Genomic DNA, 57,671 nt, shown 5'->3' with positions numbered 1-57,671 from the left:
GTGAGGAGCGGATCGCGCTGCATCGCGCGGGTGATGAGGCTGAGGATCAGCTGCATCCGCTCGAGCGGGCTGGTTCCAGGTGGGATCTTGCCCTTGGAATCGATCTTCTCGAATTCGCGTGCCAGAGCGGACACCAACAGGTGAACCTTGGACGGGAAGTAGCGATAGAGCGTTCCGACTGCGACGTCGGCGCGCTCGGCCACGGCGCGCATTTGAACAGCCTCGTAGCCACCCTTGGACGCCAGGGCGAGGGTTGCGTCGAGAATCCGCTTGCGGCGTTCACGTTGCGCGTTGGAGCTGAGATCGTCGTCCCCGAGCGTTGCAGAAGCAACCGCGTTGGAGCGGGATCGGGATGTTGTGGTCATCGACAAATTCCTTCGCGCCTTGACTCTTGGCCAGGTGTCATATTAGAACACGTTCTAAACAATTGTGTCACTTATCGAGAGGCGGGAACCAGTTGTGACAATCGCCACGACCGATGAACAGCGGGCGGTCCAGGAATCGATAGAGGCCTGGGCTCGCTCGGCCACGCCGATGGACATGGTACGCCGTGGACCAGCAGTTTCGTGGCGGGAGAAATGGTCCGAGTTCGCGTCTCTCGGGATATTTTCGGTCGCCGTTCCTGAATCGGTAGGCGGAGCCGGAGCGGAAATCGTCGATCTCGCAGCAATGCTCGAGCAGGCGGCAATCGAACTCGTGCCGGGTCCTGTTCTCACGACTGCGCTTGCAGCTCTGGTGGTTGGGCGTAGTTCGTCGCCCGCTGCCAAACGCTGGTCCGAAATGCTCGCCGACGGTGCGTTGCCGTGTGCCGTCGTATTGGACGAAAGTCCAGTTGCGGCAACGGCGAATGCGTCCGGCGGCATCGAGCTTCATGGCGAAGGAGGTTACGCCTGGGGTGGAGACTCGGGCGTATCGGTCCTCGTGTCGGCGGGCGTGGTGTCGGAAGGTGAAGGCTCGCGTGTCGTCTGGGCTCTCGTCGACGGAGACAGCGAAGGTGTGACCTACGAAGCGGTCGACACGATCGACAAGTCGCGACCACTGGCGCGAGTCTCCTTCGGTCGAGTGACGGTCGACGCCGACCGAATCCTCGATGACATTGCGCCAGGATCGGTTTCCGACCTAGCGGCGGTACTTGGGGCTGCCGAAGCTGCCGGAATTGCGGCGTGGAGTCTGCGTACTGCGGTGGAGTACGCGAAGATTCGCGAACAATTCGGAAAACCCATCGGTTCGTTCCAGGCGATCAAACATATCTGTGCCGAAATGCTGTGCCGAGTGGAAAATGCCGGAGCTGTCGCCTGGGATGGTGCGGTCGCTGCAGAGTCGGGCGACGAACTTCCGATCGCGGCGGCGGTGGCGGCCGCGGTGTCTCTGGACGCCGCTGTCGACACGGCAAAAGATTGCATTCAAGTGCTCGGCGGCATCGGATTCACCTGGGAGCACGAGGCGCACTTCTACCTTCGTCGAGCACTGTCGCTCCGGCAGATTCTGGGCGGATCGTCTCACTGGCGCGCACGCGTCGCTGAATTGACGATCGGCGGTGCACGGCGTCACCTTCAGATCGACTTGAGTGAGCTGGAATCCGACCGGTCCGACATTCGCGAAGAGGTAGCGCAATTGGTGGCGCTGCCCGAATCCGAACAGCGCAACGCGTTGGCCGAATCGGGCTACCTTGCGCCGCACTGGCCTAAGCCGTACGGCCGGGGCGCCAAGGCCGCGCAACAGATTTTGATCGAAGAAGAGTTGGCGGCCGTCGGTATCGGCCGACCCGATCTCGTGATCGGGTGGTGGGCAGTTCCCACCATCCTCGAGCACGGCAGTGCGGAGCAGATCGAAAGATTTGCGACACCGACGCTCAAGGGTGAGATCACTTGGTGTCAGCTCTTCAGTGAACCTGGTGCAGGTTCCGATCTTGCCGCGCTGCGTACGACCGCGGAGAAGGTCGACGGCGGTTGGAAGCTGAACGGCCAGAAAGTCTGGACTTCGCTTGCGCGTGAAGCTGACTGGGCCATCTGCCTCGCCAGAACCGATCGCGAGGTTCCCAAGCACAAGGGCATCACGTACTTCCTTCTCGACATGAAGACGGCCGGGATTCGGATCTCGCCGCTGCGTGAGATCACCGGCGATGCTCTGTTCAACGAAGTCTTCCTCGACGACGTCTTCGTGCCGGACGACTGCGTCGTCGGCCAGCTCGGCGGAGGCTGGAAACTGGCCCGAACGACCCTCGCCAACGAGCGAGTCGCGATGAGCGGGGGCTCTTCGCTCGGCGGTGCGATGGAGGAATTGCTCGAGCTGGCGGGCGATCCCGATCCTGTGGTTGCAGACAAGCTCGGTGGGCTGATCGGAACCGCCATGGTGGGCTCGTTGCTGGAATTGCGCACGACACTGCGGCAATTGGATGGTCAGGATCCGGGCCCGGCGTCGAGCGTCCGCAAGCTGGTGGGCGTGCGCCAGCGTCAGAATGTCGCAGAGTTCGCCATGGAATTGGGTGGCCCAGCCGGATGGGTGGAGGGTCCGCTCTCGCGTGAGTTCCTCAACACGCGATGCCTGTCGATTGCCGGCGGGACCACGCAGATTCTGTTGACCGTCGCCGCGGAGAGAATTCTGGGCCTGCCCCGTGATTAGACGGCGTGAGTAGAGGCCTTTAGAAATGTCCACGTTGGTGATACAACTAGAACACGTTCTATATCAGAGACAGGATTGCCAGCGTGGACTTCACTCCCGATGAAACCCAGGAAGCGGTAGCCGAGGTGGCTACCGCGCTCCTTGCCCGCGAACTGGAGCCGGACGCGCTCTGGGCGGCATTCGCCGAAGCCGACCTGCTCACGTTGGCACTGCCCGAGCGTCTGGGCGGCGAGGGCCTCTCGGTCACCGACGTCGGTTCTCTTCTCGTCGAGGTCGGCCGGGCCGCCGCTCCTATTCCGGCTCTCGCAACCCTCGGCTTCGGCGTACTTCCCATCGTTGCTCTGGGGACCGACGCTCAGCAGGACGAATTGCTCACCGGAGTCAGCGCCGGACGGGTGTTCACCGCGGCGCTCGGTGAGCCGGGTCAGCAGTTCCCGGCGCAGCCGTCGACCACCGCCCATCAGTCGGGCGACTGGTATCGCGTCAGCGGGACGGTGCTTGCCGTGCCTTTCGCGGCGAGCGCACACAGAATTCTTGTGCCCACCGACGCCGGAGTCGTGCTCGTCGATCCGACCGCCGCCGGCGTCGCATTGACGCCGACACCCAGTGCGTCCGGCAGTCCGGAGTTCGCAGTCACGATGGACGAGGCAGTCGGTGAACTTCTCGGTGCCGGCGAGGAAGCCGTCCAGACGCTGTACCGGATCGCTACGGCGAGTATCGGAGCCGTTGCAGACGGTTTGGTGTCCGGCGCCGTCGATCTCACTGCGGCACATGTCGGCTCACGCGAGCAATTCGGCAAGCCGCTCGCAACGTTCCAGGCGGTCTCACAGCAGATCGCCGACGCCTATGTCACCTCGCGGACTCTTCACGTCGCGGCGTTGTCGGCGTCCTGGCGCGTGTCGGAGGGCCTGGATGCCCAGTCGGACCTCGACGTCATGGCGTACTGGATCGCCCAGGAAGTACCCGCCACAATGCAGGTGCTTCACCACCTGCACGGCGGTCTGGGCGTCGACGTCACGTATCCGCTTCATCGTTACTACTCGACTGCAAAAGACTTGGCGCGCCTGCTCGGCGGCGCTTCGCAGCGACTCGACCTCGTGGGGGCCCGGTGTTCATCGATCTGACCGACAGTCAGCGCGCATTGCAAGCTGAACTTCGACGCTACTTCTCGACGCTGATCTCGCCCGAGGAGGCCAAGATCATGCGTGTGGAGCGGCATGGCCCTACCTATCGTGAGGTCATCCGTCGTATGGGCAAGGACGGTTGGCTCGGCGTCGGCTGGCCGGTGGAGTACGGCGGACGTGGGTTCGGTGAAGTCGAGCAGCAGATTTTTGTCAACGAAGCTGTGCGGGCGGATGTCCCACTGCCTTCGGTGACGTTGCAGACCGTCGGTCCGACTCTGCAGAAGTACGGCAGCGAGGAGCAGAAGCAGAAATTCCTGCCCGCGATCCTCGCCGGTGAAGTGCACTTCGCGATCGGCTACACCGAACCGGAAGCCGGCACCGACCTTGCAGCCCTGCGTACTTCGGCGGCACGAAATGGTGACGAGTACGTCGTCAACGGCCAGAAGATTTTCACCACCGGCGGGCATGACGCCGATTACGTGTGGCTCGCCGTGCGAACCGGGTCTGCCGATTCGCGGCACCGCGGCATCTCCATCCTGATCATGGACACCAAAGATCCCGGCTACACCTGGACCCCGATCATCACTTGCGACGGTGCGCATCACGTCAATGCCACCTACTACGAGGACGTTCGCGTTCCGGCGAACATGCTTGTGGGTGAAGAGAATCAGGGTTGGCGCCTGATCACGACGCAGCTCAACCACGAACGCGTCATGCTCGGTCCGGCAGGTCGCGTCGCAGGGATTTACGACCACGTCTTCGATTGGGCCAAGCGTGAAAACCTGCTTGATCACGTTGACGTACGACGCGCGCTCGGCGAGATTCACGCGACGTATCGCCTCAACGAACTGCTCAACTGGCAAGTGGCATCGAGTGATTCGGAGTCGGTGGACATTGCTGACGCTTCGGCAACCAAAGTATTTGCGACCGAACGCATCCAGCGAGTCGGTCGACTCGCGGAAGAGATCGTCGGACGGTACGGAAATCCGATCGATCCCGAAACGGCTGATCTCATGGAGTGGCTGGACATGCAGATCAAGCGCAACCTGGTGATCACCTTCGGCGGTGGAGTCAACGAGGTGATGCGCGAATTGATCGCTACCGCCGGCCTGAAGCTTCCCCGCGTTCCGAGATAGGAAACAAATCGTGTCAGATCCCATTCTCACTGCTGCCGAGCGGGTTCGAGAGGACGGGCCAAGCGCTCCTCGCGCCGGCCGGGACCCCGTGAACTTGCCGATGATCCGCAACTGGGTCGAGGCGATCGGTGACGAGAACCCGATCTACGTCGACGAATCGGCCGCCCGCGCCGCCGGACACGACGGAATAGTCGCGCCGCCGGCGATGGCGCAGGTATGGACGATGCGCGGTCTGGGGGCAGTTCGAGAAGCCGACGATCCGTTGGGCCGGATGACGGATATTCTCGACGAGGCCGGATTCACGTCCGTCGTCGCGACCAACTGCGATCAGATCTACCACCGCTATTTGAAGCCGGGTGAAGAAGTCACCATCTCCTCGGTGTTGGAAGACGTAGTGGGACCGAAGAAGACAGGTCTTGGTGAAGGGTGGTTCTTCACTACCCGTAGCTTCTGGCGGGTCGGCGAAGAACTGGTCTCGGAGATGATGTTCCGGATCTTGAAGTTCGCGCCGCCGGTAAGTGAGCGCCCCTCCACTGACGTGCCTGCGGACCTGGACGCATCTCGGATGCTGCGCCCGACGGCGTCTCTAGACACACAGTTCTTCTGGGACGGTGTCGCCGCACACGAGTTGCGTATTCAACTGCGTGCGGATGGTTCGGTGCAGCACCCACCCGTGCCCGCGATCTGGAAGGACAAGTCGGAGCAGACCGACTACGTGGTCGCGTCAGGGCGGGGAACGGTCTTCAGTTTTGTCGTTCACCACGCGCCCAAGGTTCCTGGTCGGTCGTTGCCGTTCGTCGTTGCCCTGGTCGAACTGCCTGAGGGTGTGCGGATGCTCGGCGAATTGCGCGGCGTCGATCCCTCGAGTGTGTCGATCGGAATGGAGGTGGAGGCGATCTACCTCGACTTCCCCGGAGACGACGAGACCGGGGGAACTCCCTGGACTTTGTACGCCTGGCAGCCGGTTGGGGCTTCTGCGGTTTCGGCGGTTCCTGCGGTTTCTGCGGGGAAGGAGTGACGATGACTTTGACGACGGATATCACTGTGGGAGAAGTTCTTCCGCAGCTCTCGATTTACGGCGACCCGACGTTTGTGGTCTCGGCAGCACTAGCTACCCGCGACTTTCAGGATGTTCACCACGACCGTGATCTCGCACAGAAACGCGGCTCGAAAGACATTTTTGTCAACATCCTCACCGACACCGGCCTGGTGCAGCGATTCGTGACCGACTGGGCAGGACCGCGGGCAGTACTCACGTCGATCAAGCTGCGCCTCGGGGTCCCGTGGTACGCCTACGACACTTTGACGCTCTCCGGCACGGTGACCTCCTACGACGAGGATCTCGTTTCTCTCGCGGTGGTCGGCAAGAACAGTCTGGGAGATCACATCACTGCGCAGGTCACACTGGCATTTCCGGCGTCGGGCTCGAATGGAGACATTGAAAACGGAGACATTGAATGAGCGCATTGTCCGGCAAGGCCGCGATCGTCGGAATCGGAGCCACGGATTTCTCGAAGGACTCCGGTCGCAGTGAACTGCGACTGGCCGCCGAGGCTGTTCAAGCCGCGTTGGACGACGCCGGTCTGACACCCGCCGACGTCGACGGTCTTACCTCGTTCACCATGGACACCAACACCGAAGTGGCAGTGGCTCGTTCGGTGGGTATCCCGAACCTCAAATTCTTCAGTCGTATTCACTACGGTGGCGGTGCCGCTGCGGCGACGATTCAGCAGGCGGCCATGGCGGTTGCCACTGGCGTCGCGGACGTCGTCGTGGCCTATCGCGCATTCAACGAGCGATCGGGTGCGCGTTTCGGGCAGGTGAACTCCGGCCTTGTGGCGCAGGTCAATTCGTCGGGAACGGACAACGCCTTTTCCTATCCTCACGGATTGGGTACTCCCGCATCGTTTGTCGCGATGGTCGCGCAGCGATACATGCACGTATACGGAGCGTCCAGCGAGGACTTCGGTCGAATCGCCGTCGCGGACCGTAAGCATGCAGCCACCAATCCGAAGGCGTTCTTCTACGGAAAACCGATCACCCTCGAGGACCATCAGAACTCGCGATTCATCGCTGAACCTTTGCATCTCCTCGATTGCTGCCAGGAATCCGACGGCGGCATCGCCATCGTCGTCACCTCGCCAGAACGAGCCAAAGATCTGAAGAACACACCCGCCGTTATCGCTGCCGCCGCACAGGGCAGCGGGGCAGATCAATACATCATGACCAGCTATTACCGCGACGGTTTGACCGGCCTACCGGAGATGGGCCTTGTCGGCGATCAACTCTGGTCACAAAGTGGGCTGCGCCCGTCGGACATGCAGACGGCGATCTTCTACGACCACTTCACGCCCTATGTTCTGATGCAGCTCGAGGAACTCGGTTTCTGCGGAAGGGGAGAGGCCAAGGACTTCATCGCCGGTGGCGCAATCGAACTCGGAGGCAAGCTTCCGATCAACACCCATGGTGGACAGCTCGGCGAGGCATACATCCACGGGATGAACGGTATCGCCGAGGGAGTTCGGCAGATCCGCGGTACTTCGGTCAACCAGGTCGACTCCGTCGAGAATGTACTGGTGACTGCGGGAACGGGCGTTCCGACATCAGGGCTTGTTCTGACTCGCTGATCGTTGTGAGCACAGCTTCATCAAGCGCCACGGCCTGTTGGCACCGCACCGAGGTTTCCTTCGATGCGGTGCTGGGCCGTGTTCTGTTGTGCCCGAGGAGTACTACCTCAGGTTTTGAATGTGGTGTTCGCCGGCCGCGGATGCCGCTGCGGGTCGATCGAGGGTGGTGGGATGAACCACGGTTTGTTGTCGACCCCGATCCGGATCACCCACTTCCCGACGAACCCGGACTTGCGGTGCATCAGCCGGTGATGTGAACGGCACAGCAGGACAAGGTTGTTCATCACCGTCGGCCCGCCGTTCGCCCAGTGCCGAATATGGTGCGCATCCGTCCAGGCCGGTACACACGTGCAGCCGGGGAACGCGCAGCCTCTGTCGCGGGCGATCAACGCCACTCGCTGCTCCGCGGTGACCAACCGTTTCCCGGGTCTCGCATCCAAGGGCGCGCCGTGATCATCGAGCAGAACAGTCGACAGGAAACAATCACAACCGAGGAGTCTGGTCTGCGAGACGGACAGTGGTCCGAGCCAGGGCATATGCCCGACATCAAGATCCGACACAGCCGCTCCACCATCAGGAGCAGCGGGTGTTGCGGCGCAGTCCCGATGCTCCGCGAGATCGCGGGCGTTGATGTGCACGTTCACGTGCGGACGCTGGCCACCATCCGTACCGGTCTTCGCGCAGTCCAGGTAACGCCGGATCAGTTCGGTGAACCCGTCCGCGGTCCGCTTCGCTGCCGACCGGGCATCGGGGGTTCCATCGGGTGCCGGGGTGGGCATCGTCAGATTCGACAACGCCGACAACAACATTTCGCCGGTGAGGGCGTCGAAATCTCCGCGCACCACCACCCGGCCGTTCAACGTCGACGCGATGCGGAGCTCGTTGCGGTCGATGTCTTCGGCGGGCGGAATCTCATCGGATTCGAAAATGCGCTCCAAGGTCGCGATGACGTTGCGGACCTTCGTGGTCGTGGCCTCGACACCGGAAGCAGCAGCCAACAGTAGGTCGATACAGCGAGGGAGCGCTTCCTCCGGCATTCCCTTCGGTGGTGATTCGCAGAACGCCACGATCAGCACGGCGTGCTCGAAGGAGCAGTCCCCGACGTCGAACCGGGCCGTCACCGCGGGAAACGGTCGTAGCGCTGCACCGAGGGCGGCGATCTTCTTCCCGTCCCGAACCTGCAGCATCGTGTTCGCCGCCAACCAGGCACCGACACCGCGGCTGGCGATCAGCTGATCATCGGGCCGCATCGAGAGTTCGTCGACCACCGCCACCCGAACGGCCTCGAGCCGCAGAATCTCCGCGCTCGCCGACACCGCAGCCGCACGCAACTCAGAAGCAGACAACTGCCACAGGCGTCCGCGCAACCCCACCGCAGAACCCGACACCACATCCGACAACAAGACACTCATTGAATCCCCCGATCCCCTCCCCAAATCATACTCGAACATGCGTTCGAGTCAAGAGGTGCTTTCGGGCTCGCTCTAGGATCGCTGGATGTTCACGTTGACTACGGAACGCCTTGTTCTTCGAGATTTCACTGCCGCGGATGAAGATGCCGTCCATCGGTACGCGTCCGACCCTGCCGTCTGTAGATATGTTGATTGGGGGCCGAACACCCCAGCAGTGACCAGGGCATTCCTGGCTGACGCGGCACTCGAAGCTGCGCTCGTCGAACGTCGCACGTTCACCCTGGCCATCACGTCGAAGGCTGATGGAACGGTCATCGGTTCGGTAGCTGTGTGGGAAGTGTCCGTCGCGCACCGGCGGGCGGAACTCGGTTTTGTCGTGAACCCGAAGTTCCAAGGACGAGGTTATGCATCCGAGGCAGGGAGCGCGGTCCTGGGACTCGCCTTCGCTCGCCTTGGAGCACAGCGCGTGCAGGCAACGTGTCGTCCGGAGAACTCGGCGTCGGCGTCGGTGCTCACCAAAATCGGAATGGTGGAGGAGGGGCGGATGAGGGCACACATGGTGATCCGGGGGACCGCGGTGGATTCGCTGCTTTTTGCTGCAACACGACCTGCCGCCGTACAGCCATAGACCGCGTCGGCTCACTTTCGTGACCTTCCCGGGCCCTGGTGCGATACTCGAACCATGTTCGAGGATGCCTTGCTCATCGACGCGGCCGGCCGGCCCACCATGCAGCATCACCAGGCCTTTTCTCGGGACTGGGACCGCATCAAGGAATGGTCCGACAACATCTACATGCCGTATACGGTCACGCCGATAGGAAGTCGGTTGAAGCCGGCTTCGGACATGTACTCGGCAGCGGTGGGCAAGATCGACGTCACCCGATTCTGCTACGGCATTCCGGTCTCTGTCGGTGAATGTTCTCCTGAGGCCGGAAACATTCTGGTTCTGACGACGATCAGAGGCAACGGCCGACATGCCCTTGGCCGGGGAGCTGCGGCAAATACTGCCGTGGGGGAGACTTTTGTCGCCGACTGTAGTCGGACCGACTATTTCGTCGAATTCGACGAGGATCATCTGCAGCTGAATCTCACTGTGCCGCATCAGCTTGTCGCCGACCACGCCCGGCAGTGGTACGGGGCGGTTCCCGACGATCGTCTGTGGCGGCACAAGTGCACCATCGGCGGCCGTGGCTCGAGTTGGCTCGCATTGATGGACTATGTCGTTCGCGCAATTGCAGAGTCACCTGACGCGATGTCGGGTGAAAGGCTGGGCGCCAGAGTTCAAGAACTCATCACGGCTCAGCTTCTCGACGAGTGGGCGACGCAGGCCGGGTTGCAACTCGGTGTCGACGTCGCCTCCGCCGAACCGGCCTATGTGCGATCGGCGGAGGAGTACATCGATACCTTTGCGCGCTCGGTGCCGACGGCGTCCGAGATCGCCGCTGCGGTGGGTGTCAGTGTCCGGGCGCTCACTGCGGGATTTCGGCGGTACCGAGACACCACGCCGGGGCAACGATTGCGCGCGCGTCGACTGGAGGGGGTACGCAGCGAATTGTTGCGTTCCGAGGGGAGAACCGTCTCCGAAATCGCAAACGCCTGGGGCTACGTCAATCTGGGCATGTTTGCGGCCGCCTACCGGAAACGGTTCGGAGAGTTGCCTTCCGAGACTCGGAACCCACTCTGAGGACAGTTGTTTGAACGGTCATGACGATCGGTTTACGCACTCGATGAACTGCGATGATCCGTTGTTTCGTGTCGGAGCGTTCTGCAAGGATTGAAATCGAACGTGACAGCAATCCCACGAGCTAGGAGTACGTCATGGCAACTCGACTCAATCCGTACATCAGTTTCAACGGTAACGCGCGTGAAGCGTTGGAGTTCTACAAGGGCATTTTCGGTGGCACGCTGGCGCTGAGCACGTTCGGTGAATTCGGCAATCCCGGCGAAGGCGGGGACAAGATCATGCACGGAATGCTCGAGACCGATCAGGGATACACCCTGATGGGTGCTGACACTCCGCCAGGCATGCCGTACAACCCCGGCGACAACATCACGGTCAGCCTCAGCGGCGACGACGGCGATGTGCTGCGCGGGTACTGGGAGCAACTGTCGGGAACAGGTACGGTCAGCGTTCCGCTCGAGAAGCAGATGTGGGGCGACGAATTCGGCGCCTGTACAGACAAATTCGGTATTTCCTGGCTGGTGAATATCGGAGCGCCCCAGAGCTGACTCCAGACTCTGCCCGGTTCTGCCGAAACGAGACAGTTTTCCTGCCGTTTCGAGGCAGAGCCGGGTGTGTGATCGCCGTTACATTCTGTTCGACAAGACAAGTTGCAAGTCGGATGGAGAAATGCAGTGACGATCGAAGATATTGCGCGGAAGCCCCTTTCGAAGCAGCGCCTCGACGACGTGCTGGCGCGAGCAACTCAGGGGGCTGATCGCGTCCCGGGTGTGGTCGCGATGATCACGGATCGAGAAGGCAACATCTACGAGGGTGCTGCGGGCGAGCGGACTCTCGGTTCCGGCGTTCCGATGACCCTCGATACAACCTTTGCGCTCTTCTCCACCACCAAGGCGATCACCGGTACCGCTGTCCTGCAATGTGTGGAGGAGGGATTGCTCGATCTCGATGCACCTGCAGCGACCTATGTTCCCGACATCGGTGAGCTGAAGGTCCTGGACGGTTTCGACGCCGGCGGAAACCCCGTTCTTCGGGAACCCAAGCGCGACATCACCACTCGCATGCTGCTCCTTCACACTGCAGGGTTCGGCTACGACTTCTTCAACGAGTCGTACAACCGGCTCTCGCAGGAACATGGGCAGCCCAGCGTGATCACGTGTAGCAAAGCGGCGCTCACGACACCGCTGCTCTTCGACCCGGGTGAGAAGTGGGAGTACGGCACCAACATCGACTGGGCCGGACAGGTCGTCGAGTCGATTCGAGGTCAGCGACTCGGCGATGTCATGCGTCAGCGCATCTTCGAACCTCTCGAGATGGCCGATACGGCATTCACGATGAGCCCGTCGATGAAGGATCGACTTGCGCCGATCCATCAGCGTGAGAGCGACGGAAGCCTCACTCCGCTCATCGGATTCGAGCTTCCGGCCGAACCCGAGGTGCACATGGGTGGTCACGGTTTGCACGGCACTGTCGGCGACTACATGAAGTTCATCCGTATGTGGCTCAACGACGGCGCGGGCACTTCGGGTCGCGTGTTGTCGTCGGAGACGGTAGCTGCAGCCGTTCAGAACGGGCTCGAAGGCCAGCACGTGGGGTTGTTGCCCGGAGTTCTCCCGACGCTGTCCAACGATGCGGAATTCTTCCCCGGTGTACCCAAAGGATGGGCATACTCCTTCATGACAAATGAAGAGGTGGCACCCACCGGTAGGCCGGCCGGATCGCTGGCTTGGGCGGGTCTTGCCAACCTCTATTACTGGATCGACCGGCAGACCGGCGTCGGCGGGTTCTGGGCAACGCAGATTCTGCCGTTCGCGGACGCTGGATCCATCAACGGATACCTGGAATTCGAGACCGCCGTTTACCAGTGATCGGCTGGATTCCCGCTGTCCGGGATCGACTGTTTCTTTCGGGCGGGTTCGGAGTACGCATGCAGTACAGCGCACGCTTGCATACGACGAACTAGGAGACGGCATGAACAGCCTCGAAGGCAGCTTCGAAGGAAAAGTTGCACTGATCACCGGCGCCGCACGCGGTCAGGGGCGCGCCCACGCTGTCGCATTCGCGGAGCGTGGCGCGGACATCGTGATCTGCGACCGGTGCGAGAACAGTGATGTCGTCGCCTACCCCCTCGCAAACGAGGAGGATCTGAAGGAAACCGTTCGTTTGGTGGAAGCCACCGGTCGTCGGTGCATTGCCGTCAAGGCAGACACTGCTGATCGCGACGCAATGGACGCGCTCGTTGCCCGCGCTGAAGCCGAGTTCGGCCGTGTCGACATCGCCGTCGCGAATGCCGGTGTGTCCGTGCCCGCTCCGATCACGTCGATGACGTCGGCGCAGTGGAACGAAGTCATCTCGTCGAACCTGACCGGTGTGTTCAACACCGTTGCGGCCGTGTCAGGTGGAATGGCGGAACGTGGTTACGGTCGCATCATCACGATTTCCTCGATGATGGGTCGCTCCGGTGGCACCCAGATGGCTGCGTACGGCGCCTCCAAGTGGGGCGTCATCGGTTTGACGAAGAGTGTGTCGCTCGAACTGGCAAACTCGGGTGTGACCGTGAATGCTATTGCACCGGGGAACATCTCGACGCCGATGATTCACAACGACATGATGTACGCGATGATGCGGCCTGACCTCGAATCGCCGACGGCAGACGACGTCGAACCCGTGTACGCGACTCTGCATGCGCAGCCGGTCGGTTGGCTGGATCCCTTCGAGATCACGCGAGTAGTCCTGTTCCTCGCCGCCGACGCGAGTGCCCACATGAGTGGCATCGTGGTTCCTGTCGACGCCGGAGTAGCCGCTCGCTCGAACGCTTGACGGACAAGACTGTTCGCGCGAAAGCGCGGACCGGGTGGGTCGTCGGCGTCCTGAGTCTGAGCGGTGTGGTGGTCGCGCTGCAACAGACCTTGGTGGTGCCGGTCCTGCCTGCGTTCGCGACGGCATCGGGAGTATCGTCCTCCACCGCTTCCTGGCTGGTGACCTCGACGTTGCTGACCGGTGCCGTCGCAACCCCTCTCATCGGCAGACTCGCCGACATGTTCGGTAAGCGCGCGATGATGCTCGTCTGTCTTGCCGTGATGATCGTCGGCTGCATGGTTGCGGCGCTCAGCCAGAGTTTCTGGTTATTGATCCTCGGGCGCTCGTTGCAGGGGTTCGCGACGGCACTTCTGCCCGTCGGAATCAGCATCATGCGCGATGTCCTCCCTCCGGAAAAGCTCAGTGGTGCAGTAGCTCTCATGAGTGCGACGTTGGGGATCGGTGGCATGTTCGGTATGCCGATGGCTGGGGTGATCTCGGCGCACTGGGGACTACCCGCGCTTTTCTGGGTCACCGGTGGATTCGGGGTCGTACTGATAGTCGTCTTGCCGCTGGTGGTGCCGGAATCGGCTGTGAAGAGTCGCGGACGCTTCGACTTTCTGGGAGCCACAGTCCTCACGCTCGCTATGACTGCACTGCTGCTGGCCGTTTCGAAAGGAACCGAATGGGGCTGGGCAAGCTCCGAGGTTCTGGTTCTGATCGCGTCCGGCGTGGTCTTGCTCTGTGGATGGATTCCGTGGGAACTGCACACGCCGGCACCGCTGGTCGATCTGCGGACTTCCCTTCGCGCTCCGATTCTGGTTTCGAACGTCTGCGCAGTATTACTCGGTTTTGCCATGTTCATCAGCGCGTTGGCGGCAACGCAGGAACTTCAGTTGCCCCTGGCGTCGGCGGACGGTCTCGGACTCTCGGCTGCCGAAGCCGGACTGGCGATGATGCCGGGCGGAGTCCTGATGATCGGATTGGCGCCGGTGTCGTCGAAGGTGACGAGGCGATGGGGAGCGAAGGCCACGTTGGCCTCAGGAGCGATCGTCATCGCAATCGGATACGTCTTGCGTGTGCTGTTGACGCCGACGCTGGTCAATATCGTGATCGGCGCTGCCGTGGTATCGGCCGGTGTGGCATTTTCCCTGGCAGCCATGCCGACTCTGATCACCGAATCTGCGCCGATCCATCAGACTGCCTCGGCCAACGGATTCAACAGCCTGCTCCGTTCGGTCGGTACCTCCACCGGAAGCGCCGTTGCGGCAGCGGTATTGGCCAGTTCAACGGTGGTGATCGGTGCGAGCGCTGTGCCGACCCTGCATTCGTTCGCGGTTTTGTACTGGATCGGAGCGGGCGTATCAGCACTGGCCGCCGCTGTGACGTTGGCAGTGAAGGTGGAGCGGACGGGGGCGGTATCGCTGCCCGAGTTACCAATTGCAGCCGAAACCGATGGCGCAACGAAGATCGGGTGAGTCGACGGACGCACCCGATCTTCGTCGTCACCGTTATCTTCGACTGGAATCAACCAGGTACCCGAGACCGGGAGATCCTAGGTGACCCTGGGAGGTGATGTTTCTGGCAATCCGGGGGGTGGTGGTCTGTTCTGTGGTGCAGCGTTTCGGACTGTTGCGTGAAAAATCCTGGAATGTGTCGGCCTCCTGGGTCACACTGGGGAACGGACTACCGACGGATTACCGATGCGGGAGGGCTCATGACCGAAGCGATTGTGGCCGAGGGGCTGGTCAAGAAGTACGGCGACGTCACGGCATTGGACGGCATCGACCTGGAAGTGCGCGAGGGTTCGGTGATGGCTCTGTTGGGCCCCAACGGCGCCGGAAAAACCACTGCGGTAAGGATATTCACGACGCTGCTCATTCCGGACGGTGGACGCGCCAAGGTTGCCGGGCTGGACGTGGTCGAGGATGCGCGGGCGTTGCGATCCAAGATCGGTGCTTCGGGTCAGTACGCCGCGGTCGACGAGTACCTGACGGGCTACGAGAATCTGGACATGGTCGGGCGGCTGTATCATCTCGGCGCCCGAAGCAGTAAGGCCCGAGCGCGTGAATTGCTCGAGCAGTTCGATCTCGTCGAGGCTGGAGATCGGCCGGTCAAGGGCTATTCCGGCGGAATGCGGCGACGTCTCGATCTCGCCGGCGCATTGGTTGCTCGGCCACAGGTGTTGTTTCTCGACGAGCCGACCACGGGCCTCGATCCTCGGGCGCGACTCGGTCTCTGGGACGTCATCGAAGGGTTGGTGGCTCAGGGGACCACGCTGTTGCTCACGACGCAATACATGGAGGAAGCCGAGAGGTTGGCCGACCAGATCGCCGTCATCGACCGCGGCTCGGTCATCGCGCGCGGTACTGCAGACCAGTTGAAGGCGCGGGTCGGGGGTGAGCGCATCGAATTGAGCGTGCACGAGGTCGAACATCTCGACATCGTCCGAGAAGAATTGCGCTCGCTTGCCGTGGGGGACATTCAGGTTCAAGAGAATGTCCGTCGCGTCACCGTTCCTGTCGACGACGGTACCGATGCGTTGGTCGCAGCGCTGAATCTCCTGTCGGCACGAGGCATTCGGGTGTTCGACGTCGGTCTGCGCCGGCCCACTCTCGACGATGTCTTTCTCACACTGACCGGGCACCAGGCTGAACTGGAGGATCAGAAATGACCGTGCAGATGGCGCTCGAAGACGGTTTGACCATCGCCAGGCGAAACTTGATCAAGATCAAGCGCGTTCCGGATCTACTGGTGTTCACCACTTTGTCGCCGATCATGTTCGTGCTCTTGTTCGCATACGTGTTCGGCAGCGCGATCTCCGTCCCGGGCACGTCGTATCGAGAGTTCCTGATCGCCGGAATCTTCACGCAGACGGTCATATTCGGTGCTACCTGGACTGGTTTGGGGATGGTCGAAGATATTCAGAAAGGAATCATCGACAGATTTCGATCGCTGCCCATGGCTCCGTCTGCCGTGCTGACCGGCCGAACATCGAGTGACGTGTTGATCAACGTCATCAGCTTGGTGGTCATGTCGTTGACCGGTCTTCTGGTGGGGTGGCGCATCCATTCCAGCTTCCTCGAGGCGGTGGCCGGGTATGCGCTGCTTCTGTTCTTCGCGTACGCATTGTCATGGGTCATGGCTGTCGTCGGGCTTTGGATCCGCACGCCGGAAGTGTTCAACAACGCGAGTTTCATCGTCATCTTTCCGCTGTCGTTCATCGCGAACACTTTTGTCGAGACCACCAATCTTCCCGGCCCGCTCAAAGTGATCGCCGAATGGAATCCGGTGTCGGCGGTGACTCAGGCGGTGCGTGAACTGTTCGGCAATACCAATCCTGCGATGACGGTTCCGGATGCGTGGCCACTGCAGAATCCGGTCATCGCGTCGCTGTTGTGGACTTTCGGTTTGCTGATCGTCTTCGTGCCGTTCGCTATTCGTCGGTATCAGAAGGCAGTCAGCCGCTGACCTGGTGATTCCGGCCGGTAGGGTGGGTATGTGCCGGAGCCCGAACGCATCGACAAACGCAGCCTGAGATACGCCGGGCGACGTGAGGAGTTGCTCGACGCGCTGACCCGCTACGTCATCGACAACGGTGTCGGGGAACTGACGGTGAGGCAGCTCGCCAAGGCCGTAGGTGTGTCGCATGCGTCGTTGCTCAACCATTTCGAGAGCAAGGAGAACCTGCTCTCCGAGGTCATCGAGAACATGCGTGGTGAGTCCATTCCGATTGCGGTTCCGATGAAATCGGGGGTCGATCCGGCGACAGTGCTGACCGCGTGGTGGACCGAACGTACGACGCCGGAGGTACTGCCGCGGTTCCGAGTGATGGTCGAGATTTACGCCCTCGCGCTCGGCGACCGCGAACGCTACGGACGGTTCCTGGACCGTTTTGTAGGCGATTGGATCGAGGCACTGGAAGCCGGTCTACGACAAGCGGGTTGCCCCGAGGACGATGTTGCCTCTGTCGCTACTCTGTTGCTCTCGCAAATGCGGGGTCTGTCGATGGATCTTCTGGCCACTGGGGACCGGGCCCGCGTCGATCGTGCGTTCGGGCTTTTTGTCGACGGCTTTGCCGCCCGCGCTCGGGAATGGTCCACGCCAGGATCCGATCGCCTTCAACACTGACCGATCACCACGGTCGACGCCGTCTCACTGTAGGTTGCCACCCGAGTGAGAAACCCTCCCCGAGTGAATGTTTCAACAGTCATTTCGACCTGCTCCGTACTCGTCTCGACGAGAAGACAGCCACCCGGTCGTAGCCACGGCGCAGCGTCCGCGATGATGCGTCGCTGCAGGTCCAGTCCGTCGGTGCCGCCGTCCAACGAGACCAGCGGTTCGTGAAGACGGGCTTCGGGCGGCATCAGCCTGATCGAATCGGTGGGGACGTAAGGTGCATTGGCAACGACCACATCCACGCGACCGAGTAATTCCGTCGGCAGTGGTTCGAAGAGATCGCCTTCGAGTACGCGCTCGGGCGGTGTGATGTTTCGGCGAGCGCACCGCACCGCGGCTGGTTCCACATCTACCGCGTACAAATCGATGGCATCGAGCGTCGACTGCAGGACGGTACCGACAGCTCCTGAGCCACAACACATGTCGACGACGACGCTTCTCGAGACGACGAGTGAGCAGGCCTGCCGGGCGAGGAACTCGGTGCGCCGGCGTGGGACGAAGACTCCAGAGTCGATGTGAATGCGCAAGCCGCAGAACTCGACCCATCCGAGGACAGGTTCGAGTGGTTCGCCGGCAACTCGTCGGTCGACCATCGCGTCGAGTTCATCGAGAGAGCGTGCGGTGTGAAGAAGTAGGCGAGCCTCGTCATCGGCGAATACGCAACCTGCTGCTCGGAGAATCGCAGCCACCGACTTCTGCTGCGAAGCAGGGAAGGTCGGGAGATCAGGTGCTGACATGAGAGAGCCTTTCGGCCTCCTGATCTCGCTGGGACCTGCACGTATCGAACACCGCCACCCTACCCGAGCAGGCGTGTCACGACGGTAGATGCGGAGTGGGAATCTAGGTTGACCAATTGGTAAGGCTGTTCTATGGTCTGAACTCGATCGGCTGATGTGGGGCCGATCACCACAGATGCACCGTCACCGCAATCGTAGGAGAAGTACGTGAGTAAGCGACTGGGTAGGACGCTCGTCGGGCTGAGTGCGAGTGCTTTGGTGGCGTTGACAGTTGCGGCCCCGGCCGGAGCGGAACCGAACGATGCTCCGGGTGCTGTCGTGAGTCAGGAGTTACTCGGTCCCGATCGGGTGATCCCGGGCGCCGTGAGCGCAACAAAGGTGACGTACTGGTCGACGGGCCCGAAGGATGCGCCGATGACGAGTACCGGTGTGGTGTATCGCCCAGAGGGAGCTCCGCCCGAGGGTGGTTGGCCGGTCATCTCCTATGCGCACGGAACGGTGGGTGTCGCGGATCAGTGTGCGCCGAGCATCAGTGTTCCACTCGAACGGACCGCGACACATCTGGGTCACTGGCTGGAGCAGGGATACGCGGTGGTGACGACCGACTACGTGGGGCTCGGAACACCTGGTGTTCACCCGTATCTCGACGGTCGTTCCGCTGCACACAGCGTTGTGGACATGGTGCGTGCCGCTCGTGCGGTCGACGACGACCTGTCGAGCGAATGGGTTGCGATGGGACAGTCGCAGGGCGGGCAGGCGACTATGTTCACCGCTTCGCTTGCCACTGATTACGCGCCGGAGTTGGACTACCGCGGCGCTGTCGCCACTGGTGTCCCCTCGAACATCGAAAATCTTCTACCGCTCGGTGGTCCGGCTTTCCCGGCGCTTCCGCTCAAGGGTACGACGGTCTACATCGCGAACGTTCTTGACGGACTGCGTGCTTCGCGGCCGGACATCGACATCGACTCGTATCTGACCCCGCTCGGCAAGACCATCCTCGACGACGTCGAGAACAACATGTGCTACACCGAGGCGCGCACGAAGTACGGAACCGTCACACTCGGGCAGGTGCTGACGAAGTCGCTGGACAATCCAGTATTCATGGAGGCTGCGCGTGAACTGCTCACTGTGCCGACCGCAGGATACGACCGCCCGTTCTTCATCGGTCAGGGGTTGTCGGACATCGATGTTCCGGCACCGCTGACACTGAAGTTCGCGGCCGACCTCGCTGCCAACGGTGTGGAGTTTGCATTCCATACCTATCCCACTGATCATCTGGGAACCGTCCCGGCTTCGGTTCCAGACAGCACTCCCTTTGTCGCGGCGCTGTTCTCTGGTCGACAACCCTGTACCGGAAGCCTCTGCTGACCGAGGTCTTTCAGATGACCCCCACTCCGCGAAGGTAGATGTCGATCGGGATCCGAAGTTGCCGAACGGTCTCGCTGGAGTGAGGGTCCCGGCTACGTGATCCGAGACAATAGTCGAAGATCAAGCCCTCCAGCAGGCTCAGGAAATTTGCGGCGGAGACGTCAGGGTCGTCAACGCCAACGGTTTCGAAGACGGGTCTTGCCTTCTCGAACGAAAACACGCTGCCTTCGAGGAGTTGGTGCAATGCCGAATCTCGGGGAGTTTCCACGAGTAGTGCACAGCGCGCGATCAATTCGTGTCTGCGGTGCGAGAGAAGATCGTCGAGATACTCGGCCGTCAGGGCAGCAGGATCGCTGGGCCTCTCGTGGAGTTCGTCGAAAGTCGAACGTGACCGGTGCACGATGTGCAATGCGGTTGCTTCGAGAAGTGACTCGCGAGTGCGGAAATAGTACGACGTCGAACCGGCAGGAAGTTCCAGGGACTGATCAACCGCCCGGTGGGTGAGTGCACGCGGGCCCTGCTCGGCGATGATCGTGACGGCGGACGCCGCAATGAGGGCTCTGCGATCGGGCTTCATGTCGTTCCTTGCTGTCGATGTTGCATGCTCCCGGAGTTGCATGCTGCAGATGGTGCGTCGTGAGGGTCACATTGACTCGATTTGCCCTCGGTCACTAGCCTCGACTCTACAGATGTAGAGGAGCCTCATGTTACTGGACGAAGAGCAGTTGGCGGCACATGAAGCCCTCGATGCACTGCGGGCCCGAATCTCGGGCGGTGAGGTCGGCGGAGGGATCTACCTCTGGGGTAGCGTCGGCCGCGGTAAGACGATGCTCATGGACGAGTTCTACGAGAGCATCCGAGTCGGCAAGCAGCGCATTCACTTTCATCGGTTCTTTGCAGATCTGCACTCTCGGGCGCACGAACTCGGGTCGATGGGCGCGGCGCTGGACCACGTCGTCGACGGAATCCGCGTGCTCTGTTTCGACGAGTTCCACATCGACGACGTCGCCGACGCCATGTTCATGGCAAGGGTTCTCGACACAATCGTCGCGAAAGGTGTGACTGTTGTTGTCACGTCCAATGTCCCGCCGACCGATCTTCTTCCGAATCCGCTTTTTCACGAGCAGTTCGTTCCGTCGATCGAGTTGATCGAGCGGACTCTCGAGGTGATCGAATTGGGTGGCTCCGTCGACTATCGGACGGCGGGTCAGCCAGGTGCCGGGGACTACCGTTTTGCGACAGGGGCATTCCTCGTCGGCTCGGGAATTACGTGGCCTTCGGGCGAAAGTGTCGAATTGACGATAGGCACACGCACATTGGAGTGCTCGGCGATTCGAGACGGTGTTGTCTGGTTCGACTTCGAGGTGCTGTGCGCTGGTTCGACCTCGGCTGCCGACTATCTCGAGCTCGCCTCCCGCTTCGACGACTGGGTGATCTTCGGAGTACCGGTGCTCGCCGAAGCTTCGGAATTTGCCCTTCGCCGTTTCGGAAATGTCGTCGATGTTCTCTACGACGTCGATGCGCGACTGACGGTGTATGCCGCTGCCGGTGTGGAGGTAGTAGCAGGCAGCCTCCGGGACGTGCCCGGATTGGCGCGCCTCTACAGTCGTCTGTCGTTACTGGCGAGAACGGCGATGGACAGCGTCAACGGGGACGGACAGCGTCAGTTGAGGAGTAGCGTCAATTCCAGGTGAGGCCGCCGGTCGCGGCGCTGGGCGTGAGCCCGAACATACTGTGGCAGATACGGTTGAGATGGGCGCTGTCGGTGAAACCGGCCTCGTGTGCACTGGTTGTCAGGGTTGCGCCACTGCTCATCACTTCCATGGCACGTCGTAACCGTAACCAGCGGATGTAGGTCGAAAAGCTCATCTGCAGTTGATCGTTGAAGATTCTTCCCAGCCGTCCGGGCGAGATGGAGACCAGGGCGGCGATGTCCGTCAGTGTGACCTGCCCCGAGATTCTCTCGGGAAGTAGCGTCAGGGCATGCTCGAGGGCCGGGTGAAGAACGCCTAAGTTCGACGCCTTTTCGTATTCGGATAGTGAATCGATCAGCCTCGCTGCGTATTCCAGATCCGAATCAGCGCCGCGGTCCGTCATCGCTACTGCGGTCTGCCCACGGTCCGACCAGTCGGCCACACCACCGCGGCCCGGCTCCGGTGGCCTGATGCGCAGACCCATCCCGGTGGTGGAGTCAATGTAGATCGCCCGTCCCCGCGCACCCTCGGAGGCGGACAACGCGTGGACCGCCCCGGATGGAATGACCACGGACCGCACGACTTCACTGTGGCCGTCCCCGTCCGTGACCGTGACGTCCCCGTCGTCGATGATCATGATCTGAACAGCGGCGTGCGAATGCATGTGCGCGGATCCCACTGCGCCGGTGAACATGAGAATTCCGGGCTGCATGTGGACGGCGCCGGACCAGGTCATGTCGGAAATCATAGTGACGACCCTGACAGAGCTCGGGGTCCGGTCATCCTCCGGTAGGACCGAGCTCAGTCCGAAGATCGTGCGCTGGGCCGATGTGTTCGCGAGGGGTTCACGAGAAGGTGGAATCATGAACAACGCACAAGCACCCGCAGTCCTGTCGGTCCACGCGCTGGGCAAGTCGTACGGCGACGTTCCGGTGCTCCGAGGTGTATCGCTGGAAGTGCGCGCCGGTACTGCTACGGCCATCATGGGTCCTTCAGGATCGGGGAAGTCGACACTGCTGCATTGCATGTCAGGAATCGTCAAGCCCGACTCGGGAGCAATCTTGCTGAGCGGCCGGCATATCGAGAACCTCGGTGAGAACGACCGCAGCCGGCTCCGACGGGAGTCGTACGGGTTCGTTTTTCAATCGGGCCAACTGTTGCCGGAGCTTCCGGCGATCGAGAACGTCGCTTTGCCCTTGGTGCTCAACGGGTTGTCCATCGCAGAAGCCAAGCGGACGGCGCACGGCTTCTTCGCGCCGTTGGGGCTGGATGGGTTGCAGGATCGTCGCCCGGGTCAGATGTCGGGTGGGCAGTCGCAACGTGTGGCGATTGCGCGAGCGTTGGTGACCAAACCCGCCGTTCTCTTCGCGGACGAGCCGACCGGTGCCCTCGACGCGCAGACGAGTTGGGAAGTGATGAGGGTGTTGCGTGATTCGGCTCAACAGATCGGTTCTGCGTTGGTCGTCGTCACTCACGATGCCGAAGTCGCTCGGTGGTGTGATCGCACGATGATGATGCAGGCCGGTTCGCTCGTCGGGACACAGGTGGCGGCATGAAGGCCACAGCGCGCGTTGCATTGATGACGGTGCGAGGTGAAGGGCGAAAGGCCTTGAGTACCTTCGCGCTCCCAGTGTCCGCATTTGCCGCCTCGACGACGTTGTTGCTGACGGTGCTCGGCGGCTACGGTGCATTCGCGGGCAGATCGAGCGAACCCGAAGCCGAGGCGTACCTAGCGCTCGCAGGGGTTGCTTCGGTGTTGATGATCGTTCCAGCCGTCACTCTCGGTCTGGCGGCGGCCCGCTTGGGCGCGCGCCGTCGCGACGAACGACTTGCCTCGCTGCGACTCATCGGATCCACCCCTCGCCAGATCGTTGCGCTGTGCGCTGCGGAATCGGGTATCCAGGGCTTGGCCGGTGCGTTGATCGGTGTGGTGGGATACCTCCTCGCGTTGCCGCTCGTAGCTCTCTTGAGATTTCAAGGTCGGACATTCGAGTGGAGTGAGCTTTGGGTAGGCGCACTTCCGCTGGTGGGCATCGTATTCGGAATGACCATCCTGGCTGCTTTGACGTCGATGCTCGGGATGCGCCAGGTGTTCGTGAGCCCGTTGGGCGTCACGGCGGGCAATCCCAGCGCCGCACCGAAGATGATCTTCGCTGTGGCCGGGGTGGGGGTTCTTGTGGGATGGAGTGCATTCGGGGGCTCCGCGGCAAGCATCGCGGCAATCCTGGTGGGCCTTGGTCTCTGCTTCGGCGTTGTTGCGTTGGTCGGTCCGTTCGTCATTTCGCTGCTTGGACGGATCATGCTCAAATGCGCCAAAGACGGTGCTTCGCTGATTGCGGCGCGTCGGGTCTTGGACAATCCGAAGGCTGTGTGGCGCACGGTCAGCGGTGTGACGATGGCCAGCTTCGTTGCCGCAGGCACATCTCTCCTCGCCGCGATAGGCAACGGGGAGGGGCAGGATTTGCAGCCAGGGCAGGAGTTCCTGTTCGCGGACATGAGAACCGGGGTGTTGTTCACTCTCGGAGCAACATTCACGTTGGCTGCCATCTCGTCTGCGCTCACCCAGGTATCCGGGATCCTCGACAACCGTGAGCTGTATCGGAGTCTGACTTTGGCCGGCACACCTGTCGAGGTGATGGACAGCGCCCGCATGAGGCACGTTCGCACTCCCGTGGTGGTGATGGCACTGGCCGGCGCCGGCGCTGCACTGCTGTTCCTCTTCCCGCTGGCAGGGGCAGCCGTATTGACCACTCCGATGGCGCTGGTTCAGTTGGGTGTCACCCTGGCTGTGGGGATCGCGTTGGTGTTGGCCAGTGCGTTTGCAGCCAAGCCCGTCATGCGACGGGTACTCGCGGGCTGAATCTCCACCGATCGTCCGTCAGTTCTGTTTCCGGAACGGTTCGGCCAACTGGCCGATGTAGTCGTCCGGGTAGTCGGGTTTGGCCGCCATTCCGAGATCGTCACTGCTGAAGCGCTTTTCCGGATCGAAAGAATAAGTGCGGAAAAGGTGATCCCAGATCAGAGTGAACAAACCGAAATTGACGTCACCGATTCCCGCCCACTTCAGGTGATGGAATCGGTGGCCGGCGTTGAGGGCGAGTATCGGACGCAGGGGGCCGATGCGGTAATCGGCATTCGAATGCTGAAGCAGGAGTTGGACAGCGACACAAACCGCGAGCGCCGAGGCAACCGGGACGGGCATCCCGAGGAGGATCAGTGGCAGGACGCCACCGGCGGTTTCGAAAGTCTGATGCACGGGGTGCTTCATCAGTCCGTTCATACCGTAGAACCGTTCGAGGCTGTGATGAACCGCGTGGAAACGCCACAACCATCCAACCTTGTGGCTGATCAAATGCACCACGGTGATGCCGAAATCGGCAACCAACACTGCGAAGACGACCTGAAGGACAAACGGAAGACCGCTCGGCCACAGCCCGTCGAACGGAATCACCGCGGCCATCAACGGGATTACCGCGACGCTGACCAAGATGAGGGATTCGTTGACAAACGCATGGACAGCGTCGCGAAACCTGTCCGGTCCCGGGGCATTCCACGAAGATTCGTAGGGAAGCGCCCGTTCGGCCGCGAAAGAGCAGGCCACTGCGAAGAGAATCAATGCCACCAGTGACCATTTCGGCGCGCCGGATGCCGCCAGCGCGATTGCGGCTCCGTTGATTCCCAAGAGCATGAACGGGACGTACCCGTATCTGACGATGAAGGTGAGCATGTGATCGATGGTGCTTGATAGCGGTTGCTCTCGACTTGTACGAATCGGTCGACTTTCAGTCAGTCGAAACTGCCAGACGTACGTTTGACATGCACATCTGCCGCAGTGCGTTCTTCGCGGTGAGCGCACACGCACCGTGGTTCCGGTCGATCCGTACGAACGGCGTGCACTGACCGGGCTAGCAGGCGGAGTCGATCTTTGCCTGTTGCAAAGTGTTCGTTGGTGCAGCTGGTCGTCCAGAATTAGAAGCTTGTTGAGGGGAAGCGGTTCTGAGGCTGCCCCTCAACAGCAGTTAGTGGGCGAAAGCAGTCCTTTGGGGTCGATCGGCGTTGCTCTTACGAAGTTGCTCGACGACTTCGTTGAGGGCGGTGGCGAGTTTGTACGCGAGATCTTGGCTGAAACCTTCTCGTAGCACGATCCGCAGGACGGCGACATCTTCGGCGTCGGCGGGCATGGTGTACGCGGGCACTTGGAATCCGCGTGCCCGGAGTTCGTGGGAGATGTCGAAGACAGTGAAGCCTGGGTCGTCGACGACTTCGAAGGACAAGACCGGTATAGCGGTGCCGTCGGTGATGATCGCCATGTTGTCGATCTTGGAGATTGCGGCGGAAAGCATAAGCGCGGTGTCGCGCAGCGATTCCATGATCTGGGTGTATCCGGCGACGCCGAGGCGGATGAAGTTGTAGTACTGCCCGACGACCTGGTTGCCAGATCGAGAGAAGTTGAGGGTGAAGGTCGGCATGTCGCCGCCGAGATAGTTGACCCGGAACACCAAGTCTTCCGGTAGGTGTTCTTTCGAGCGCCAGACGACGAAACCGATGCCAGGATATGTCATGCCGTACTTGTGGCCACTGACGTTGATCGAGACCACACGCGGAACCTTGAAGTCCCACATCAGCTCGGGGTGCAGGAACGGGACGACGAAACCTCCACTGGCAGCGTCGACGTGGAGGGGGACGTCGGGACCACCGTTTGAGGCGATCTCGTCGAGGGCTTCGGCGATCTCGGCGACGGGTTCGAGCTCGCCGGTGAATGTAGTGCCCAGGATGGCGACCACGCCGATGGTGTTCTCGTCGACGGCGTCACGGACCTGTTCGGGAGTGATGACGTAGCGGCCCCTTTCCATGGGGAGGTATTTTGGTTCGACGTCGAAGTAGCGGCAGAACTTTTCCCAGACGACCTGGACGTTGCTGCCGAGGATGAGATTGGGCTTCGTGGTGTCTTTACCTTCTTGTTCGCGGCGCTGGCGCCAGCGCCATTTGAGTGCGAGGCCGCCGAGCATCACAGCTTCGGAGGACCCTACCGTTGAGACCCCCGTTGCGGACGCAGGGTCGGAGGTCAGCCCTTCTGCGTGGAAGAGGTCGGCAACCATGTTGACGCAACGAGTTTCGATCTCCGCTGTCGCGGGATACTCGTCTTTGTCGATCATGTTCTTGTCGAATGTCTCGGCCATCAGCTTGTCTGCCTGAGGATCCATCCAAGTGGTGACGAAGGTTGCCAGGTTCAGTCGGGAACTGCCGTCGAGCATCAGTTCGTCGTGGATGAATCGGTACGCAGCTTCGGGATCCGACTCGGCCTTGGGCATTTTCAGAGCTGGAATCGGATCGGTGCCGAGCCGTCCTGTGTACGCCGGTGCGAGGGTTTCGGTGGGAGCTGCGAAGCTGTCTGACATTTTTTTCTCCTCCAGTATGCGAGCGTGCGGGGTACGACTTGGACGGTGATTCAAATGTGGTCGACTGTGAAGATGTTGCTGTGCAGTGCTTTACACCTCGATGGACGGGTACAGGCGTTCCATGGTGTAACGCCGGTTGCGGCGCACGGAGAGTGCGCTGATAGTCATCGAGACGAGCAGAATGCCGGTCAGGACGGCGATTGCTGTCCAGAGTCGAGAGTCGACGTGTTCGGCGGTGATGAGTTGCCGGAGGCCATTGACGGTGTATGTCATCGGGTCGAACGGATGAATGTATTGGAAGGGCGTCGCTGTCGTGGGCACTGGGTAGATGCCGCCGGCGGAGACCAGTTGCAGCATCAGGAAGGCCAATGTCACCACTCGGCCGACTGCGACGCCGAAGAGAGCATTGAACATCTGGATCATCGCCAAATACGTCGCCGAGACCAGCATCAGGAACAGGATAGTTCCGGGAACGTGTTTGACGTCCAGGCCGACCCCGATGTGGACCACGGCGTACATCGTGATCACTTGGAGGATGCCGATGAGCAGTGCCGGCCAGTAGGAAGCCAGAACTGTGCGATAGAGGCCGAGGTTACTGACAGTTGCGCGGGATTGTAGCGGGGTCAGCAGCATCCAGGTGATGATGCAGCCGACGAACAGGGCCAAGGAGAGGAAGAACGGCGCGAATCCGGTACCGAATGTGGGTGCCTCGTTGGTGTAGTCCTGCTTGAGTGCGACTGGGGTGGACAGGGTGTCCGCGGTAGCGTTGCGTTGCGCGTCGGTCCAGCTGGGTACTTGCCCAGCGCCCTGTGCGAGTGCGTCTGCCAGTTCGCCTGAGCCTGATTGCAGCTCGACCATCCCCGAAGCTAACTGATCGGCTCCGCTCGCGAGCTGGGTGCTGCCGTCGGTCAACTGGATCAGTCCGGAGTTCAAAGTCGTGGCTCCGGAACTGAGCTGGTCGGCGCCGTCGCGTAGTTGCCGGACGTCGGAGGCGAGCCCGCCGTTTTGCAGCAGCGCGAGTCCGGATTGCAGGGGACTGGATGGATCCGTCAACTGGTATTCGAGCGCGCGCGCATCACCGCTGAGACGCGCTATCTCCGCTTGTAGTGCGGCAGTGTCACTTTGGGGTTGTGCTGCCACGAGAGGTGTGAGAGCTGCAACGGCCTGTTGTGCGAGCGGATCGGTGCTGGGTCCGAGAAGGTCGAGCACCCGCTGGATTGCCGGGGAGACGGTAACCTGTGGCGGCTTGGGGAGGCGATCCCCGAGGGTGGTGAGGGATTGCCGCAGTTGCGCAGCTTGCGCACCGACGTCGGAGACGGCAGTGGAGTCGAGGGCGTTGAGCAGTGGGTCGGCGACGCCGTCGATGGCTGTGGCGAGTTGCCCGGCGCCGGCTGCGAGCTGCGCGGAACCATCGCGTGCGGTGACCATGTTGGTGGCGAGTTCGCCTGCACCGGAGCTCAGTTGATCGGCCCCACCTTTGGCGGTGTCGATCCCGGCCGCGAGGGTCTTCGCTCCGTCGGCAGCCTGGCCCAGGCCCGAACCGGCGGTCTGTAGGCCCGTCAGGACTTGGCCGACGCCTTGGGCGCCGATGGTCGAGTTGACCTGATTGATGACCTGTTCGGACGCGTCCTGCCCGATGATGGTGGCTAGATAATTATTGGCGTCGTTGAAGGTGAAGGTGAGATCGGCCTTCTCGGGGTTGTCACCGTTGGGTGACTCGACAGCGTCGCTGAAGTTCTCCGGCAAGGTGATGGTGAAATAGTACTTGCCGCTCGAGAGTCCGGCTTGGGCTTCTTGATCCGAGACCTCCGCCAAATCAAGTTGCCCGGAGGCGATGAGCGACTTGACGACCTGATCGCCGGCATCGACTTGTTGGCCTGTCGATGTTCGCCCCGAGTCGTTATTGACAATCGCTGCGGGGATCTTGTTCACCTCGCCGAACGGGTTCCAGAAAGCCCACAAGTACATGGCGCCGTAGAGCAACGGCAACAAGATGATGGTGACGATCGCGATTCGTGGCAGGGTGCCGCGGGAGTAGCGTTTGATATCACTGCCCAGAGATATACCTGCGAGCATCGCTCACCGTCCTTCGGTCATGACGCCGATGTCACCGGCGCCCAGCAGGCCGTGCATGTTCACCACGGCATGGACGCCGCTGTCCGGCGGAAGGTCGTTGACATCGGCGGTGATCACCGACTGGTGCTCTCCCAATGCGACCAGTCGGCGTAACAACATTGTCCGCTCGTCGTCGTCGGCGATCTTGTCGACTCGACCCACCACCAGTAGCGGTGGTCTTTTGGCGTTCGCGACGGCGATCCGCAGCAACAGTTGTTGGATCTCCGGGAGATCGTCGACGAAGGCATTGAGCGGGGGGAGGTCTACGCCGCCAAATGTGTACGCACACATATCTGCTACTTGATCTTCGCTCACCCGGGGCACGAACTTGTACCACGGTGAATTCCATCGCAACTGTTCGGTCACCATGTCCCGCACCGTCACCGATGGGCGAACTTCGTCGAGTTCGTTCAGACATGCGATCGCCGAGACAGCCAGAATTCTCGAGGGTTTCTCGTAGCCCAGCACAGTCAATGACCCGGACGACAATCGCATCCGTCCGCATAGTGCCATCAGCAGGGCTGTGCGCGCGGCACCCGATTGCGCGGCCAGGACGGTCACACCGCCAGCCTCGATGTCGATGTCGAGTGGACCGAACACATGCCCCCACGGCCCGTGGAGCTCGATACCGCGGGCGGACACCAACGACCCTTCGACTCGGTCCTCAGGTAATTCCCAACGCTCGAAACGTGTTTCAACCAACTTGGACTCCCGACTCGGTGGAGCACGAGGACACATCGACCCGCTCAGGTGTTCAGCTTGAATTGGCTGCACGTCAGACGGATCAACGCGATGAAGACGTTGTCACAGTATGTTTTTGACGACCTGACCATTTTTGACAATGACGGAGAGATGTTTGGCCGGATCGGCGAGCAGGCTCAGATCCTCGAGTGGATTGCCGTCGACGAGAAGAACATCTGCCCACGCATCCTTGGCGATCACTCCGAGTGGTGCTTGCCGGTACGGATCGCGTTCGCCGGCAAGACGGAAGAGTTCGGCATTTCCCGACGTGAGCATCCGAAGTGCTTCGGCATTGCTGTAGTGATCACCGAGTCGCGCCGCCATTTCACTCTGCCGTGGCGCAAGCTGCGGCTCGAGCAAAAGATCCGTACCCCACGCTGTTTTGACACCGTGCTTGCGTGCCCAGCTGTACACATCGTCAGTGCCGGTGCAGATTTCGCGATCCTTTTCTGCGCGGCCCGGATCCGGATAGTGGTGATCGCCCAGCGCGAAGGGCTGCATCGAAAGCCAGATGTCCTTCTCAGCCATCAGAGCGATCGTCGCCTCGTCAGCGAGATGACCGTGCTCGATGGATTTCACGCCAGCTTCGATGGCGCGGCGAATGCCGGTGACGTTGTAAACGTGGGTGGCGACGTAGGTGCCGTAGTCGGTGGCCGCGTGCACTGCTGCACGAAGCTCGGGATCGGTGAACTGGACCGTGTAGAGCGGGTCGTACATCGACGCAGCGCCGCCGCCGACCATCATCTTGATCTGAGATGCGCCCTTCTTCAGCTGTTCGCGAACAGCTGCCAGTACCCGGTCAGGGCCATCTGCGACGCGCATGAAACCAATTTCTTCGGCGCGAGACTGCTTGCCTCCCAACGCGGTCGGGCATTCGTAGACAAACCCGAAGTCGCCGTGTCCGCTGGTTTGGGAGATGGCAGCCTGGGAAGGGTAGATGCGCGGCCCCTCGAACAGGCCTCGATCGATCACGGACTTGATGCTGCTTGTGTCACCCGCCATGTCCCGGACCGTGGTGAACCCGCGGTGCAGCATGTTCTTTGCTTCAGCGAGGCCGTTGAGTGCGATGTGCGCTTCACTGCCGGTCACCATGTCGACGTATGAATTCGCGTTACCGACCAGGTGAACGTGGGCATCGCTCATGCCGGGCATGAGTACTCGATTACCACCGTCCACGACAGTGGTCTCGCGGCTCGGATCATCCCCGACAGGCGACTCCGACACCGCGGCGATCGTGGTGCCGTCGATCAGAACGTCCCCGGCAACAAAGGTCGAGGAGGTGCCGTCGAAAACACGGACATTGCGAAACAGCAAACGATTTCCAGCTGGAGGAGTGGCTGTCATAAATCGGACATTAGCACCCAAAGTGGAGTCATGCTTCGGTAAAGTAAAAAACAAGCAGATGGTTTTAATTTGTTTCCGCGTACCCGCGGCGGGCGGATCGAAATCAGTGCCTGATGACCAAGGTCCCGAATGGAGGACTTTTCATATCGAGTCCAAGTACACTGCAGCGCATGCTGATTCACCCGACCATTCGAATGCAGTCGTGGGGATTCGTGATCGGATCCGCACTCTTCGCGCTCGGGTCGGCACCCTTCCTGTCGGTCTTCTTCGGTGCCGCACTCGCCAACAGCTTCTTCTTCGCGGGCTCCTGGTTCTTTACCTGCGCGGCTTTCGTTCAGTTGGTGCTGGCCGGGCCAGCAACCACAACCGACTCGGGGCGTCCCGCGATCCGGGCCGTCTGGCTGTCTGCTGCCGTGCAGTTACTCGGGACGATCTTGTTCAACGTCAGCACCGGGGCTGCGCTGCACGCGCTTACGCTACGAGGCGAGATGCACTTGGTCTGGAATCCGAACGCGGAGGGCTCGATAGCCTTCCTCGTCTCGAGCGGACTGGCTGTCCTCATCCTGCTGAGGGAAGGCGCTTACTGGGCACCGCAATCGAAGGAATGGCAAAGCGTGTGGCTGAATACCTTGGGATCCATCGCATTCGGAGTCTCCGCGATCGGATCGTTCGTCTTGCGAGACGGGAACACGTTGGACCCGAACATGGCCAATATCGGAACCTTTGTCGGCGCAATATTCTTCCTGCTGGCATCCGCAGTATTCCTCGGAAGGAGCAGCCGTCCGGCTACTTCTATGGCCGAAGCAGTCTGAACGCGCCACGTCGCGCCCGCAATATCGAGGAATTCGCTGAGGTGGGGGAGATCGCCGACCTGCGCTGCTACGCCCACTCGATCAAGTTCTCAAACTATTGCGGGATGGTTTCGTAAAAGTTCGGCAACGGTATGGGATGTGTTCACTCTGGGATCGATGTTTTGCTTCCATCCTTCTGTGAAGCGCGCGTAGCCGTCGTGAACAGTTCGTTTTCGAGAGGGAAGCAGGCCCGTATTTCAGGACAAGAGCCGAACCGTTCGATGATAGTTTCCCGGCGAGATTATCCTCTGATGAAAGGGTCAACGATCGGATACTAAATTGCTATTTTCACTTGCTTTATCGTATTTGACGAGGTGACAAGCGGTCATTCGCCGCTCTGGGGAGTCCGTGTTTCGAACATGCTGTCGATGCGTCAGGAATCTATTTCGGGCAAGCGTTCGCCGGGAGTCGATTTCACCGGTCGTACGCCGCTTCAACAGCGCGCGAACTGCACCTCATTGACACCACGATCCGAGAGTCAGGAGCAGGGCAACGATGAGCGCGGTAGCCGCCGGCAACTACCAGTCGATCCGCTTTCCATCGCTGACCAGCGCACGGATCTCCCGACCTTCCGTATGGCTCAGGCGATGAGAACGTCGAGTCCATATCCGGTGACGAGGCAGATGCCGGTGTCTACTCTAGGCAGGTTCCGCACGCACAGTAACGCATCTGGACTGAATAGAAAGCCTCAGGTTCAAGCGAAATGCCAGAGAGACAGTGTGTGAAGGCGAATTGCTTACGCAATCTAAAGCCGACATTTCGGCGCCACTCGTGTTATGTTTCGATTAGCCACGTAATCCCAGTTGGTTCCGCTCCAGATTTCAGCCATTACCGGGATCGCGGGTAGGAAACCTCGGCACGCCGAGACACAAAATCTCAGATCCTCGCCGCCAGACGTGAACAGAACTGGATCGGTACGGGAGAGTCCGGTATCTCCTTCGAAAAAGCATTCGATCGATATCACTCGACATAGAATGGGGTACCTCCCATGAGTTCGGAAACCCGGCAGGCATCCGCCCGATCAGTACTCGCATCACGTAACACCCTCGCCTTTGCTGTTGGTGGTGCAGGCGGTGACCTTTATCCTCCAGAACCGGGCCGCGACCACGATCCAACTGTTTTGGGTCTCAGTGCAGTCCCCACTCTGGCTCACCCTCGTCGTGATACTCGTCCTCGGATGGATCGCCGGCTTGCTGACCAACCGCCGTGCGAAAACTGCCGACTGAACCTCGAGGACGAAATAATGATCGCAATCCGGAAAACCAAAGTCCTCGGTACATGCGTTCGGGGATCACCGATCGCGTTCCAGACGGCCTTCAAGGGGTTCGACGTCACGGCGTACGGCATCAGCGAGACGCCATTCGCCGCATGTAGACGGGATTTCGAGTCATCGGAGACGTCCAAACGCGACGTCTCCGAGCGGCTGACAGCTCGGTCGCCGTCGTATCCGAAAGATTCTAGTTTACAGCAGATCTCGCTGTCGCTGTCGCGACGTTCTCCTGTCGTCGAGGCGGCCGCTGTATTCCCTACAACATCTTGGCTCCCGGTGTCGCTGTAATGCAAATACTTTCGGCGTGGCCGAAGGAAAACTACATCACCAAGAGAAAACTCGGCATCCATTCCGTGAAGGGTCCTGTCGCCAAACCTCTAAATGAGATGGGGAACAATGTATTACAGCAGTGGAAACTACGAAGCGTTCGCGCGGCCACGCAAGCCTGACGGGGTGGACGGCAAGACTGCATGGTTCGTCGGTTCGGGGCTTGCATCGCTTGCCGGTGCGGCATTCATGATCCGCGACGGCCAGATGGCAGGAAACAACATCACCGTCCTGGAGCGGTTGAAATTGCCCGGCGGTGCACTCGACGGAATCAAGGAACCGGAGAAGGGCTTCGTCATTCGCGGTGGCCGCGAGATGGAAGATCACTTCGAATGTCTCTGGGACCTGTTCCGCTCTGTCCCCTCGATCGAGGTCGAAGACGCCAGCGTGCTCGACGAATTCTACTGGCTCAACAAAGACGACCCGAACTATTCGCTGCAGCGCGTCACCGAACGTCAGGGTGAGGACGCGCACACAGACTTCAAGTTCAATCTGAACTCGAAGGCGCAGAAGGACATCATGAAGGTCTTTCTCACTCCGCGTAGCGAACTCGAGAACAAGCGCATCAACGAGGTGTTCGGCAAGGAATTCCTCGCAAGCAATTTCTGGCTGTACTGGCGCACAATGTTCGCGTTCGAGGAATGGCACAGTGCTCTCGAAATCAAGCTGTACCTGCATCGATTCATCCATCACATCAAAGGCCTGCCGGACCTGAGTACCCTCAAGTTCACCAAATACAACCAGTACGAGTCTCTCGTGCTGCCGCTGTACACGTGGCTGCTCGATCAGGGAGTGAATTTTCGGTTCGATACCGAAGTCACCGACATTGACTTCGATATCACGGGTGAAGCCAAGCGGGCCAAACGCATTCACTGGAAATCCGAGGGTGTTTTGGGTGGGGTCGACCTCGATGACGGCGACCTGGTGTTGACTACCATCGGCTCGCTCACCGAGAACTCGAACAACGGAGACCATCACACGCCGGCGAAACTCGACGAGGGCCCCGCTCCAGCGTGGGATTTGTGGCGTCGTATAGCAACAAAAGACCCCGCATTCGGACGACCAGACGTCTTCGGTGGGCACGTCGCAGAAACCAAGTGGGAATCAGCGACAGTGACCACGTTGGATGCCCGAATCCCAGAATACATCGAAAAGATATGCAAGCGTGACCCATTCAGTGGACGAGTAGTCACCGGCGGCATCGTGACAGCACGAGATTCGAAGTGGTTGATGAGCTGGACCGTAAACCGGCAACCGCACTTCAAACAACAACCCAAGGATCAGATCGTCGTCTGGGTCTACTCACTATTCGTCGACGTCCCCGGTGACTACGTCGACAAGCCGATGCAGGAATGCACCGGCGAGGAAATCACCCAAGAGTGGCTCTATCACATGGGCGTTCCAGTCGAGGACATTCCGGAACTCGCGGCCAATGCGGCGAAGACCGTTCCAGTGATGATGCCCTATGTCACTTCCTTTTTCATGCCCCGTCAGGCCGGTGACCGGCCTGCGGTTGTACCGGATGGTGCTGTCAACTTCGCCTTCCTCGGCCAGTTCGCGGAAACAACACGCGACTGCATCTTCACGACGGAGTACTCGGTCCGCACCGGGATGGAGGCCGCGTACAGCCTGCTCGGGATCGAACGCGGAGTGCCGGAAGTTTTCGGCTCCACCTACGACATCCGCAAACTTCTCCAAGCAACCTACTTCCTCAATGACAAGAAGGAGGAGAGCGTGCCGTTGCCGAAGCTACTTCGCCGCAGACTGGACAAGAAGCTCGACGAGAACGAGATCGGACAGCTGCTGCACGAATACCACATTCTCCCCCGAGAATGACGCTGGTTTCTGAATGTCTTTGTCAATGAGGGCTTCTGAGAGAAAATGCCCGTTCGGCTGTGGTCGAAGGGGCGTCTCGGAGCTGAATCTCGGTCTGGACCTCGGGGCTGAACATCGGGCAACTATGAAGTTCTCGAAGAACTACGGAAGGCAAAATCAATGTGTACCAGGGTGATGTGGCCTGATGCGGCCGGATCTGTTCTTGTCGGACGAAATATGGATTACCATCGGGACACCGGTACGAACCTGTGGTCGCTTCCGCGTGGGATCAAACGCGACGACGGCGTAGGCGGTTCTCTGAGTTGGACTGCCGAATACGGCAGTGTCGTGGCCGGCGCTTTCGACATGATGTCGGTCGACGGTATGAACGAAGCGGGATTAGCAGGTCATGTTCTGTGGCTAGCGGAATCGGATTACGGTACTCACGACACGTCGAGACCGGCTCTGAGCATGGCGGTCTGGCTGCAGTACTTCCTGGACAACTTCTCCACCGTTGCCGATGCCGCCGCGTGGATCCGCGACGTCGACGTTCAGGTTGTCCCACTGGGCGATCCGGCGACCGGCGAAGTGCCTGCAGTTCATCTCGCGTTGGACGATGCGACCGGTGATTCGGCGATCATCGAATACCTGGATGGCAAGGCCACCGTCTGGCACAGCCGCGAACACCTAGTGATGACCAATTCCCCGGCCTACGACAAGCAGATCGAACTTCTCAAAGAGGTCGACGGCTTCGGGGGCGCCAATCCTCTGCCCGGCACCACACTCGCAGCCGACCGGTTCGCCCGCGCCGCATACTACGTAGGCCGACTGCCTCAACCTAAGAGTGAAGTCGAGGCTGTCGCGGGAATGTTCAGTGTGATCCGCAATGCGGCGCAACCTTTCCGCATCCCCGACCCGGACAAACCCTATGCATCGCAGACGATCTGGCAGACGGTGGCAGACTTGACCAACAAGCGGTACGTCTTCGACTCGACCACGCGACCTAATGTCGTCTGGGTGGATCTGGACAAGTTGAACTTCAATGAAGGTGCGCCTGCGGGCAAACTCGATCTGATGGGCGATACATCCCTCGAAGGAGGGCTTGCCGGCAACGTCTCTCGCCGATTCGAGAAGACAGCCGCGATGAAATTCCTGACCCTGCCGACCTGATCGAAGCCAGCAGTTCGCAGGGAGGGGGGCCACCCAGTCAGGTGGCCGCCCTCGGCGTCGCTGCTCGTGACCGATATGCCACCGTCGAGACAACTCAGATCCTCCTAGGGGCGCATCATGGATACCGCGGACCCGTTGCCTTCCTCTCCCGTTACAAAAGCGCTTACGAGTGACGCCCACCCGAGGGTGAGTTGGCTACCGCTGGTACTAGTGTGTTTCACAGGGTTGGTATCTGTGTTCAACGTGACGGCGCTGCCGATGGCGATCAGCGGCATCGTCGACGGCCTGGACACCACCATCTCGAACGTGCAATTGGCGATCGTCGCTTACGGGGTATTCGTCGCAGCCTTCACGATCACGGGCGGCAAGATCAGCGGCGTGCTCGGTGCCAAGAATGCTCAGCTGCTCGGGCTGGGCATCTATGCGTTCGGTATGCTGTGTTGCTTTCTGGCACAGAATATTCCAATGCTGATTGCCGGCGAGGCGATCGCTGGACTCGGGGGCGCGCTTCTCGTGCCCAACGCGTTGGCGATTCTGGGGCAGGCGTATTCCGGTCCACAACGAACCGTTGCGGTATCGGTCCTGGCGGGTACGACCGGTATCGGTGCCGCGTTTGCTTTGTTGGTTGGTGGTCTGCTCGTCCAAGCCTGGGGATGGAGGGCGCCCTTCGCGCTCTTGCTCGCCATCACGGCAGGAACAATCGTCATCGCATCACGTGTGGCCCTTATCCGGATTCCATTCCGTGGGTCCGTCGACAAGACGAGTATCGCGCTGTCTGCCGTCGGGGTGCTGTTGTTGGTCGCCGCCATCAATCAGATCGGATCATGGGGGCTCGTTCTCGCCGCCGAGTCCGCACCGGTGAGTGTGCTCGGACTCTCGCCTGTGCTCGCATTGCTGGTGATCGGCGGCCTCGTCCTGCACACGTTCGCCGCCCGCCAGCACTTGTTGCTCCGGGGAGAAAGAACACCGCTACTCGAACCTTCGGTGTTCGAGTCTGGTCTCAACCGAGCGTGTTTGAGTGGGTTGGTTGCGATAAACCTGTTGATGGCCGGTGTGAGCTACCTGCTACCGCTGTACACCCAGATGGTATTGGGCAAGAGCCCTCTGGGCACGGCAATGATACTGATACCTATCTCTTTGGCCGCACTCGTCTCCGCGGCTGCAACACCTGCACTGATGCGACTGCTTGCGTGCCGATGGCTCCTGACAGGGGTGCATGTACTGGCCGCCGCGTCGGCGATTCTGTTGGCACTGACCATCTCGAACCAATGGTCCGGTGCATGGACATTGATCAGCGAAGTGTGCTTGGGTCTCGGCATCGGAGTCGGATTGAGTGCGGGCAGTGCGCTTCTCATGGAGACTAACCCTCCTGCTATCGCGGGTGAGATCGGCAGCGCTCGAGGAATGGCGAACTTTCTCGGCCTGTGCACCGGCACCGCCGTTGCCGGGGCGGTCCTGATGTCCGTGCTCGCGCAGTCTGCCTCGGTCCGTATCACGAACAGCCCAGATCTACTGTCCAGCGGCAGTATCGAGGTAACGGCCAGTTCGGTCAGTTTCGTCGCCAACGATGACCTCCGCGCCAGTCTCACTGGGCTGGAACTGACCTCGGCGCAACTCGATCAGGCGGTGGAGATCAACGTCGAATCCAGGCTGATTGCGCTGCGGGCGAGCCTCTCGGTGCTCGGGTTAGCGGCGCTCCTCCCGATCGTGACGTTCCGCCACCTGCCGACTCGCCGCCAGGAAGCGGACTGATGCGACTTCGGCCGCCTGCGGCGCCATGCCGGTGGAGAGCGACTGCGCGTCACGATCTTGAATAGTTTTGTAGAGCAATAGACGTAACGCGGAGTAGTGCATCCCGACCTGCGGCAGGATGCACTCAACTTCTCGACGTCTGCATCGTCGGCGTGTAGAGGGCGTTCCAGCCGGGTGGTTCCTGCGGAGGTGGTGGAGATGAAGCGATGGTGCCCTAGCCAGCCGTCCGGCTACTTCGTTAGTACGGTCGCGAGTGCAGCGCTCAGATACGGAGTGATGTTCTCGACGACCCGCGTCACGATCGCAGTGGCAACGTCAGCGGGTTGCAGTGGCACAGACGGCGTCTGCGGCAGTGCCGGGGGAGCAGGCGGAGCGGGCTCGGACATCATCGGCGTATAGGTGTTGTGCTTCGTGAAGTAGCCGAAGACCGAATCCACGAACACCTCGGGCGCATCACGCGGCTTGGGCATGTTGCAGATGCCGTCACCCTCGATGCAGACTTCCTGCACTGCAATGTCTCCGAATCCGCCGCGTGCTCCGGACATCGTCGCTCCCGGAACGACATTGGGCACTACGGTTTCGATGCCCCCGGCCGAGTTGCGAGGGTCGGCGTAGAGGACGCCTTCGACTTGCGACTGCGGAATGGATCCGTCGCGTGCGATGTCACCGAGAACGTCGCCGGCAATACGCGCTCCCTGTGAGTATCCGGTGACGACGATCTCGCTGCCCGGGCACTGAGCGTGGAAAGCGTTGACTTCAGTGCGAAGCGTCTGGGCGCCGGCGGCAACGCTCTGGTCGTACGTCTGATCGCCGAGCGGCCAGAAGCTGGCGGGGTAGGTCACCGGCTTGGAGGCGTAACCCTGGGCCACGTAGCGATCGGTGACGGGTTGCGTCGTTTGTCCCGTCGGATCCCACGTTCCGCCGACCGCGAATACCGCACCGGCAGGGCACGACCCACTGTCATTCGGGTCCGCTCCGGCAGGCACCGACATCACAAGAGTCACCCCCGCTGTGACTGCAACCGTGCATGCCACTGACATCGCGTATTTCCTCATCGGGCCTGTCCCCATCTATCTACGTTCTCGTTCACTGGCGAGACAACCCGCGGTCCGACGCGTTTCGTTCGGTACTGAAGAGAATGGTGATGGGGCGATAAGTCCTGGAGGTAATCCGTGCGTAAACAGGAAGTTGCCGACCGACGCTGTTTGCTACCAGCGTGTGTGGCGCGTCACGGCGTCGGGACCTGCGGTGGGTGATCCGGTTCGAGGAGGGTTCCGATCGCCTTGCCCATCGGCACGGCGTTGTTGAGGTCCGCGTTGGTTGTCGGCCCGAGCGTGGCGTAGACGACGATCGTCGTCTTCGAGTCGGGGTAATAGAGCGCAAGCCCGTTGTAGCCGCCGTACGACGGGTTCATCACCAGCCAACCGTCGAGGTGCCCGGTCCCGAAGGAAAAGAACTTGTCCGCCGTCATACTTCCCAAGCCCGCAGTCGTCGGCGACATCTGCTGCTCGAAAGCTTTGTCGGAGAGCAACTCTCCCGTTCCGAGTGCGCGCACCCACTTTCCGACGTCGGCGACTGGCGCGTTCATGTTTCCGCTGTGCAGGAAAGCCGTCGGATTCCAGAAAGTGGAGTCTTCGAATACTCCGCGTTCATTGGTGTAGCCGTGCAGGATCGGCTCGTCCATCTGCGACGTGAGCACAACGCTGCTGTGATCCATCCCGAGCGGATCGAAGACGCGCTGCTGAAGTAGGTCGCCCAGCGGTTTTCCAGTCGCTTTCTCCATGACGTCGCCGAGCAGCGTCAGGTCGCTGTGCGCGTACGCCCAACTGGTGCCGGGTTCGAACAGCGGTGGGCGGGAGTTGGCAAGATTCAGGATCTCCTGAGAAGTCCAGCCCTTCATCGGGTTGTCCGTGAAGAGTTTGAGGAACTGTGGATCGGTCACGTAGTCGGAGATGCCCGACGTGCTGTTTGCCAGCATTCGTGGAGTGATGGTGTCTGCGCGTGGAAAGTTCGGTTCCCACTTCGCGATCGGTTGATCGAGAGGAAGCGTTCCCTCTTCGTCGAGTTGCAGCAGGACTGTCGAGAGCATCGGTTCCATAGGCTGACCGACGCGCAACTGCATGTCGGTTGTCGCCGGAACTCCGATAGGGGACTCTCCGACGGCACCGAGAGCAATCTCGTCGTCGCCCCGCCACACTCCGAACACGGCGGCACTGAGGCCCAAGTCGGCCACTTGACGGCGGACGAGGTCCGCGATCTCGTTGGATTCCTGACTGCTCGCGGTGCTGGGAGATGCGCTGCTCGTGTTTGTTGCCGAGTCCTCGTCGGAACTGCACGCAGCGGTTGCAATGGCAACGGTCAAGGCGATCGACAGAGCAGCTAGCCGCACCCGAGTGCGGTGGTGGGAGGAATTCATGCCTGCGATCCCTTCGATGTGGAAATCGAGCAACCGACGCCTAGCAATGTCCCAATTGACTGAATTTAGCGCAGTTCGAAGGGGGAGGGAACAGATTGACGGTTAGGGGTGACTGCTACTCCCAGTGCCTGGTCACGTCAGTCCTCAGTCCGGCGTTGCGTCCGATTCCGCTCGTCGGTCCTGCGCTTGCTGGAGCTCGGCGTTGATGCGACGAGCCTCGGTGAGTTGGTCTTCGAGGATGATGATGCGGCAAGCCGCGTCGAGCGCCGTGCCGTTGGCTACGAGTTCGTGCGCGCGGGCCGCGATGCGCAGCTGGTACCGGGAGTAGCGGCGATGTCCGCCCTCAGAGCGTTGTGGGGTAAGCAGTTTCGCGGCATCGAGGCTACGAAGGAAAGCTTGCCTGACACCGAGGATCTCGGCCGCATGTCCCATGCTGTACGCAGGATAGTTCTCGTCGTCGAATCTGCCGGAGGGGTCCCCCGGTGGTGTATCTGCCGGAATGGCTCGCTTCTTTCGCTGAACGGACGGGGCCCCCGGCGCGAGGTGCGCCGGGGGCCGGATGGGGTTGAACTTACTTACATAACTGCATTCTTTCGAACTTCCGGACTCGCACAAAACATCCGGTAGCCGCTTTGAAGGGGGGTGCCGGGTCCGACTACACACTCACACACGAATTCGGCCCCGGCACGTCCCTGCCCTGCGGTACTGCTTGCGGGTAGTTCATCTCTCCCGCATCTCTTGACTCGTTCCTTGCTACGAGAAAAAAGATACAACAGCCTTGCAAGAATGTCTACCCTGACTGCTGTAGATATTTTGTTGCGAACTTTCTAGGTATCGATGTTCAGGAACGGCCTGGTCACCGGGGGTGAGAGCGCTCCATGTGAGTCATGGGAGATGAATCTGGGACAATGCTCCGATGCGAAATACCCCGAAGTCCGAGTCGTTGTTGCGCGCCCGCGCGGAGAGGGAAGAGCGCACCGGCTCCTCCGAGCATCCCGCTGGTGGCGCGTCGAACCCCGGAGAGGACTCGTCGTCGTCCGAGCCGGGGGCGCGCAGCGACAGCGCCACGATTCGGTCGGCTCGGTCCGAGCTCTCAACTCATGCCAGGGCCGTGGAAAGTATGCACGAGGCGATCCATCCTGATCGCGATTGATTCAGTTACCTGGTCGGGATGCGGGGGACTCCTTCATCCCGCTCACTGCAACGCACGACGGCCGCCGCACTCCCGAAAGTAGGGGAGTGGCGACGACCGTCGAGTTGGCAGAGTGCGTGCCTGGTGCTTGGACCTCAGGGCAGCAACTGGTCCAGGAAGGTGTTGCTGAAGACCTTGTGCGGATCCAACGCGTTGTATGCGGCGTTGGCGGTGTCCCAGTTGTCGCTCGATGGGACGCCGTCGCGGTAGGTCTGGGGGAGGCCCTGGGTGATGATCGGGGCGTCGGTGTACGGCTTGTCGGGGCCGAACGCCCAGCCTTTGGACCACTCGGGGCGGAAGGTGGCGTCGTTGTTGTTGTAGTGATTACGCATCCACTGTTCCATTTCGCGGTAGAACGCGAACATGCCGGGGGTTCCGGGGACGCCGAGGACGTTGAGCCAGATGGCGGTGTCCCACTCCGGATGGTCGGGGCGCGGGCGCATGGCCGAGATGGTGGGGGCGCCTGCCGAGTCGACCTCGACGTCCGAGGGTTGATCGAGGCCGCAGCAACGGATTTCGACGGGGCCGTTGAGGGGGAACTGTCCGATAGAGCGGTAGTACTCCATGCGACCGTTGAACCACTGGGTGAAGTCGTGGATGACCTGGCCGATGTTGGCGCGCGAGGTGATGACGGCTCCGCCGCCCTCGGTCAGACGAAGGGTGGTGGCCCGGATGTAGAACTGGACGTCCTTGGACCATCCCCACAGGTCGTTGGAGAAGGTCGCGGCGAGTCCGGCAACGGTGGTGGCGTACATGATCTGCCCGAATGCCGGTGCGATGCCCGGGTTTCCGGCGTTGATCTGCCCGATCATGTCGGTGACCGGCTCCGGGAGGTTGTCGGAGAAGATGTAGTTGTAGGGCCCGGTCACCTCACGCGAGAACGGCGGCTTGGTGGGGGCAAGTGACCACACCTTCATCCACGGGCGTTCGGTGAAGGGGTACCAGATTGCTTCTGCGCGACCGTTTTCGCGGACGAACTTCTCGAAGGTGCGTCCGGACGCTCCGCGGGCACCGAAGAGTTCCTGCCAACCGATGTCGGTGTGGCTGACGCAGCGCATGCGGTAGTTGGGAGCGGCCTGCAAGGTCACGGAGGTGAGGAAGGTGCGTCCGAGGTGAGTCAGCAGCGGCTTGATCGCTGCATCGCTACGCGCGTACGTCTCGAGCGCGTACTCACTGCCGTTCCAGACCACTGCGGTCAGGGAGGTGACGAGGTTGGAGAGTGAGCCGAAAGTCTGTCCGGGAACGTGTGCTTCGCCTTCGGCGGGGAGCGCTGCACCGTGAGCGTCGACGGCGAGGCAGCCGGCGATGGTCAACACACCGGGCGCCGGCAGGTTCGCGAACCCGAGGCCCTGTGCCTGCAGTGCGGTGGTGATGGCGTCGAGGGTCGCGCCGGGTCCTGCGGTGACGGTAGCCGGGCTGCCACCGGCGTTGACGGAGACGCCGGTGAGGTGGACCGTGGTGTCGGCGAGGATGACCTTGTCGACCGGCGCACCGTTGACGATGGTCAGCGGCGTCCAGCCGTGCATGGCACCGCGGGGACGAATGGTGTAGCCGTTGGCATGACCCCAGTTCGCGAGGCGGACTACGTCTTCGGGCGTCTTGGGTGAACAGGTCCAGATCGCGTCGAGCATGATCTCTTTGGACCAGTTCTGATACGCCTGCTGGTACAGCGCGATGCCTTCGGGGAAGGCAGGCGGCGGTGTGAGGGTGGAGACAGGACCACCCGCGGAGCCGGAGGAGCCGGCGGGGACGGCGTAGGCCGGCGTCCAGCCGGCGAATGCGGTCGCTGCCACGGCGCCGGCTCCAGCGGCCATGAAACCTCGTCGGGACAGTCGGAACTTTTCGTCTTGTGCCGTCATCTTCGGGCTACTCCATCGGGTTCGAGAACTACGGTGAGTTCTAACAGGTGGGTATCAGACAGGTTGGTATCAGACAAGAGTGAGAACTACGTCAGCCAGGGCAGGAGCTTCGCGCTCCAGTACGGAAGCTGAGATCAGGAGTCGCCCATTGTCTTTCCAGATCTGGATACTCAAGTTCTCGCCGGGAAATACGACCCCGGCAAAGCGGGCCCGAAATCCGGCTACCCGACTGCTGTCGCCGTCGAGCATGGTATCCACTGCGGTCTTGCAGACCATTCCGTAAGTACACAGTCCATGCAGGATAGGCGCTGGAAAGCCTGCCGCGGAGGCGAATTGCGGATCCGAGTGCAACGGATTCCGATCACCACACATCCGGTACAGCAAAGCCTGCTGTGGGAGCACAGGCGTCACCACTGTCTCATCTGCTTCGCGATCCGGAAGCGTAATCGACTCCGACGGACCACGTTCACCCCCGAAACCACCCTCGCCGCGGGCGAAAATGGACGAGCGAGCTGTCCACAGCGGGTTGCCTTCGGCGTCGACCGTGACGGATTCCTGCACGATCACCGCGGCCTTGCCCTTGTCCCAGACCTCGGCGATTCGAGTTGTGGTGCGGCCACTTCCACTTGCCGGGATCGGCTGATGGACAGTGACTTCCTGGCTCCCGTGGACTACCTTCGCCAGATCGATTTCGACGCCGGGAAACGAGACCTTCGGCGCTTCGGTGGCGTGGAAGTTGGCGGCGACGGTGGCAAAGGTGGGTAGTACCTGAGGCTTTTCGTCGTCGAGGTATCGAAGCTCGTTCGGATCGAGCGGACGAGCACCTGCCCCTAGCGCCAAGTGGTAGTGCTGCACGTCCGACGGGGTCCATGAGAACTCTTGTGGCGCAAGCTCGGCGCCGAGTGCGATCTTCGGATCAATTGGCATGGTCGACCGCCGTCTTTTCAGCTGCCGGTGCTCCGGTGGTCTCGGCCTTCTTCGCACGCTCGACGATGTCGAGTACGGCCAGGTAACCGAAAGTCATTGCGGGACCGATGGTCGCGCCTGGTCCGGCGTAGGTGTGGCCCATGACCGGAGCGCTCGCGTTGCCAGCGGCGTAGAGACCGTCGATGACGCTTCCGTCTTCGCGTAGTGCTCGGCCGTTGACGTCGGTGCAGATACCACCCTTGGTGCCGAGGTCACCCGGAACCATCTTGATGGCGTAGAACGGAGCCTTGCTGATTTCGGCGAGGCTGGGGTTCTTCAGTCGGGGATCGCCGTAGTACGCGTCGTAACCACTGTCACCGCGTCCGAAGTCCTCGTCCTTGCCGTTGCGTGCGAAGCCGTTGAACCGGTCGACGGTTTCGGTCAGCGATGCGACGGGAAGCCCTGTCTTCTCGGCCAATTCGGCGATGGTTCCCGCCTTGACCACGATGCCGGCCTTGAGCCAGCGGCCGGGGAAGGGGGAGCGGGGAGTGATACCGGCAAACGTGTAGCGGTTGCGGTAGCGCTGATCGAGAATCATCCACGTCGGGATGTTCTCGCCGACGCCTTCGCCCTGACCGTACTCGCCGCCGTACATCGCATGGGTTGCCTCGACGTACGGAGCCGCCTCGTTGCCGAAGCGCTTGCCCGACATGTTGACCATCATGCAGCCCGGGAGGGTGCGCTCGGAGAGAGCGAACCACGGTCCGCCGGTCAGCGGAATGGACGGGCCCCACCAGGCGTCGTCCATGAAATCGACTGCAGCGCCGACTTCTTGGCCTGCGCGGATGCCGTCGCCGGTGTTTGCCTTCGCGCCGACGGTCCATTCGGTGCCGATGGGTGCGCGCTGGTACTTCTCACGCATTTCCTTGTTGTGCTCGAATCCGCCGGAACCCAACACAACTCCGTGGCGAGCGCGGATGACCTGCTCCTCGCCGTCGACGATGACGTTGACGCCGCGAACTGCGCCGTCTTCGGTGTACAGGGAGGTCAGCGGGGTGTTCAGCAGGATGGGTACTCCGGCGGACTGAAGTCCGAGTCGAATACCGGCGACCAGTGCCTGGCCGCGAACCAGCAGATCCTTCTTTGTGGCCTTGGCTGCGAGGAATCGCATGCCGACCTTCATGGCGCGCAGGGGTCCGCGAGGATTGCGCATCAGCAGGTTGAGCCACTTGTAGTCGGCCTGGGTGATGACGAAGTTCTTGGGGGCCTTGACGTAGTCGGGCTCGAGGTTCTTGCGGTCGGCGCCCAACTTGTTGCCGTCGAACGGGGTGGGCTCGACACTGCGGCCACCGAGGCGTCCGCCGGGAGCTTCCGGGTAGTAGTCGGAGTAGCCGGGCACCCACTGCAGTTCGAGAGGGCTGTTCTTCAGCACGAACGAGAGCATCTCGGGACCGCGCTCGAGATAGGTGTCGATGCGTTCGGGAGCGACGACGTCGCCGATGATGCTGTGCAGGTAGGAACGTGCGGCCTCCGGGGTATCGGTGACACCGTCCGCCTGAAGTGCCTCGTTGTTGGGGATCCAGACCCCACCACCGGAACGGGCGGTCGATCCGCCGTAGTGGGCGGCTTTCTCCACGATGACCACACTCAAGCCCTGGTGGGCTGCGGTCAAGGCCGCTGTCATACCTGCGGCACCACTGCCGACGACGACGATGTCGTATTCCTGCTTGCTCATGTAGAACACGTTATAGAATGATGGGGGTGTCAGTCCATGCTTTCTGCCAGGAAGTATTTCCGGACGTTGTCATTGATAACGAAACACGTTGCAGTGAGATTGAGGATGGTGCGGTGTGACCTGGGATACTTCGGTTGACGTCCTTGTGGTCGGGTTCGGTGTGGCGGGCGCCAGTGCGGCGCTCGAAGCGGTAGCGGCCGGTTCGTCGGTTTTGGCAATCGACCGAGCACTCGGTGGTGGGGCCAGCACGATTTCCGGAGGAATCTACTACGCCGGCGGCGGCACCGTGATTCAAAAGGAAGCCGGTGTCGAGGACAGTCCCGAAGCCATGCTCGCCTACCTGAACCGCGAGGTCGGTGACGCGGTGACGCCGCAGACCCTGCGCCGGTTCGTCGACGAGAGCCCGGCGTCGATCGACTGGCTGCGCAGTCACGGTGTGCCGTTCGAGGCCTCACTCTGTCCGTACAAGACGTCGTACCCGAGCAACAAGCACTACCTCTACTTCTCGGGTAGCGAATCTGCCGGCGGGTTCCGTGACATCGCAAAACCTGCTCCTCGCGGCCATCGCGCCAAGGGGCGTGGCACGTCGGGAAAGATGCTCTACGGCCCGCTCGCGAAGTCCGCGGAGGCCAAGGGCGTCCAGTTGCTCGGCCAGACGAGAGCGGACCGGCTGATCATCGAGGACGGCCGGGTGATCGGCGTCGAAGTACTGACTCTTCGTGACGCACCTGCCGGAGTTCGTCGGCGTCACGCGACGCTCGGGTCCCTGTCCTCCAAGCCCGGCGTCTACGCACCGCAGTTGCGCACGATTCTCGACGCACTCATCGCGAAGATCGAGAAGAAGCACGCCAAGCGGATTCGCATCCAGGCGCGCGGCGGCGTGATCCTCAGCGCCGGCGGCTTCGTGTCCAATCGCGAGATGATGCGCACCCATGCCCCCGCCTACAAGGGCGGTATCCCGCTCGGCACCTCCGGGGACGACGGCAAAGGCATCAACCTCGGTATCGAAGCCGGGGGAGCCACCGACAAGCTCGGCAATGTTTCCGCCTGGCGATTCATCGTCCCGCCGAGTGCTTTTCTCGGTTCTATCCTGGTGGGTGAGTCCGGTGCGCGAATCGTCGACGAGTCACGTTACGGTGCCGCTCTCGGTCAGGCGATGGCAGAGAAGAGCAACGGAATCGGTTGGCTGCTGGCAGATTCCGAACTCGTTCGCGAAGCGAAATCGCAGATCGGTGACCAGTCGATGTGGTTCCAGCGGGTACAGACCACCGGCATGATGCGTACCGCAGTGCGTGGCAACACCATTGCCGAGGTCGCCCGTAAAGCGGGGATAGACGTCGCCGGCCTTCAAGTCACCGTCGACGCGCACAACTCCGCTGCCTCTGCCGGACAACCTGATCCGATGGGCAAACCGTCGGACTTCGTCAGGCCGATACTGTCTGCGCCGTTCACGATGTACGACGTCTCGATCAAGCCCAACATGATGAATCCGTGCCCGATGCTCACGCTCGGTGGATTGGTGGTCGACGAATCGTCCGGCATGGTGAAAAACGAGGCCGGGGAGGGTATCCCTGGCCTGTATGCCGCCGGCCGTACCGCCGTCGGTATCTGTTCCAACTCGTATGTGAGCGGCTTGTCGCTCGCCGACTGCGTGTTCTCCGGACGACGAGCCGGTCAGCATGCAGCCGCATTCTCCACAGTCGGAAAGGCCTGAACGATGCTCTCGACGCAGATCCGCGGCGAACTTGCCGACCATCTTGATTCGGCGGAACGGGATCGCGCTCCGATCAGCCCGCTGATCGCCACGTATCCGGACATCGACGTCGTCGACGCCTACGAGATCCAGCTCATCAACATCAGGCGTCGTGTTGCCGGTGGCGCAAAGGTGGTCGGACACAAGGTCGGGCTCTCGTCACTGGCGATGCAGCAGATGATGGGCGTCGACGAGCCAGATTACGGTCACCTGCTCGCCGAGATGGAAGAGTTCGAGGACCGTCCGGTCGACACGTCGCGCTTCTGCTTCCCACGCGTCGAGGTGGAGGTCGCCTTCATTCTGGGAGCAGATCTGCCGGGCGCCGGGTGCACCGAACAAGACGTCATCGACGCCACTGTCGCCTATGCGCCGTCCATCGAGTTGATCGACAGCCGGATCAAGGACTGGAAGATCGGCCTCTCGGACACTATCGCGGACAACGCGTCCTCCGCCGGGTTCATTCTCGGCAAAGAACGAGTTCGCCCGTCGGACGTCGACATCAAGGCGATCGATGCGGTGCTGACCTGCAACGGCGAGCGGATTGCGGAGGGGCGCAGCGATGCGGTTCTCGGTAACCCGGTCACCGCTGTCGCGTGGTTGGCGCAGAAGGTCGACACGTTCGGAGTTCGGCTCAAGGCCGGCGACATCGTTCTGCCGGGTTCGTGCACGCGAGCGATCGACGCTCATCCAGGCGACAACTTCCGAGCCGAGTTCAGCGGCCTCGGTTCCGTCTCTCTTCAGTTCACGTAGGAGTAGTCATGACCAAGGCAAGTGTGGCGATCGTCGGATCGGGAAACATCAGTACCGATCTGTTGTACAAACTGCAGCGTTCCGAGTGGCTCGAACCGCGATGGATGATCGGAATCGATCCCGAGAGTGAAGGATTGGCGCGCGCCCGCAAGATGGGACTCGAGACCTCCGCCGAGGGCGTCGACTGGTTGCTGAACCAGGCGGAGAAACCGGACCTGGTCTTCGAGGCGACGTCGGCATACGTGCACCGCGAGGCAGCACCACGCTACGAGGCCGCCGGTATCCGTGCCATCGACCTGACTCCGGCCGCGGTCGGCCCGGCTGTGGTTCCGCCCGCGAACCTGCGTGAACACCTGGACGCACCCAACGTCAACATGATCACCTGCGGTGGGCAGGCAACCATTCCGATCGTCTACGCGGTATCGCGTGTCGTCGACGTGGCGTACGCCGAGATCGTCGCCTCCGTTGCATCGTTGTCCGCCGGCCCGGGAACTCGCGCGAACATCGACGAGTTCACCAAGACCACCAGCCGCGGTATCGAGACCATCGGCGGCGCACAGCGCGGCAAGGCGATCATCATCCTCAACCCCGCGGACCCGCCGATGATCATGCGCGACACAATCTTCTGCGCTATCCCCGAAGACGCCGATCAGGCCGCGATCACCGACTCCATTCACCGCGTCGTCAAGGACATCCAGCAGTACGTGCCCGGCTACCGGTTGCTCAACGAACCGCAGTTCGACAAACCGAGCGTCGTTTCCGGTGGCTATGCAACGGTCACCACGTTCGTCGAGGTCGAAGGCGCAGGCGATTTCCTGCCGCCGTACGCGGGCAACCTCGACATCATGACGGCAGCAGCCACCAAGGTGGGCGAGGAAATCGCCCAGAAGCTTCTGAGTGTGAAGGCATGAGCGACATGATTCATTTCGATTCGAGCTGGGACATCCGCGTCACCGACACGTCACTGCGCGACGGCTCCCACCACAAGCGTCATCAGTTCACCGTCGAAGAAGTACGAGCCATCGTCGGTGCGCTCGACGGAGCCGGAGTGCCGGTCATCGAGGTCACTCACGGCGACGGCCTCGGCGGGTCCTCCTTCAACTACGGCTTCTCGAAGACTCCCGAGCAGGAACTGATCAAAGCTGCAGTCGAGACGGCGACCAACGCGAAGATCGCCTTCCTGATGCTGCCCGGGTTGGGCATCAAGGACGACATCGTCATCGCGCAGGACAACGGTGCGTCCATCTGCCGCATCGCAACTCACTGCACCGAGGCCGACGTATCCATCCAGCATTTCGGCCTCGCGCGTGAGCGCGGACTCGAAACAGTCGGATTCCTCATGATGGCTCACTCGATTCCGCCGGAGAAGCTGGCCAAGCAGGCTCGCATCATGGCCGACGCGGGTTGCCAGTGTGTGTACGTGGTCGACTCGGCCGGCGCGCTGGTACTCGAGCAGGTATCCGATCGCGTCGAGGCGCTGGTTCAGGAACTCGGCAATGACGCTCAGGTCGGCTTCCACGGCCACGAGAACCTGGGCCTGGGCGTCGCCAATTCCATTGCGGCAGTTCGTGCGGGAGCCAAGCAGATCGACGGTAGTACCCGTCGGTTCGGTGCCGGCGCCGGCAACGCCCCGGTCGAGGCCTTCGTCGGTGTTTGCGACAAGATCGGCGTCAAGACCGGTATCGACTTCTTCGCCATCGCCGATGCAGCCGAAGATGTTGTGCGCCCGGCAATGCCGCAGGAATGCCTGCTCGATCGTCAAGCGCTGATGATGGGCTACGCCGGCGTGTACTCGAGCTTCCTCAAGCATGCCGAGCGTCAGGCCGAGCGGTACGGAGTGTCGTCCGCGGAACTGTTGGTGCGCGCAGGCAAGCGCAAGTTGGTCGGCGGACAGGAAGATCAGTTGATCGACATCGCGCTGGAACTCCAGCGCGAAGCAGCGGCTTCCTAGCCCATGGCAGACGTACTGGCCGGAAAAGTGGCCTTGGTGACCGGCGCGTCCTCAGGGCTGGGGCGCGCCGTCACCGAGATACTCCACAGCAGGGGCGCACAGGTTTTCGGTATCGCCCGCGACAAGGAGAAGCTGCGGCAGTCGATGGTCGAGGTGGTCGGCGCGGACGGTGAGCGTCGTTACGCGGCGACGGACGTCTCGGATTCTGCTCAGTGTGATGTGGCCGTGCAAGCGTGTGTCGACGCGCTCGGTGGTATCGACATCCTCGTCAACGTGGCGGGATCGCACTCGCTTCGTCATACGGCGGATATTGCGGATTCCGAATGGGCACATGACCTTGCGGTCAATCTGAACGGACCGTTCTTCCTTTCCCGAGCAGCACTGCCGCACTTGCTGGAACGGGGCGGCAACATCGTCAACGTCTCCTCGATCGCGGGGCTGGAAGGGCAGGCGTACTCGGCTGGATACTGCGCTGCCAAGCACGGACTCATTGGACTGACCCGAGCGATGGCGATGGAGTTCACCGGAAAATCTCTGCGTGTCAACGCAATCTGCCCCGGCGGCATGATGACTCCTCAAGTCACCGGATTCACCTTCCCCGACGGAGTCGACTTCGATCTCGTCATGAAGGTTGCGTCGCCGCGTGGCTTGATGGAAGCCGAGGACGTTGCGAAGATGGTGGCTTTCGTGGCCTCCGACGACGCCTCGGCGATACACGGGGCCGTCTACTCGGTCGACAACGGAAAAATGGCATGAACCCGTTGGTTTCGGGACCGATCTTCCAGATCTGCTGGGTGGTCGAGGACATCGAGGCTGCCGAACAGGAGTTCACTCGGCAGTGGGGAGTGGAGCGGTGGCTGCGTATGCCAGGCATCGTCTTTGGCCCCGAGACCACAACGTATCGCGGGGAGCCCGCGGACTATGTCGTGCACGTGTCGATCGGATATGCGGGCAGCCAACAGCTCGAGCTGATCCAACCTGTATCCGGACGCAACCTGTACACGGAATTCCTGGAGACTCACGGCGTCGGAGTTCATCACATGGCTTGGGTTCCAGACGATTACGAGGCGACGTTGCTCGAGGCCGAGCGTCGCGGAATGTCGGTGGCGCAACAAGGTCGGGTAGAGGGCGCCGGCATGGAGTTCTCCTACCTCGATGCCGGGCCATTGGGTGGATACGTCGAGTTGATGAAGCTCTCACCCGAGATCCGGTTGATGTTCGCTTCGCTCATTCCTGATTGACGGCAAACACTTTTGCGAAGTAGTCGGAAACGTTCTCCGGGTGACCACGGAATCCGAGGTAGCCGTCGGGGCGAATGACCAGCGCCGCCGTACCTTCGACCCCATACGCGGCGCATAGCTGCGAGTCGTTGTCCTCGATGATCGGCACCAACGAATCGACGGTCACGGTTCCCGGTGGCACTATCGCGTAGACGTCCAACATGCCGTGCGCTGATCGAATGGCGGCGTCGGCGACCTTCTCGAGGCTGTTGATGCTCTCTGCGGATCCGTCCGAAGTCAGCAGTAACGTGTGGTCGACTCCGGACAGCAAGTCGAACAACCGAATTGGATACTGCACACCGTCTCGGCGCATTCCGCGTGCATCGGGTGCACGCTCGCCCGGTTGAACGTGTGGACTCGAAGAATCACGCCCGGTGTTCAGCGGACTCTCCGAGTAGTCGATCAACAATTGAGCCTGGCGCCGCATTGCCGTGTCGATGGAAGACTCTCCCGAACCGATTCCTTCTCGAGCATTTCGGACGGTCATCCCGACGACTTCTTCACCGACCGGACGTCTTTCGGCATCGTAGGTCCCGAGAAGATCTGTTGTTGCAACGCCTTTCACGGCGAGCGCTACCTTCCATGCGAGATTGTGGGCGTCCTGGATGCCGGTGTTCATGCCCTGCGCTCCAGTCGGGGGATGGATGTGCGCGGCGTCGCCGGCGACAAAAACCCGTCCGCGACCGTAAGCGTCGACGATGCGGTGGCTGATGCGGAAGACCGAGGACCATCGCAGCATCGAGGCGGTTGTCGGTTCTGGGGACAGTCTGTCGAGCACAGCCTGGATGTGATGGAGTTCAGGTGTCTTGCCGGTTGAAAAACCGTGTTGTACAGAGGCTTTGTTCGACGATTCGTCCGGCATCAAATCGTCCGGAACGAGCATCGACATGCGGTACCGCTTGTGTCCGGGAAGTGGGATGCAGACGAGTAGGTCGTCGGTGGTTCCGTCGTCGGTGGTGTGGTTGGCGCGGACGGAGTAGCCGCTGGGGATCGACCAGTCGACTTCGACGTCACCGAGCATGTAGCTTTCCGCAAACGCGCCGCCCTCGAAGCTCAGGCCAAGCCCTTTGCGGACCACGCTGTGAGCGCCGTCGGAACCCACCAGATACTGGACATTCACGGTGCTGCCGTCGCTGAGTGTGCAGGTGACGGCGCCGTCGGATTGTTCGAATGCGGTGAGACCGACTCCGCGTTCAACGGTTGTCCCCAGCTCGGCGAGGCGCTCGGTGAGGATGCGCTCCGTCGAGTATTGGGGGAGGCAGAGAAACCAGTAAGGAACATCCTCGGGGAGGGTGAGGTCGACGCGGCCGACCTCGACGCCGTTCGTGTACATGATCTGACCGCGCATCAGTGTCGAGGCGTCGAGTGCCTGGCGGAGCACCCCCATGTTCTCGAAAAGTTCGAGAGTGCGTGGCTGAATCCCGACGGCTTTCGCGTATTGCCGCGGTTCGTCGAGGGGGTCGACTATTCGACAGGAGATGCCGCGTCTGCGCAGCTCGATCGCGGTGGTCAAACCGATCGGGCCGGCGCCCGCTACCAATACGTCGGTATCCATGAGGACCCACTCACGTCGGGGACAGTCGGTCATTTCAGTATGGGTAAGCGAACTTTTGTTTTGGGGAAATTGACCCAAATCGGACATTTTGGGGGTTTCCTGCATGGATCGAAGATCGTGGGAAGATCGCGAGGTGAGGGCAGACGAGTTGCATCATGAGCCGCCGGGGTACCGCTGCCCGTTCTGTCGCTACGCGCTCGGTGAGTTCGACGTGTGCAACGCGTCGACCGACCTCGTCGCCCGAACCGACAATGTAATTGCTCGGATTTCCCCGAAGTGGTGGCCGGACAACCCCGGCCACGTACTTGTGTCACCGATCGAACACTTCGAGAATCTCTACACTTTGCCCACGAGCGTCGGGCACTCGGTGTTCGACCTGGTTCAGGCTGTGGCTGTTGCAATTCGTGAAGAATACGGCTGTGACGGTGTCTCGACCAGGCAGCACAACGAACCGGCGGGCAACCAGGACGTCTGGCACCACCACGTCCACGTATTTCCGCGCTACGAGGACGACCACCTGTATTCCCGGCATGGCGAGGCGGCCTACGTTCCGCCTGAGGCGCGAGCGCCTTTCGGCGCACTTTTGCGCCCTCGATTCCTTGAACGCTGATCTGCCGCCATATCCTAGTGATGTACAAATCGGCATATTTGTAAAAGTTTTACCTTGAAATTCGTTGACAAAACACCATAATTTGTCCACTCTCTATACATAGATGTTGTTCGTGTCGCGGGTTGCCGCGCAGGACGCACTCACTGATCCGAACGAGAACTGGAGAATTCGATGGCGGCGTTGGTGTACACCGAGCCAGATGGTCGGCTCGCAACTTGGAGAGACCGGAAACGCTACTTGTGGCTGTTGGCGCTGATTCCGTCATCGGCAACTTTCATCGCAGTGGGGCTTGTTACCGCCACCGGATGGAATGTCTTCTGGTGGACCGGCCCATTGATTGCGTTTGCTCTCATTCCCGTCATCGACATTCTGGCGGGTGAGGACGGGAAGAATCCGCCCGACGAGGTGATCGACGAACTCGAGAACGACCGCTTCTACCGGTGGTGCACCTATGCCTATCTGCCGCTGCAGTACACGGCCTTCTTCCTGTCCTGCTACATCTGGGCGCGTTGGGATTTGAGTGTTCTCTCCAATATCGGACTCGCAGTGACGATCGGTGTGACGGCCGGAATCGGCATCAACACTGCCCATGAACTCGGGCACAAGAAGGAGAGCGTCGAGCGCTGGTTGTCCAAAATCGTTCTCGCGCAGAGCGCTTACGGCCACTTCTACCTCGAGCACAACCGTGGCCACCATGTTCGAGTGTCGACTCCGGATGATCCGGCGACCTCGCGCTTCGGTGAGACCCTCTACGGTTTCTGGCCGCGCAGCGTCGGCGGGGGATTGAAGTCGGCCTGGCATCTCGAGAAGACCCGTTTCGAGCGTCTGGGCACCACACACTGGAGCATCAAGAACGACGTGCTCAACGCCTGGCTCATGTCGGTAGTCCTGTTCGGTGTCGCGCTTGCAGTGTTCGGGATCGGCATTGCGCCGTACCTCGTGATCCAGGCCTTCATCGGGTTCTCGTTACTCGAAGCGATCAACTACCTCGAGCACTACGGACTCCTGCGTCAGAAAACCGCAAGCGGACGGTACGAGCGGTGCACGCCGGCGCACAGCTGGAACAGTGATCGCATCTGCACCAACGTCTTTCTCTATCACCTGCAGCGGCACAGCGATCATCATGCGAATCCGACACGTCGTTACCAGGCGCTTCGCAGCATGGAAGAGGCCCCTCAACTCCCGAGCGGCTACGCAAGCATGATCATGCTCGCCACCGTTCCACCCCTGTGGCGCAAGGTGATGGACCACCGCGTCCTCGAGCACTACCGAGGCGACATCACCCAGGTCAACATCGCGCCGAAGAAACGCGCCAAGATCCTCGCGGCCTACGGGGTGAACGCATGAACGCCTACATCTGCCCGATCTGCGACTACACGTACACCGACTCGACAGGTGCTGCGCGAGAAGGCTTTCCGCCCGGCACACCGTGGTCGAGCATTCCGGACGACTGGTGCTGCCCCGACTGCGGCGTCCGCGAGAAGGTCGACTTCACCCTCGTCGCGCAATCCTGATCGAAATACCCACCGGTGAAAGGAAAACCGATGTCCGAGACTGCCACTGCTTACAAATTGTTCCGCTGCCTCCAGTGCGGGTTCGAGTACGACGAAGCGATCGGCTGGCCCGACGACGGTATCGAGCCGGGTACTCGCTGGGACGAGATTCCCGAAGACTGGTCCTGCCCTGATTGTGGTGCTGCCAAAGTCGATTTCGAAATGGTGGAGGTGGACCGCTGATGACAGCGGTCAGTGAACCCGACACCCGGACCGTGGTGATCGTGGGCACGGGCATCGCCGGTTCCGGTGCTGCGCAGGCCCTACGCAAGGAAGGGTTCGGCGGCAGCATCATCCTGATCGGCTCCGAAGCGGAGGAGCCGTACCGACGTCCGGCGCTGTCGAAGGAACTACTGTCCGGGAAAGCGTCGATCGATCGGGTTCGGTTGCGACCGCCGACTTTCTGGACCGAGCAGGGTATCGACCTTCGGATCGGCGTGACTTCCACGAGTATCGACACAGATTCCCGCACAGTATGTTTAGTCGACGGGGACAGCATCGACTACGACGTTCTGATTCTTGCCACTGGTGGACGGCCCCGACGGTTGACCGCGGAAGATTCTGAGCGCGTTCACTATCTTCGGGATATCGCAGACATGCGACGCTTGCAATCCCAGCTGATCGAAGGATCCTCGCTATTGGTGGTCGGCGGTGGCTTGATCGGATCGGAGGTGGCGTCAACGGCACGCGACTTGGGTTGCAGTGTGCAGGTTCTCGAAGCGCAACCGCTGCCCCTGTCCAGACTGCTTCCACCGTCGATAGCGGAGAAGATCGCCGCGCTGCACAACTTGGCCGGCGTCGCCTTGCAGACGGGGGTCGACCTCGAGGCGCTGACGACAGGTGTCGACGGTGTCACCGCACGTGCGCGTGACGGGCGTGAGTGGACTGCGGACTTGGCCGTCGTCGCAATCGGATCCTTGCCCGATACCGATATGGCTGCTGCTGCGGGTATTGCGGTGGACAACGGGATTTCGGTAGACCGATACCTCCGGACCTCCGTCATTGATGTGTACGCGATCGGCGATGTGGCCAACGTGCCCAACGGTTTTCTCGGCGGCATGCACCGTGGTGAGCACTGGAACACTGCGCAGGACCACGCAGTTGCAGTTGCCAAGACCATCGTCGGGAAGGAAGAACCCTTCGAATCCGTCCCATGGAGTTGGTCGAACCAATTCGGCCGCAACATTCAAGTAGCGGGTTGGCCAGGCGCGGACGACACCGTGATTGTTCGAGGAGACTTGGACTCCTATGACTTCACTGCGATCTGCATGCGCGACGGAAATATCGTCGGTGCTGTGAGCGTGGGCCGGCCGAAGGACATTCGCGCCGTCCGAACCCTTATCGAACGCTCCCCGGACATCAGCGCCGACGTACTCGCCGATTCGAACAGGGATCTGACCGAACTTGCGGCGGGTCTTGTCGCCTCACCGGTGCTCTGAGTTCGTGACTTCTGTGGCTTGCGTGTCCACCGTTTTGACACCGAGCACGGGCGATGGAAATCTTCCCGATATGTCCACCGCTCGTGCCCGTGTCCCGTACCACGAGGCAGCTCGTCAACTCCTCCGTGCGTCAGCGCTCGACGCCACACGCGAACTCTTGACCGAGAAATCGTGGAACGACATCACCATGGCGCATATCGCGGAAGCTGCGGGTATGAGCCGGCAGACGTTGTACAAGGAGTTCACGTCCCGGCAGGGGTTGGCGTCCGGATACCTCATCCGTTTCGTCGACGAGTTCCTCGAAGAGGTGGAACGCGAAGTAGCGCTGCACCATTCGGACCCCCGAGGTGCGGTCTCGGCGGCCTTCCGTGCATTCTTCGACGCCGGTGCCCGGGATCCGATGGTGGTCAGTATTGTCGGTCCTCGTCCGCAACATGACCTGCTGAGCCTGGTCACCACCGACGGGACTCCACTGCTCGAACATGCGAGCGCGAGGTTGGCCGAGATCT

54 protein-coding genes (2 of these 54 only partly in view) are annotated in these 57,671 nt (G+C 61.2%); 37 read left to right on the top strand and 17 right to left on the bottom strand.

The window, feature by feature from the left end:
- Positions 1-365: the 5' portion of a cholesterol catabolism transcriptional regulator KstR gene (gene kstR, locus EEB12_RS11630; protein WP_003945752.1), read on the bottom strand. 274 nt of this gene lie to the left of the window's left edge; 365 of the gene's 639 nt are visible here — the first part of the coding sequence; the start codon lies at positions 363-365; the stop codon falls past the left edge of the window.
- 94 nt (positions 366-459) lie between these two features.
- Between kstR and EEB12_RS11625 the strand changes: the two genes are divergently transcribed.
- The 6 genes from EEB12_RS11625 (at position 460) to EEB12_RS11600 (ending at position 7,509) form a co-directional block, all read left to right on the top strand.
- Positions 460-2,622, top strand: coding sequence for an acyl-CoA dehydrogenase (locus tag EEB12_RS11625; protein WP_141487797.1), 2,163 nt, complete (start codon positions 460-462; stop codon positions 2,620-2,622).
- Between the two features lie 83 nt (positions 2,623-2,705).
- Positions 2,706-3,746 carry an acyl-CoA dehydrogenase family protein gene (locus EEB12_RS11620; protein WP_020968401.1) on the top strand — a complete coding sequence of 347 codons (1,041 nt, stop codon included), beginning with the start codon at positions 2,706-2,708 and terminating at the stop codon, positions 3,744-3,746.
- Positions 3,731-4,882, top strand: a complete 1,152-nt coding sequence (locus EEB12_RS11615) for an acyl-CoA dehydrogenase family protein (RefSeq protein WP_084326786.1) — start codon at positions 3,731-3,733, stop codon at positions 4,880-4,882. Before EEB12_RS11620 ends, EEB12_RS11615 begins: the two co-directional genes overlap by 16 nt.
- A 10-nt stretch (positions 4,883-4,892) precedes the next feature.
- Entirely contained in the window at positions 4,893-5,900 is a 1,008-nt protein-coding gene (locus EEB12_RS11610; RefSeq protein ID WP_141487796.1) for a bifunctional MaoC family dehydratase N-terminal/OB-fold nucleic acid binding domain-containing protein, read from the top strand.
- 2 nt (positions 5,901-5,902) lie between these two features.
- On the top strand, positions 5,903-6,343 hold the full coding sequence (locus tag EEB12_RS11605) for a MaoC family dehydratase (RefSeq protein ID WP_020968404.1): 441 nt from the start codon (positions 5,903-5,905) through the stop codon (positions 6,341-6,343).
- The gene (locus EEB12_RS11600) at positions 6,340-7,509 is read left to right on the top strand and encodes a lipid-transfer protein (protein WP_019746856.1); all 1,170 of its coding nucleotides are present in this window, start codon (positions 6,340-6,342) and stop codon (positions 7,507-7,509) included. The genes EEB12_RS11605 and EEB12_RS11600 overlap by 4 nt, the downstream gene beginning before the upstream one ends.
- Before the next feature lie 107 nt (positions 7,510-7,616).
- Here EEB12_RS11600 and EEB12_RS11595 read toward each other — a convergent pair whose 3' ends face one another.
- Positions 7,617-8,921, bottom strand: a complete 1,305-nt coding sequence (locus EEB12_RS11595) for an HNH endonuclease signature motif containing protein (RefSeq protein ID WP_141487795.1) — start codon at positions 8,919-8,921, stop codon at positions 7,617-7,619.
- 85 nt (positions 8,922-9,006) lie between these two features.
- Here EEB12_RS11595 and EEB12_RS11590 point away from each other — a divergent pair, with 85 nt between their 5' ends.
- The 9 genes from EEB12_RS11590 (at position 9,007) to EEB12_RS11550 (ending at position 17,532) form a co-directional block, all read left to right on the top strand.
- Positions 9,007-9,549: a GNAT family N-acetyltransferase gene (locus EEB12_RS11590; protein ID WP_141487794.1), complete on the top strand. Its 543-nt coding sequence runs from the start codon at positions 9,007-9,009 to the stop codon at positions 9,547-9,549.
- 54 nt (positions 9,550-9,603) lie between these two features.
- Complete coding sequence (locus EEB12_RS11585; RefSeq protein WP_141487793.1) at positions 9,604-10,605, top strand: AraC family transcriptional regulator; 1,002 nt, start codon at positions 9,604-9,606, stop codon at positions 10,603-10,605.
- 134 nt (positions 10,606-10,739) lie between these two features.
- Positions 10,740-11,150 carry a VOC family protein gene (locus tag EEB12_RS11580; RefSeq protein ID WP_003945857.1) on the top strand — a complete coding sequence of 137 codons (411 nt, stop codon included), beginning with the start codon at positions 10,740-10,742 and terminating at the stop codon, positions 11,148-11,150.
- Between the two features lie 180 nt (positions 11,151-11,330).
- Entirely contained in the window at positions 11,331-12,470 is a 1,140-nt protein-coding gene (locus tag EEB12_RS11575; RefSeq protein WP_230691633.1) for a serine hydrolase domain-containing protein, read from the top strand.
- A gap of 103 nt (positions 12,471-12,573) precedes the next feature.
- On the top strand, positions 12,574-13,422 hold the full coding sequence (locus EEB12_RS11570) for a mycofactocin-coupled SDR family oxidoreductase (protein WP_003945658.1): 849 nt from the start codon (positions 12,574-12,576) through the stop codon (positions 13,420-13,422).
- Entirely contained in the window at positions 13,419-14,879 is a 1,461-nt protein-coding gene (locus EEB12_RS11565; protein WP_141487792.1) for an MFS transporter, read from the top strand. Before EEB12_RS11570 ends, EEB12_RS11565 begins: the two co-directional genes overlap by 4 nt.
- Before the next feature lie 239 nt (positions 14,880-15,118).
- Entirely contained in the window at positions 15,119-16,075 is a 957-nt protein-coding gene (locus EEB12_RS11560) for a daunorubicin resistance protein DrrA family ABC transporter ATP-binding protein (RefSeq protein ID WP_003945489.1), read from the top strand.
- Positions 16,072-16,872, top strand: coding sequence for an ABC transporter permease (locus EEB12_RS11555; RefSeq protein WP_003945537.1), 801 nt, complete (start codon positions 16,072-16,074; stop codon positions 16,870-16,872). The genes EEB12_RS11560 and EEB12_RS11555 overlap by 4 nt, the downstream gene beginning before the upstream one ends.
- A 30-nt stretch (positions 16,873-16,902) precedes the next feature.
- Positions 16,903-17,532: a TetR/AcrR family transcriptional regulator gene (locus EEB12_RS11550; RefSeq protein ID WP_097387891.1), complete on the top strand. Its 630-nt coding sequence runs from the start codon at positions 16,903-16,905 to the stop codon at positions 17,530-17,532.
- Here the strand turns inward: EEB12_RS11550 and EEB12_RS11545 are convergent.
- Positions 17,523-18,317, bottom strand: coding sequence for a putative protein N(5)-glutamine methyltransferase (locus tag EEB12_RS11545; protein WP_141487791.1), 795 nt, complete (start codon positions 18,315-18,317; stop codon positions 17,523-17,525). The genes EEB12_RS11550 and EEB12_RS11545 overlap by 10 nt on opposite strands.
- A 207-nt stretch (positions 18,318-18,524) precedes the next feature.
- On the opposite strand from EEB12_RS11545, the gene EEB12_RS11540 reads away from it, so the two are divergent.
- Positions 18,525-19,685 carry a lipase family protein gene (locus EEB12_RS11540; RefSeq protein ID WP_141487790.1) on the top strand — a complete coding sequence of 387 codons (1,161 nt, stop codon included), beginning with the start codon at positions 18,525-18,527 and terminating at the stop codon, positions 19,683-19,685.
- Between the two features lie 10 nt (positions 19,686-19,695).
- Here the strand turns inward: EEB12_RS11540 and EEB12_RS11535 are convergent, their stop codons facing one another.
- A complete protein-coding gene (locus EEB12_RS11535) occupies positions 19,696-20,262 on the bottom strand; it encodes a TetR/AcrR family transcriptional regulator (RefSeq protein ID WP_141487789.1) in 567 nt (188 codons plus the stop codon).
- Between the two features lie 127 nt (positions 20,263-20,389).
- Between EEB12_RS11535 and zapE the strand changes: the two genes are divergently transcribed.
- On the top strand, positions 20,390-21,379 hold the full coding sequence (gene zapE, locus EEB12_RS11530) for a cell division protein ZapE (protein WP_141487788.1): 990 nt from the start codon (positions 20,390-20,392) through the stop codon (positions 21,377-21,379).
- Here the strand turns inward: zapE and EEB12_RS11525 are convergent.
- Complete coding sequence (locus tag EEB12_RS11525; RefSeq protein ID WP_141487787.1) at positions 21,366-22,115, bottom strand: helix-turn-helix domain-containing protein; 750 nt, start codon at positions 22,113-22,115, stop codon at positions 21,366-21,368. The genes zapE and EEB12_RS11525 overlap by 14 nt on opposite strands.
- On the opposite strand from EEB12_RS11525, the gene EEB12_RS11520 reads away from it, so the two are divergent.
- Complete coding sequence (locus EEB12_RS11520) at positions 22,090-22,935, top strand: ABC transporter ATP-binding protein (protein WP_029254452.1); 846 nt, start codon at positions 22,090-22,092, stop codon at positions 22,933-22,935. The two genes, EEB12_RS11525 and EEB12_RS11520, sit on opposite strands and share 26 nt — an antisense overlap.
- Positions 22,932-24,239, top strand: coding sequence for an FtsX-like permease family protein (locus EEB12_RS11515; RefSeq protein ID WP_020906135.1), 1,308 nt, complete (start codon positions 22,932-22,934; stop codon positions 24,237-24,239). Before EEB12_RS11520 ends, EEB12_RS11515 begins: the two co-directional genes overlap by 4 nt.
- An 18-nt stretch (positions 24,240-24,257) precedes the next feature.
- On the opposite strand, the gene EEB12_RS11510 is transcribed toward EEB12_RS11515, so the two are convergent.
- The 5 genes from EEB12_RS11510 to EEB12_RS11490 form a co-directional block, all read right to left on the bottom strand.
- The gene (locus EEB12_RS11510; protein WP_141487786.1) at positions 24,258-25,106 is read right to left on the bottom strand and encodes a sterol desaturase family protein; all 849 of its coding nucleotides are present in this window, start codon (positions 25,104-25,106) and stop codon (positions 24,258-24,260) included.
- Positions 25,107-25,398: 292 nt separating this feature from the next.
- Positions 25,399-26,778: a glutamate decarboxylase gene (locus tag EEB12_RS11505; RefSeq protein WP_019746876.1), complete on the bottom strand. Its 1,380-nt coding sequence runs from the start codon at positions 26,776-26,778 to the stop codon at positions 25,399-25,401.
- Between the two features lie 90 nt (positions 26,779-26,868).
- A complete protein-coding gene (locus tag EEB12_RS11500) occupies positions 26,869-28,854 on the bottom strand; it encodes a YhgE/Pip domain-containing protein (RefSeq protein WP_141487785.1) in 1,986 nt (661 codons plus the stop codon).
- Between the two features lie 3 nt (positions 28,855-28,857).
- Complete coding sequence (locus tag EEB12_RS11495) at positions 28,858-29,493, bottom strand: hypothetical protein (protein ID WP_181447628.1); 636 nt, start codon at positions 29,491-29,493, stop codon at positions 28,858-28,860.
- Between the two features lie 204 nt (positions 29,494-29,697).
- Positions 29,698-30,978 (bottom strand): metal-dependent hydrolase family protein, encoded by a 1,281-nt coding sequence (locus EEB12_RS11490; RefSeq protein WP_141487784.1) that lies wholly within the window; start codon positions 30,976-30,978, stop codon positions 29,698-29,700.
- A gap of 170 nt (positions 30,979-31,148) precedes the next feature.
- On the opposite strand from EEB12_RS11490, the gene EEB12_RS11485 reads away from it, so the two are divergent.
- From EEB12_RS11485 to EEB12_RS11460, 5 genes are all read left to right on the top strand, one after another.
- Positions 31,149-31,790, top strand: a complete 642-nt coding sequence (locus EEB12_RS11485) for a hypothetical protein (RefSeq protein ID WP_019746880.1) — start codon at positions 31,149-31,151, stop codon at positions 31,788-31,790.
- A 1,112-nt stretch (positions 31,791-32,902) separates the two neighbouring features.
- Positions 32,903-33,055 carry a DUF1049 domain-containing protein gene (locus EEB12_RS11480; protein ID WP_225989417.1) on the top strand — a complete coding sequence of 51 codons (153 nt, stop codon included), beginning with the start codon at positions 32,903-32,905 and terminating at the stop codon, positions 33,053-33,055.
- Positions 33,056-33,495: 440 nt separating this feature from the next.
- Positions 33,496-35,262, top strand: coding sequence for an oleate hydratase (locus EEB12_RS11470; RefSeq protein WP_141487783.1), 1,767 nt, complete (start codon positions 33,496-33,498; stop codon positions 35,260-35,262).
- 159 nt (positions 35,263-35,421) lie between these two features.
- Positions 35,422-36,411, top strand: a complete 990-nt coding sequence (locus tag EEB12_RS11465) for a linear amide C-N hydrolase (RefSeq protein ID WP_134998436.1) — start codon at positions 35,422-35,424, stop codon at positions 36,409-36,411.
- A 117-nt stretch (positions 36,412-36,528) separates the two neighbouring features.
- On the top strand, positions 36,529-38,163 hold the full coding sequence (locus EEB12_RS11460) for an MFS transporter (protein WP_141487782.1): 1,635 nt from the start codon (positions 36,529-36,531) through the stop codon (positions 38,161-38,163).
- 230 nt (positions 38,164-38,393) lie between these two features.
- Here EEB12_RS11460 and EEB12_RS11455 read toward each other — a convergent pair whose 3' ends face one another.
- The 3 genes from EEB12_RS11455 to EEB12_RS11445 all read right to left on the bottom strand — a co-directional run bounded on the left by EEB12_RS11455 (position 38,394) and on the right by EEB12_RS11445 (position 41,011).
- Entirely contained in the window at positions 38,394-39,203 is an 810-nt protein-coding gene (locus EEB12_RS11455; protein WP_020968420.1) for a PE-PPE domain-containing protein, read from the bottom strand.
- A 188-nt stretch (positions 39,204-39,391) separates the two neighbouring features.
- On the bottom strand, positions 39,392-40,579 hold the full coding sequence (locus EEB12_RS11450) for a serine hydrolase domain-containing protein (RefSeq protein WP_019746887.1): 1,188 nt from the start codon (positions 40,577-40,579) through the stop codon (positions 39,392-39,394).
- Positions 40,580-40,723: 144 nt separating this feature from the next.
- Complete coding sequence (locus EEB12_RS11445) at positions 40,724-41,011, bottom strand: MerR family transcriptional regulator (RefSeq protein ID WP_020906139.1); 288 nt, start codon at positions 41,009-41,011, stop codon at positions 40,724-40,726.
- Between the two features lie 484 nt (positions 41,012-41,495).
- On the opposite strand from EEB12_RS11445, the gene EEB12_RS11440 reads away from it, so the two are divergent.
- A complete protein-coding gene (locus tag EEB12_RS11440) occupies positions 41,496-41,732 on the top strand; it encodes a hypothetical protein (protein WP_125461407.1) in 237 nt (78 codons plus the stop codon).
- A gap of 134 nt (positions 41,733-41,866) precedes the next feature.
- Here the strand turns inward: EEB12_RS11440 and EEB12_RS11435 are convergent, their stop codons facing one another.
- The 3 genes from EEB12_RS11435 to kstD all read right to left on the bottom strand — a co-directional run bounded on the left by EEB12_RS11435 (position 41,867) and on the right by kstD (position 46,271).
- Positions 41,867-43,630, bottom strand: a complete 1,764-nt coding sequence (locus EEB12_RS11435; protein ID WP_020906140.1) for a cholesterol oxidase substrate-binding domain-containing protein — start codon at positions 43,628-43,630, stop codon at positions 41,867-41,869.
- Between the two features lie 69 nt (positions 43,631-43,699).
- On the bottom strand, positions 43,700-44,557 hold the full coding sequence (locus EEB12_RS11430; protein ID WP_003945880.1) for a MaoC/PaaZ C-terminal domain-containing protein: 858 nt from the start codon (positions 44,555-44,557) through the stop codon (positions 43,700-43,702).
- On the bottom strand, positions 44,547-46,271 hold the full coding sequence (gene kstD, locus EEB12_RS11425; protein WP_181447626.1) for a 3-oxosteroid 1-dehydrogenase: 1,725 nt from the start codon (positions 46,269-46,271) through the stop codon (positions 44,547-44,549). Before kstD ends, EEB12_RS11430 begins: the two co-directional genes overlap by 11 nt.
- A 115-nt stretch (positions 46,272-46,386) precedes the next feature.
- On the opposite strand from kstD, the gene EEB12_RS11420 reads away from it, so the two are divergent.
- From EEB12_RS11420 to EEB12_RS11395, 6 genes are read left to right on the top strand one after another with little or no spacing between them, the layout of a single operon-like run.
- Entirely contained in the window at positions 46,387-47,985 is a 1,599-nt protein-coding gene (locus EEB12_RS11420; protein WP_141487780.1) for an FAD-binding protein, read from the top strand.
- A gap of 3 nt (positions 47,986-47,988) precedes the next feature.
- Positions 47,989-48,774, top strand: a complete 786-nt coding sequence (locus EEB12_RS11415) for a 2-keto-4-pentenoate hydratase (RefSeq protein ID WP_134998434.1) — start codon at positions 47,989-47,991, stop codon at positions 48,772-48,774.
- 8 nt (positions 48,775-48,782) lie between these two features.
- Complete coding sequence (locus tag EEB12_RS11410) at positions 48,783-49,685, top strand: acetaldehyde dehydrogenase (acetylating) (protein WP_019746894.1); 903 nt, start codon at positions 48,783-48,785, stop codon at positions 49,683-49,685.
- Positions 49,682-50,725 (top strand): 4-hydroxy-2-oxovalerate aldolase, encoded by a 1,044-nt coding sequence (dmpG, locus tag EEB12_RS11405; RefSeq protein WP_020906144.1) that lies wholly within the window; start codon positions 49,682-49,684, stop codon positions 50,723-50,725. The genes EEB12_RS11410 and dmpG overlap by 4 nt, the downstream gene beginning before the upstream one ends.
- 3 nt (positions 50,726-50,728) lie before the next feature.
- Positions 50,729-51,481, top strand: coding sequence for an SDR family NAD(P)-dependent oxidoreductase (locus tag EEB12_RS11400; RefSeq protein WP_060938440.1), 753 nt, complete (start codon positions 50,729-50,731; stop codon positions 51,479-51,481).
- Positions 51,478-51,966, top strand: coding sequence for a VOC family protein (locus EEB12_RS11395; RefSeq protein ID WP_141487779.1), 489 nt, complete (start codon positions 51,478-51,480; stop codon positions 51,964-51,966). The genes EEB12_RS11400 and EEB12_RS11395 overlap by 4 nt, the downstream gene beginning before the upstream one ends.
- Here EEB12_RS11395 and EEB12_RS11390 read toward each other — a convergent pair.
- Positions 51,953-53,560 (bottom strand): FAD-dependent monooxygenase, encoded by a 1,608-nt coding sequence (locus EEB12_RS11390; protein ID WP_141487891.1) that lies wholly within the window; start codon positions 53,558-53,560, stop codon positions 51,953-51,955. The genes EEB12_RS11395 and EEB12_RS11390 overlap by 14 nt on opposite strands.
- Positions 53,561-53,663: 103 nt before the next feature.
- Between EEB12_RS11390 and EEB12_RS11385 the strand changes: the two genes are divergently transcribed.
- The 6 genes from EEB12_RS11385 to EEB12_RS11360 all read left to right on the top strand — a co-directional run.
- Complete coding sequence (locus EEB12_RS11385; RefSeq protein WP_258537477.1) at positions 53,664-54,170, top strand: HIT family protein; 507 nt, start codon at positions 53,664-53,666, stop codon at positions 54,168-54,170.
- 171 nt (positions 54,171-54,341) lie between these two features.
- Positions 54,342-55,517, top strand: a complete 1,176-nt coding sequence (locus EEB12_RS11380) for an alkane 1-monooxygenase (RefSeq protein ID WP_019746899.1) — start codon at positions 54,342-54,344, stop codon at positions 55,515-55,517.
- Entirely contained in the window at positions 55,514-55,684 is a 171-nt protein-coding gene (locus EEB12_RS11375; RefSeq protein WP_019746900.1) for a rubredoxin, read from the top strand. The genes EEB12_RS11380 and EEB12_RS11375 overlap by 4 nt, the downstream gene beginning before the upstream one ends.
- 30 nt (positions 55,685-55,714) lie before the next feature.
- On the top strand, positions 55,715-55,906 hold the full coding sequence (locus tag EEB12_RS11370; RefSeq protein WP_007734094.1) for a rubredoxin: 192 nt from the start codon (positions 55,715-55,717) through the stop codon (positions 55,904-55,906).
- The gene (locus EEB12_RS11365; RefSeq protein ID WP_141487778.1) at positions 55,906-57,162 is read left to right on the top strand and encodes an NAD(P)/FAD-dependent oxidoreductase; all 1,257 of its coding nucleotides are present in this window, start codon (positions 55,906-55,908) and stop codon (positions 57,160-57,162) included. The genes EEB12_RS11370 and EEB12_RS11365 overlap by 1 nt, the downstream gene beginning before the upstream one ends.
- A gap of 70 nt (positions 57,163-57,232) precedes the next feature.
- A protein-coding gene (locus EEB12_RS11360; RefSeq protein WP_020906152.1) for a TetR/AcrR family transcriptional regulator crosses the window boundary here: on the top strand, positions 57,233-57,671 show its 5' portion. The gene runs 188 nt beyond the window's last position; only the first 439 of its 627 coding nucleotides appear in the window; its start codon is at positions 57,233-57,235; its stop codon lies beyond the right edge, outside the window.

It is taken from the genome of Rhodococcus sp. WS1, from assembly GCF_003797745.1.
GTDB lineage: Bacteria > Actinomycetota > Actinomycetes > Mycobacteriales > Mycobacteriaceae > Rhodococcus_F > Rhodococcus_F erythropolis.
The sequence above is the reverse complement of the archived record's forward strand: the minus strand, read 5'-3'. Positions and strand labels throughout refer to the sequence as shown.

Bases quoted from the DNA above. Each gene is read 5' to 3' on its own strand.
- EEB12_RS11470 (WP_141487783.1), top strand. From the start codon at position 33,496: ATGTATTACAGCAGTGGAAACTACGAAGCGTTCGCGCGGCCACGCAAG.
- EEB12_RS11410 (WP_019746894.1), top strand. From the start codon at position 48,783: ATGACCAAGGCAAGTGTGGCGATCGTCGGATCGGGAAACATCAGTACC.
- EEB12_RS11365 (WP_141487778.1), top strand. From the start codon at position 55,906: ATGACAGCGGTCAGTGAACCCGACACCCGGACCGTGGTGATCGTGGGC.
- EEB12_RS11545 (WP_141487791.1), bottom strand. From the start codon at position 18,317: ATGTCAGCACCTGATCTCCCGACCTTCCCTGCTTCGCAGCAGAAGTCG.
- EEB12_RS11505 (WP_019746876.1), bottom strand. From the start codon at position 26,778: ATGTCAGACAGCTTCGCAGCTCCCACCGAAACCCTCGCACCGGCGTAC.
- dmpG (WP_020906144.1), top strand. From the start codon at position 49,682: ATGAGCGACATGATTCATTTCGATTCGAGCTGGGACATCCGCGTCACC.
- EEB12_RS11375 (WP_019746900.1), top strand. From the start codon at position 55,514: ATGAACGCCTACATCTGCCCGATCTGCGACTACACGTACACCGACTCG.
- EEB12_RS11455 (WP_020968420.1), bottom strand. From the start codon at position 39,203: ATGTCAGTGGCATGCACGGTTGCAGTCACAGCGGGGGTGACTCTTGTG.
- EEB12_RS11490 (WP_141487784.1), bottom strand. From the start codon at position 30,978: ATGACAGCCACTCCTCCAGCTGGAAATCGTTTGCTGTTTCGCAATGTC.
- EEB12_RS11485 (WP_019746880.1), top strand. From the start codon at position 31,149: ATGCTGATTCACCCGACCATTCGAATGCAGTCGTGGGGATTCGTGATC.
- EEB12_RS11385 (WP_258537477.1), top strand. From the start codon at position 53,664: ATGGATCGAAGATCGTGGGAAGATCGCGAGGTGAGGGCAGACGAGTTG.
- EEB12_RS11435 (WP_020906140.1), bottom strand. From the start codon at position 43,630: ATGACGGCACAAGACGAAAAGTTCCGACTGTCCCGACGAGGTTTCATG.
- EEB12_RS11510 (WP_141487786.1), bottom strand. From the start codon at position 25,106: ATGCTCACCTTCATCGTCAGATACGGGTACGTCCCGTTCATGCTCTTG.
- EEB12_RS11430 (WP_003945880.1), bottom strand. From the start codon at position 44,557: ATGCCAATTGATCCGAAGATCGCACTCGGCGCCGAGCTTGCGCCACAA.
- EEB12_RS11535 (WP_141487789.1), bottom strand. From the start codon at position 20,262: ATGAAGCCCGATCGCAGAGCCCTCATTGCGGCGTCCGCCGTCACGATC.
- EEB12_RS11390 (WP_141487891.1), bottom strand. From the start codon at position 53,560: ATGGATACCGACGTATTGGTAGCGGGCGCCGGCCCGATCGGTTTGACC.
- EEB12_RS11555 (WP_003945537.1), top strand. From the start codon at position 16,072: ATGACCGTGCAGATGGCGCTCGAAGACGGTTTGACCATCGCCAGGCGA.
- EEB12_RS11395 (WP_141487779.1), top strand. From the start codon at position 51,478: ATGAACCCGTTGGTTTCGGGACCGATCTTCCAGATCTGCTGGGTGGTC.
- EEB12_RS11500 (WP_141487785.1), bottom strand. From the start codon at position 28,854: ATGCTCGCAGGTATATCTCTGGGCAGTGATATCAAACGCTACTCCCGC.
- EEB12_RS11515 (WP_020906135.1), top strand. From the start codon at position 22,932: ATGAAGGCCACAGCGCGCGTTGCATTGATGACGGTGCGAGGTGAAGGG.
- EEB12_RS11570 (WP_003945658.1), top strand. From the start codon at position 12,574: ATGAACAGCCTCGAAGGCAGCTTCGAAGGAAAAGTTGCACTGATCACC.
- EEB12_RS11440 (WP_125461407.1), top strand. From the start codon at position 41,496: ATGCGAAATACCCCGAAGTCCGAGTCGTTGTTGCGCGCCCGCGCGGAG.
- zapE (WP_141487788.1), top strand. From the start codon at position 20,390: ATGTTACTGGACGAAGAGCAGTTGGCGGCACATGAAGCCCTCGATGCA.
- EEB12_RS11520 (WP_029254452.1), top strand. From the start codon at position 22,090: ATGTGGACGGCGCCGGACCAGGTCATGTCGGAAATCATAGTGACGACC.
- EEB12_RS11580 (WP_003945857.1), top strand. From the start codon at position 10,740: ATGGCAACTCGACTCAATCCGTACATCAGTTTCAACGGTAACGCGCGT.
- EEB12_RS11415 (WP_134998434.1), top strand. From the start codon at position 47,989: ATGCTCTCGACGCAGATCCGCGGCGAACTTGCCGACCATCTTGATTCG.
- EEB12_RS11560 (WP_003945489.1), top strand. From the start codon at position 15,119: ATGACCGAAGCGATTGTGGCCGAGGGGCTGGTCAAGAAGTACGGCGAC.
- EEB12_RS11595 (WP_141487795.1), bottom strand. From the start codon at position 8,921: ATGAGTGTCTTGTTGTCGGATGTGGTGTCGGGTTCTGCGGTGGGGTTG.
- EEB12_RS11445 (WP_020906139.1), bottom strand. From the start codon at position 41,011: ATGGGACATGCGGCCGAGATCCTCGGTGTCAGGCAAGCTTTCCTTCGT.
- EEB12_RS11590 (WP_141487794.1), top strand. From the start codon at position 9,007: ATGTTCACGTTGACTACGGAACGCCTTGTTCTTCGAGATTTCACTGCC.
- EEB12_RS11400 (WP_060938440.1), top strand. From the start codon at position 50,729: ATGGCAGACGTACTGGCCGGAAAAGTGGCCTTGGTGACCGGCGCGTCC.
- EEB12_RS11465 (WP_134998436.1), top strand. From the start codon at position 35,422: ATGTGTACCAGGGTGATGTGGCCTGATGCGGCCGGATCTGTTCTTGTC.
- EEB12_RS11600 (WP_019746856.1), top strand. From the start codon at position 6,340: ATGAGCGCATTGTCCGGCAAGGCCGCGATCGTCGGAATCGGAGCCACG.
- EEB12_RS11525 (WP_141487787.1), bottom strand. From the start codon at position 22,115: ATGACCTGGTCCGGCGCCGTCCACATGCAGCCCGGAATTCTCATGTTC.
- EEB12_RS11450 (WP_019746887.1), bottom strand. From the start codon at position 40,579: ATGAATTCCTCCCACCACCGCACTCGGGTGCGGCTAGCTGCTCTGTCG.
- EEB12_RS11380 (WP_019746899.1), top strand. From the start codon at position 54,342: ATGGCGGCGTTGGTGTACACCGAGCCAGATGGTCGGCTCGCAACTTGG.
- EEB12_RS11370 (WP_007734094.1), top strand. From the start codon at position 55,715: ATGTCCGAGACTGCCACTGCTTACAAATTGTTCCGCTGCCTCCAGTGC.
- EEB12_RS11460 (WP_141487782.1), top strand. From the start codon at position 36,529: ATGGATACCGCGGACCCGTTGCCTTCCTCTCCCGTTACAAAAGCGCTT.
- EEB12_RS11585 (WP_141487793.1), top strand. From the start codon at position 9,604: ATGTTCGAGGATGCCTTGCTCATCGACGCGGCCGGCCGGCCCACCATG.
- kstD (WP_181447626.1), bottom strand. From the start codon at position 46,271: ATGAGCAAGCAGGAATACGACATCGTCGTCGTCGGCAGTGGTGCCGCA.
- EEB12_RS11605 (WP_020968404.1), top strand. From the start codon at position 5,903: ATGACTTTGACGACGGATATCACTGTGGGAGAAGTTCTTCCGCAGCTC.